The following is a 56035-nucleotide window of genomic DNA, read 5'->3' as shown; positions in this document are numbered from 1 at the left end:
ATGCCATTCGCGCCGTTGCCAGCGCCGGGCTGCCAGCGCTGGTCAGCAACTCCTTCTCAAAAATCTTCTCTCTGTACGGCGAACGCGTTGGCGGTCTGTCCGTGGTGTGTGAGGACTCAGAAGCGGCAGGTCGCGTGCTGGGCCAGCTTAAGGCGACGGTTCGCCGCATTTACTCCAGCCCGCCAAACTTTGGTGCGCAGGTGGTGGCGATGGTACTCGGTGATGAACAGCTGAAGGCGTCCTGGCTTGCCGAAATGGAAGCGATGCGTAAGCGCATCCTGTCCATGCGTCAGGAGCTGGTTAACGTGCTGAAAGAAGCCGTGCCGGGATACAACTTCGACTATCTGCTCAAGCAGCGCGGGATGTTCAGCTATACCGGACTGAGCGCGGCACAGGTCGATCGTCTGCGCGAAGAGTTTGGCGTCTATCTGATCGCCAGCGGCCGCATGTGCGTGGCGGGCCTGAATGCCAGCAACGTTCACCGCGTGGCGCAGGCGTTTGCTGCAGTAATGTAAGTGCTTACTTACCATCCCTCTCCCTGTGGGAGAGGGCCGGGGTGAGGGCCTCAGGCCCCATAAACACGTCCCCCGGTACTTTGTGATCGTCTTCTTTTTATTCATCTTTATAAGTAAAAACTCCTTTCCTTCACCTCCCGCTGGGGTTATGGTCGGATAGTTTTTTGACCACTCACTCAAAATAAAACGATAACAAACTGAATATTCAGGGGAAAATATGCGCAAGATCACACTGGCGCTCAGCGCCGCCTGCTTATTGTTCTCGCTTAATAGTGCCGTTGTGGCGCGAGCTTCTGCACCGACGCCGCTCTACACCGGCACCACCGCCGCCATGCTTGCCGAACAGGCACCCATTCACTGGGTTTCCGTCGCCCAAATTGAAAACAGCCTGATGGGCCGTCCGCCAATGGCCGTGGGCTTCGACATTGACGATACCGTGCTTTTCTCAAGCCCTGGCTTCTGGCGCGGTAAGAAAACGTATTCCCCGGACAGCGAAGCGTATCTGAAGAACCCGGAGTTCTGGGAAAAAATGAATAACGGCTGGGACGAGTACAGCATCCCGAAAGAGGTCGCCCGCGCGCTTATTGCTATGCACGTTAAGCGCGGCGACAGCATTTACTTTGTCACCGGCCGTAGCCAGACCAAAACCGAGACCGTCTCCAAAACCCTGCAGGACGATTTTCAGATCCCGACGGCCAGCATGAACCCGGTCATTTTTGCCGGTGATAAAGAGGGGCAAAACACCAAAACCCAGTGGCTGGAGCAGAAAAACATCAAAGTGTTCTACGGTGATTCGGATAACGACATTACCGCGGCGCAGGATGTGGGGGCCAGAGCGATCCGGGTGCTGCGCGCCTCTAACTCGACCTATCGACCGCTGCCGATGGCAGGCAAGTTTGGCGAAGAGGTGATCGTTAACTCCGAGTATTAATTCATGAGCGGCGGGTTTGATTCTTTTTTGAACAAATCCGCCGCTGCGGGTTTTACCTTTCGCCTTCTTGCTGCACACTTAGAAAGATTCATCTTTCAGAACGGAGCAGCACATGTGGTATCAACAGACCCTGACCTTAAGCGCTAAACCCCGCGGGTTTCACCTGGTGACGGAGGAAGTCATCGGGCAAATCCGCGACCTGTCACGCGTCAAAACGGGTTTGTTGCATCTGCTGCTTCAGCATACATCGGCCTCTCTCACGCTTAATGAAAATTGCGATCCCACCGTCCGGTCTGATATGGAACACCATTTCCTGAAGACGGTTCCGGATAACGCCCCCTACGAGCACGATTATGAGGGCACAGATGACATGCCTTCGCATATCAAATCTTCTCTGCTGGGCGTATCGCTGATGCTGCCGGTACACAACGGGCGGCTAATGCTGGGAACGTGGCAGGGGATCTGGCTGGGAGAACATCGCATTCACGGTGGTTCGCGTAAAATTATCGCAACGCTACAAGGGGAATAAAGATGACAATTTCGGAGCTACTTCAGTACTGCATGAGTAAACCTGGCGCTGAGCAGAGCGTTCATAGCGACTGGAAAGCCACGCAGATTAAAGTGGGAGACGTGCTGTTTGCGATGGTGAAAGAGGTGGAGGGGCGTCCGGCGGCGTCGCTGAAAACCAGCCCGGAACTGGCGGATCTGTTACGTCAGCAGCATGATGATGTGAGGCCGAGTCAGCACCTTAATAAGGCGCACTGGAGTACCGTTTATCTGGACGGCTCGCTGCCCGGCTCGCAAATTTATTATCTGGTCGATGCGTCCTACAAGCAGGCGGTTGAGCTGCTGCCGGAAGCGACCCGACAGCAGCTCTCCGTCTGAGATTACAGCAACGGTTTAAGGAAGCGCGCGGTGTGCGAGGCTTCGCACTCTGCAACGGTCTCTGGCGTACCGGAGACGAGAATTTCACCGCCGCCGCTGCCGCCTTCCGGGCCAAGATCGACAATCCAGTCCGCGGTTTTAATCACGTCCAGGTTATGTTCGATGACCACAATCGTGTTGCCCTGATCGCGCAGCTGATGCAGAACCTCCAGCAACTGCTGGATATCCGCAAAGTGCAGACCGGTGGTCGGCTCATCCAGAATGTAGAGCGTCTGGCCGGTTCCGCGTTTGGAGAGCTCACGCGCCAGCTTCACGCGCTGGGCTTCACCGCCGGACAGCGTTGTCGCTGACTGCCCCAGACGAATGTAGGTCAGGCCAACGTCCATCAGCGTCTGCAGCTTACGCGCCAGCGCAGGGACGGCGTCAAAGAACTCGCGCGCCTCTTCGATGGTCATGTCCAGCACTTCGTGGATGGTCTTGCCTTTGTACTTAATCTCCAGCGTTTCGCGGTTATAGCGCTTGCCTTTGCACTGGTCGCACGGCACGTAGATATCCGGCAGGAAGTGCATCTCAACCTTGATCACGCCGTCGCCCTGACATGCCTCACAGCGGCCGCCGCGCACGTTAAAGCTGAAACGTCCTGGCGTATACCCGCGCGAACGCGCTTCCGGTACGCCGGCGAAGAGTTCACGTACGGGCGTGAAGACGCCGGTATAGGTCGCCGGGTTGGAACGCGGCGTACGGCCAATCGGGCTCTGGTCAATGTCGATAACCTTGTCGAAATGTTCCAGCCCCTGAATGTCGCGATACGGTGCAGGCTCGGCCAGCGTCGCGCCGTTCAGCGCCGTCTGCGCAATCGGGAACAGCGTATCGTTGATCAGCGTCGATTTACCGGAACCGGACACGCCGGTGATGCAGGTAAACAGGCCAACCGGCAGCGTCAGGGTCACGTCCTTCAGGTTGTTGCCGCGCGCCCCGGTGAGCTTCAGCACTTTTTCCGGGTTCGCCGCCACGCGCTGTTTCGGCACTTCAATCTTGCGCTTGCCGCTCATGTACTGGCCGGTCAGCGACTCGGGCACCGCCATGATGTCCTTCAGCGTCCCTTCCGCGACCACCTGACCGCCGTGTACGCCCGCGCCCGGCCCGATGTCGATCACGTGGTCCGCAGCGCGGATCGCATCTTCGTCGTGCTCGACCACAATCACCGTGTTGCCGAGATTACGCAGGTGGACAAGGGTGCCGAGCAGGCGTTCGTTGTCGCGCTGGTGCAGACCGATGGACGGTTCATCCAGCACGTACATCACGCCGACTAAGCCCGCGCCAATCTGGCTCGCCAGACGGATGCGCTGGGCTTCACCGCCGGAGAGCGTTTCCGCCGAGCGGGAAAGCGTCAGATAGTTCAGGCCAACGTTCACCAGGAACTTCAGGCGATCGCCGATCTCTTTCAGCACTTTTTCGGCGATTTTTGCACGCTGGCCGGAAAGCTTCAGATTGTTGAAGAAGTCCATCGCGTGGCCGATGCTCATGTCTGAGATGGTCGGCAGCGCCGTGTTTTCCACAAACACGTGGCGCGCTTCGCGACGCAGACGCGTGCCCTCGCAGGTGGCGCAGGAGCGGTTGCTGATGAACTTCGCCAGCTCTTCGCGCACCGCGCTGGATTCGGTCTCTTTGTAGCGGCGCTCCATATTGTGCAGCACCCCTTCGAACGGATGGCGACGCACGGAGGTATCGCCACGGTCGTTCATATATTTGAACTCGATGTTCTCTTTGCCGGAACCGAACAGGATCACTTTGTGCACGTTCGGGCTCAGGCTGGCCCACGGGGCTTCAACGTCGAACTTGTAATGCTCTGCCAGCGACTTCAGCATCTGGAAGTAGTAGAAGTTACGCTTGTCCCAGCCGCGAATGGCCCCGCCCGCGAGCGACAGCTCCGGGTTCTGGATCACGCGGTCCGGATCGAAATACTGCTGCACGCCCAGACCGTCACAGGTCGGGCACGCGCCCGCCGGGTTGTTGAACGAGAACAGGCGCGGCTCCAGCTCGCGCATGCTGTAGCCGCAAATCGGGCAGGCGAAGTTGGCGGAGAAGAGCAGTTCTTCTGCTTTCGAGTCGTCCATGTCGGAGACCACGGCCGTGCCGCCGGAGAGTTCCAGCGCCGTCTCAAAGGATTCCGCCAGACGCGTGGCGAGATCGTCACGCACCTTAAAGCGGTCAATCACCACTTCAATGGTGTGCTTCTTCTGCAGCTCCAGCTTTGGCGGATCCGACAGGTCACACACTTCACCGTCGATACGGGCGCGGATATAGCCCTGGCTCGCCAGGTTCTCCAGCGTTTTGGTGTGCTCGCCTTTACGCTCTTTGATGATCGGCGCCAGCAGCATCAGGCGTTTGCCTTCCGGCTGCGATAGCACGTTATCCACCATCTGGCTCACGGTCTGCGCCGCCAGCGGGACGTCGTGGTCCGGGCAGCGCGGCTCACCCACGCGCGCATACAGCAGGCGCAGGTAGTCGTGAATTTCAGTAATGGTACCGACCGTTGAACGCGGGTTATGCGAGGTCGACTTCTGCTCAATAGAGATAGCAGGGGATAACCCTTCAATATGATCGACATCCGGTTTTTCCATCAGCGACAGGAACTGACGCGCGTACGCAGAGAGTGATTCGACGTAACGACGCTGTCCTTCGGCATATAAAGTGTCGAAGGCCAGTGAGGATTTGCCAGACCCCGAAAGCCCGGTCACGACGATGAGTTTGTCGCGAGGGATTATGAGGTTGATATTCTTGAGATTGTGGGTGCGGGCGCCCCGAACTTCGATCTTATCCATTCACCTTTCCCGGTTGGAACACGGATTGCCTGGTTTGTTTGAAGGACAAACGGCTGTCAGAAACGGCTAATTATGACACAATTTAACCTGTTTGAATATACAGTATTGGAATGCAATTTCTGATTCGCTGTGTAACAATGTCGAGTTGCGAGAGAACTCTGGAACGTGCTACGCAACTATCAAAGTGCAGCATGGAAATGGTACACTCGCGCGTTTACACTATTAAGAAACGTATTCAGGAGACACGAACATGGCCAGCAGAGGCGTAAACAAGGTGATTCTCGTCGGTAATCTGGGCCAGGACCCGGAAGTACGCTACATGCCGAGTGGTGGCGCAGTTGCCAACATTACGCTGGCTACTTCCGAATCCTGGCGTGATAAAGCGACCGGTGAAATGAAAGAGCAGACCGAATGGCACCGCGTTGTGCTGTTTGGCAAACTGGCGGAAGTGGCCGGTGAGTATCTGCGTAAAGGTTCTCAGGTCTATATCGAAGGCCAGCTGCGTACCCGTAAATGGACCGATCAGTCCGGCGCTGAGAAGTACACCACGGAAGTGGTGGTGAACGTGGGCGGCACCATGCAGATGCTGGGTGGCCGTCAGGGCGGTGGCGCACCGGCAGGTGGCGGTCAGAACCAGCAGCAGGGTGGTTGGGGTCAGCCTCAGCAGCCTCAGGGCGGCAACCAGTTCAGCGGCGGCGCGCAGTCTCGTCCGCAGCAGCAGTCTGCTCCTGCCCCGTCTAACGAACCGCCAATGGACTTCGACGACGATATCCCGTTCTGATCAACGGATGCTAAAACAAAAAACCCAGACATCGTCTGGGTTTTTTTATTGTTAAAGGGATCAGGTAATCACCATCGGCCAGTCTGGTGGCGTGTGGCTCATCGCCTCAACCATCACCACTTTTATATTTTCCCAGACCGCTGCCATATCCAGCAGGGTGATGCCCAGCAGGCCCGTTGCGAACCAGCAGGCCGCGCCAAGCCCTAACAGGGTACTTATGACGGCAAGACCCGCGTAGTCGGATTTACGAAACTGAATGTTCAGCGTGCTGGCTAAAAACATTAAAACCGCACTCAACAAGGGCCAGCGCAGGAGAACCATGCTGGTAGTAATGGTTGCCATAAAACCCATCCTCTACAAAACAGACGAACTGAATGAAACAATGTTTCTCGTTACACAATATGTGTGAACTATATCACATTTGTTGATTTATTCGCCAGTATCAGTGTGACCAAAAAGAGGGATTTTATTACCCGGAAAAAGAGCGTGCGGTATGGGACTGCTTCCGCACAAAGAGATGCGGGTCCAAAACGTGCCGGGATAATGCCCGCCGGGCAAGCGGGGGAGAGCATCCGCGAGAAAGAGACGGCCAGCCGTGCCGTTTTTAGGGGGCGCATTATTTTCTGATAATATTGTGGTGATGTCTGATTATTTATAAAACAACGAACAAAATATACCCGCAGAAATAGGATAAAACGTCACGTTGATGTTGTACTTTTTTCATGCCGCCAGAAGTTTTGCTTAATCAGCGATCCTCTGTTGTGTTCTCTTCAAACCTCCCGTGCGCGATGGATAATTATTTTCCTTAATTGAAACGGAACGAATACTTACAGTTTAGCTTACGGGAAAATATTATCGTCATAACGAAATTTAAGATTTTTAATACTAAAAGTCAGTTGCTAACTTCGCATGATTCATGCAACGTAATCACCTGTTTAACAAAGCATCCGGCCTTCATTACTACAGGCGTACAACATGCAGGGATATAGGGCGGGAAATGAATCGTAGCGCGCGGCGCAAAATGCTCAGGGTGGTAGGGATCATCATGGTAGTTATGCTGCCGGTGATGCTTGCTCTATGGTTTGCCCAGCTACGAGCCGAGTCGGAAACGAGCGCTCAGCTACGGACATTTGCTGAACTGGCTTTAGACAAAACAGAACTGGTAATTCAACAGGTTGAACTAGCCAGGGGCGAGGCAGAAAAATATCAGGGTGAACGTTGTACGCCGGAACATCGTCAATATATGTTGAACGTTGTTCGCGGCCGCCTGTTTGTCGCCGATTTAATTTATGCTGAAGGTCAGAATTTTCTTTGTTCGACCGTTTTTACACCGGATCAACCCTACGTCATTCCGGTCGCTAATTACACGCGTAAACCTGACGTTGCTATCTATTATTTTCGAGATACGCCTTTTTATACTGGCTATAAAATGACATATATGCAGCGCGGAAATTATGTCGTGGTGGTCAATCCGCTTTCTTACAGTGAAGTGATGTCTACCGATCATTCCCTCGCATGGGGGGTATACGACACGGTAACCAATGCCTTCTTTTCCGTCAGCCAGAAAGCCAATGCGACTTTATTAAATTCGATGATTCGGGATAAGGAATCGGTATTTCAAAAAGATAACCGTTTCTATACCGTCGTAAAATCGCCTAAACGGCCTATTGCCGCTATCGTGTCGACGTCAGATAAACGTTTTTATGAAACGCTCTATCACCAGGCGACGTTGACGCTACCGCTGGGAATGATCTGCAGCATTATTATTTTGCTGGTGTGGTCCCGCACCCATCGTGAGCTTAATTCGCCGGGGCGCTTACTGCACAGGGCGTTGAACAAACGTCAGCTTTGCCTGCACTATCAGCCGATTATCGATATCAAGAATAACCAGTGCGTGGGGGCAGAGGCGCTGTTGCGCTGGCCTGGTTTCAATGGGCAGGTAATGAGCCCGGCTGAGTTTATTCCGCTGGCTGAAAAAGAGGGAATGAGCGAGCGGATTACGGACTATGTCGTTGAGGAGGTGTTCAGCGATCTGGGCCATTTCCTGGCGGCGCATCCGCATCTCTATATCTCGATTAACCTGTCGGCCACGGACTTCCACTCCTCGCGACTGATCGCCATGATTTCTGACAAGGCCCGGCACTACGCCGTACGAGCCCAGCAAATTAAAATTGAAGTGACGGAACGCGGCTTTATCGATGTGCCAAAAACCACGCCGGTGATTCAGGCCTTCCGTCAGGCGGGCTATGAAGTGGCGATCGATGATTTCGGGACCGGTTACTCCAACCTGCACAACCTCTACTCGCTGAACGTGGATATTCTGAAAATCGATAAATCGTTTATCGACACCTTAACCACCAACAGTACCAGCCACCTGATCGCCGAGCATATTATCGAGATGGCGCAAAGCCTGCGGCTTAAAACCATTGCGGAAGGGGTGGAAACGGCTGAGCAGGTGAGCTGGCTGTTGAAGCGCGGCGTTCAGTTCTGTCAGGGATGGCACTTCGCGAAAGCGATGCCGCCCCAGGAATTTATGACCTGGCAGCAGCAACCTTTGCACTGATACGCATTAATTCAACTGGTGGCGGTAATCGCTTGGCGTACGGTCAAACTCGCGGCGAAACACGCGGGAAAAGGTTTGTTGCGACACATAGCCAAGATCCATCGCGATATCAAAAATCGGCCGCTGCGTTGAGCGTAACGCCTGCGCCGCCAGCAGCAGCCTGCGCTGACGAATGTACTCTCCCAGCGTCTGGTGCATGACCGTGCGGAACATTCTCTGTAAATACCATTTCGAATAGCCCGATTTTTTTGCGACCACATCAATGTTCAGCGGTTGGTCGATATGATCGTCAATCCATTCAATAAGTGTCTGAATAATCTGCTGATGCGACATAAGGTTGCCCCTCTGTAGATACAACTTTCTCGGTTGATTCGTCGTTTTCTCTGCGGGGGAGTATAATTCCTCAAGTTAACTTGAGGTAAAGAGGTTTTATGGAAAAGAGATTGCCGCGCATTAAAGCGCTCTTAACTCCCGGCGAAGTGGCAAAGCGAAGCGGCGTTGCGGTATCGGCGCTCCACTTCTATGAAAGCAAAGGGTTAATTAAAAGCATCCGTAACGGCGGAAACCAGCGCCGCTATACCCGCGACGTGCTCCGCTACGTGGCGATTATCAAAATTGCGCAACGCATCGGCATTCCCCTGGCGACGATCGGTGAGGCATTCGGCGTGTTGCCGGAAGGGCATACGCTGAGCCCGAAAGAGTGGAAAGAGCTTTCGTCCCAGTGGCGTGAAGAGCTGGACAGGCGTATCCACACGCTGGTGGCGCTGCGTGACGAGCTGGACGGCTGTATCGGCTGCGGCTGCCTGTCCCGCAGCGACTGCCCGTTGCGTAACCCCGGCGACAGGCTGGGCGAGCAGGGGACGGGGGCGCGGCTGCTGGAGGAGGATTGAGCCCGTGCGGCCTGTTTGCCGGGTAAGGCGCAGCCGCCACCCGGCAAAAAGCACAATAAAGAACTAAAGCGCCACAAAGGGCGCTTTAGTTTTTCCCGGTCTTTGTCTTTCTCTCTATCCCGCTGGTTCACGGGAGGGTTTCCCCCGACATCAGCACCCCTCGTGTCGAGCTGGTTGGGGAGGTTCCGGATTGTGCTGACACTTTAATTCTATGCAAGACCCGTTTTTTCGCCAGCCGCGCCAGCCGTTTTTTAGACGAAATTTTTTCGCGGTGTTGTTCGATTTTCTATAGTTAAAAAGTATGAATAACAGGAGAAAATCATGCTCACGGTACATCATCTTAACCAGTCGCGCTCGCACCGCGTCATCTGGGCGCTGGAAGAACTCGCCCTGCCTTATGAGATCGTTCACTACCAGCGCGAAAAGAACATGCTGGCACCCGAGTCCCTCAAAAAGGTGCATCCGTTGGGCAAATCGCCGGTCATTGAAGATAACGGGCTGATCCTTGCGGAGTCAGGCGCCATTCTGGAGTATCTGCAGGAAACCTATGATGCCGAATCGCGGCTAAAGCCTTTAGACCCCGCGCATAAGGTGCAATATCGCTTCTGGCTGCATTACGCAGAAGGCTCGCTGATGCCGCTGCTGCTAATGAAGCTGGTCTTCAGCAGTCTCGGCAAGCCGCCCGTGCCGTTTGGCATCCGAACGCTGGGCAAGGCGCTGGGGCAGGGGGTACAGAAAGCCTATCTCAACCCCCAACTGGAGACCCATGCGCGCTTTATTGACTCACATCTCGCTAAAAACAGCTGGTTTGCCGGAGAGGCGTTAAGCATGGCCGACATTCAGATGAGCTTCCCCCTCTTTGCCCTGCTGGCGCGCGGCGGCATTGCTAATCTGCCGCATATTCAGGCATGGAAGCAAAAAGTGGAGAGCAGCCCCGGCTGGCAAAGAACCCTGCAACAGGGTGGCCCGTTAACGATCCCGGGCGAGGAGTGAAATGTAAACAAATTGCGCATAGACGATAACGTTTGCGCATCCTCTGTTTATTTCTTCATCGTCATAAGTGAATTTTAGCGAAAAACGACAAAGTTCAGTTGAAAAGGGCGGGTATTAGGCTGGATAATCGTTTGCCTTAATTTGACCACCCGTTTTATAAGCGCGGAGCTAAACGTTTGCTTTTTTGTGACGCCCTTTCGTCGCATACGCAACATACGGATTTGACGTTTAGCTGGCAGCGGTGTCTCCACCACGCTTATGAACGTTCTATAAAAACTCTCAGGGGATGTTTCTATGTCTACGCCATCTGCGCGTACCGGCGGTTCATTAGACGCCATGTTTAAAATTTCGGCTCGTGGCAGCACCGTGCGCCAGGAAGTCGTTGCCGGTCTGACCACGTTTCTGGCGATGGTTTACTCCGTCATCGTGGTGCCGGGCATGCTTGGCAAGGCGGGCTTCCCGCCTGCGGCTGTCTTCGTCGCCACCTGCCTGGTGGCTGGCGTGGGCTCCATCGTAATGGGCCTGTGGGCGAACCTGCCGCTGGCGATTGGTTGCGCCATCTCGTTGACCGCCTTTACTGCGTTCAGCCTGGTGCTGGGCCAGCAGATCAGCGTACCGGTTGCCCTCGGCGCCGTGTTCCTGATGGGCGTACTGTTTACCGTTATTTCTGCCACCGGCATCCGTAGCTGGATTTTGCGCAACCTGCCGCAAGGCGTGGCGCACGGCACCGGTATCGGCATCGGCCTGTTCCTGCTGCTGATCGCCGCCAACGGCGTTGGCCTGGTGATTAAGAACCCGCTGGACGGCCTGCCGGTTGCGCTCGGTCACTTCGCGAGCTTCCCGGTGATCATGTCGCTGGTGGGTCTGGCGGTGATTATCGGCCTGGAAAAACTGAAAGTGCCGGGCGGCATCCTGCTGACCATTATCGGCGTGTCCATCGTCGGCCTGATTTTCGATCCGACCGTTCACTTCTCCGGTATTTTCGCCATGCCGTCCCTGAGCGATGACAAAGGCAACTCCCTGATCGGCAGCCTGGATATCGTCGGCGCGCTGAACCCGGTGATCCTGCCTAGCGTGCTGGCGCTGGTGATGACCGCGGTATTTGACGCCACCGGTACCATCCGCGCGGTGGCCGGTCAGGCCAACCTGCTGGATAAAGACGGCCAGATTATCGACGGCGGCAAAGCGCTGACCACCGACTCCCTGAGCAGCGTCTTCTCTGGTCTGGTGGGTGCGGCGCCTGCGGCGGTGTATATCGAATCCGCAGCGGGTACGGCGGCAGGCGGTAAAACGGGCCTGACGGCAATCACCGTCGGCGTGCTGTTCCTGCTGATCCTGTTCCTCTCTCCGCTCTCTTACCTGGTCCCGGCTTACGCGACCGCGCCAGCGCTGATGTACGTCGGCCTGCTGATGCTGAGCAACGTGGCGAAAATCGACTTTGCGGACTTCGTGGATGCGATGTCCGGCCTGATTACCGCGGTCTTTATCGTCCTGACCTGTAACATCGTGACCGGCATCATGATCGGTTTCGCCTCGCTGGTGATTGGTCGTCTGGTCTCCGGTGAGTGGCGCAAGCTGAACATCGGTACCGTGGTGATCGCCGTTGCGCTGGTGGCGTTCTACGCGGGCGGCTGGGCAATCTGAGTTATCCATTGATGCGAAAACGGGTGGCTCAGGCCGCCCGTTTTTATTTTCAGGACTCATCCCGTTGCCTTTTGCGTTACTCTGGAGAAGATAGAATAAAAGGCACGACGCCTTCCGTAGTACATAAGTAACACAGCAAACAGGGAACGCATGGAAATCTTCTTCACAATACTCATCATGACCCTTGTGGTCTCGTTATCCGGGGTGGTCACACGCGTACTGCCCTTCCAGGTCCCCCTGCCTTTAATGCAAATAGCTATCGGTGCGCTGCTGGCGTGGCCGACGTTCGGTCTGCACGTGGAGTTCGACCCGGAACTGTTCCTCGTGCTGTTTATCCCGCCGCTGCTGTTTGCCGATGGCTGGAAAACCCCCACGCGCGAGTTTCTGGAACACGGTCGAGAGATCCTCGGCCTGGCGCTGGCGCTGGTCGTCGTGACCGTGGTCGGGATTGGTTTCCTGATCTACTGGACCGTACCGGGTATCCCGCTCATCCCCGCCTTTGCGCTGGCCGCCGTGCTGTCGCCTACCGACGCCGTGGCGCTTTCCGGCATTGTGGGTGAAGGGCGTATTCCGAAGAAAATCATGGGCATTTTGCAGGGCGAGGCGCTGATGAACGACGCCTCCGGCCTGGTCGCCCTGAAGTTTGCCGTGGCGGTTGCCATGGGAACGATGATCTTTACCGTGGGTGGCGCGACTCTGGAATTCTTCAAGGTGGCGATTGGCGGTATCCTCGCGGGCTTCGTGGTGAGCTGGCTGTACGGCCGCTCGCTGCGCTTCCTCAGCCGCTGGGGCGGTGATGAACCGGCAACGCAGATCGTCCTGCTGTTCCTGCTGCCGTTTGCCTCTTACCTGATCGCTGAACATATCGGCGTCTCGGGCATTCTGGCAGCGGTAGCGGCGGGGATGACCATCACCCGTTCCGGCGTAATGCGCCGCGCGCCGCTGGCGATGCGCCTGCGCGCCAACAGCACCTGGGCGATGCTGGAATTCGTGTTCAACGGCATGGTATTCCTGCTGCTGGGCCTGCAGCTGCCGGGCATTATGGAATCCTCACTCATCGCAGCAGAGGCCGATCCGAACGTTGAAGTCTGGATGCTGTTTACCGATATCGTGCTGATCTACATGGCATTGATGCTGGTGCGTTTCGGCTGGCTGTGGACGATGAAAAAATTCAGCATGCGCTTCCTGACCAAAAAGCCGATGGAGTTCGGCTCCTGGACCACGCGCGAGCTGCTGATTGCCTCCTTCGCGGGCGTGCGCGGGGCAATTACCCTCGCCGGTGTGCTCTCTATTCCGCTGCTGCTGCCGACGGGCGACGTCTTCCCGGCGCGCTACGAGCTGGTGTTCCTGGCGGCGGGCGTGATCCTCTTCTCGCTGTTTGTCGGCGTGATTATGCTGCCGATTTTACTCCAGCACATTGATGCCGGTGACTCGACCCAACAGCACAAAGAGGAGCGGATTGCCCGCGCGGCCACGGCGGAAGTGGCGATTGTGGCCATCGAGAAGATGGAGGAGCGTCTAGCCGCCGATGCCGAAGAGAACATTGATAACCAGCTGCTGAAGGAAGTCAGTTCCCGCGTGATTGGTAACCTGCGCCGCCGCGCTGACGGACGTAACGACGTGGAAAGCTCGCTGCAGGAAGAAAACCTGGAGCGCCGCTTCCGCCTGGCGGCGCTGCGCTCAGAGCGCGCCGAGCTGTACCACCTGCGCGCGACGCGTCAGATCAGCAACGAGACGCTGCAAAAGCTGCTGCACGATCTGGACCTGCTGGAAGCGTTGTTGATAGAGAATCAGTAGCGCTTTTGCCCCTCTCCCCACAGGGGCTCGATCGGTTCCCTCTCCCCTGTGGGGAGAGGGTTAGGGTGAGGGGTCAGGGCACCCAAAACCCCTCACAGCATTGCAGCCACGCCTGCGCGCTCTGTGATAAATACACTCCTTCACGCCAAATCATCCCCAACTGCCAGTGCAGATCGCTCTCCAGCGGGATCCAGCGCAGCGTGTTTTTATCCAGCCGCTCGCAGATCGGCTGCGGCAGAATGGCAATCCCCACGCCCGCCTGCACCATCGCCGCCAGGAAATCCCACTGGCCGCTGCGCACCGCAATGCGCGGCTTCACGTTATGGTGGTTAAACAGGGTCATCAGCTGGCGGCTTAAGGCGAAGTCTTCGTTGTAGATCAGCAGGGGATGCTCGCCGAGAAGCTCGGGCTTCACCGAATCTATCTTCAGCCAGTCGCCGGAGCGGGGCACCAGCACGCACAGCGGGTGGCTAAAGAGCGGCAGCGTCGCCAGGCCGCTCTCCTCCTCCACGGGAAGGGCGGTCATCGCCACGTCCAGCTCGCCGTTGATCACCGCCTGCTGCACGGTCAGGCCGCCAAATTCAGAAATTTTAAGCTCAACGCCGGGGTAGCGCTGGCGGAACAGGCTAATCGGCCCGGCCATCATCATGCCGACCATCGGCGGAATGCCAAGACGTAACAGCCCTTTAGTCAGGTGGTTGATGTCCGCAAGTTCGGCCTCAAGCTGGCGGAACTCCGCCAGGATCGCCAGCCCGCGCTCGAACACCACGCGTCCGGTATCCGTCAGCAGCAGCTTTCGTCCGTCGCGGATCAGCAGGGTACAGTTCAGCTCATCTTCGAGGTTTTTCAGCATTTTGCTGATGGTCGGCTGGGTAACGAACAACTTCTCCGCTGCGCGGGTGAAACTTTGCTGGCGAACCACCTCGACAAAATAGCGCAGCGTTCTTATGTCCATGATTATTCCTCGAAACTATACCTTCGATGATTTTAATTCATTTCAGTCGATGACGTACGCTCACTATACTGGCGCCTCGTCTCATTTCTGAGGAAAACCCCCATGGCCGTGGTGTTAAGCCGTGTTACGCCTGCCGTTGTGCAACGGCTCCAGGTCCCGGTTCAGGTACTGCTCTACGCGGGACTGTTTGTTTTTGCGGAATACCTTGTCGACTGGCTGCACCTGCCTTTACCCGCCAACCTGGTGGGGATGGTACTGATGCTGACGCTGATCCTCTCACGTGCGTTACCCCTTAGCTGGGTGCGGGCCGGCGCGCGCTGGCTGCTGGCGGAGATGCTGCTGTTCTTCGTTCCGGCCGTGGTCGCCGTGGTGAACTATGCGCAGCTGCTGATGGTCGACGGCTGGCGCATCTTCGCGGTTATCGCCCTGAGCACGCTGATGGTGCTGGGCGCCACCGCCTGGGTGGTGGATAAAGTGTATCGGTTTGAAATCAGCAGGCAGAAGCATGACTAACTTTCAGATAAGCGTGCTGTGCCTGATTGCGACGGTCGTCATCTACTTTGCCAACAAGCGCCTGTACCGCCGCTTCCGCGCGCTGCCGCTGATGCCGCTGGTCTTCACGCCCATCCTGCTGGTGCTGATGCTGGTCTTCGGCCATATCTCCTGGCAGAACTACATTGGTGAGTCCCACTGGCTGCTGTGGCTGCTCGGCCCGGCGACCATCGCTTTTGCGGTGCCGGTGTATGACAACCTGAAAATCATTAAACGCCACTGGATGTCGCTCAGCGCGGGCGTCGTCACCGCCACGGTGGTGGCGGTGTGCAGCTCGGTCTGGCTGGCGCGGCTGTTTACGCTGCCTGATGAAATCCAGCGCAGCCTGGCCGTACGCTCGGTGACCACGCCGTTTGCGCTGGCGGCGGCGAAACCGCTCGGCGGGCAGCCGGATCTGGTGGCGCTGTTTGTGGTGGTTACGGGCGTCTTTGGCATGGCGGTGGGGGATGTGCTGTTCCTGCGGCTCTCTATTCGGGAAGGGATGGCGAAAGGGGCAGGGTTTGGCGCGGCGTCGCACGGCGCGGGGACGGCGCGTTCGTATGAGCTGGGTCAGCAGGAAGGGGTCGTTGCAAGCCTGGTGATGATGCTCTCGGGCGTGACAATGGTACTGATTGCGCCGCTGGTGGCGTGGGTGATGTTTTAAGCTCCCCGGCCAGATTGACCGGGGAGAAAGGCTTAGTGCGCGCGGCCCTGCTCGACGCCCAGGCCGGTCTGTGAACGGATAAACTGGGCGCGGAATTTCTCACGCTCCAGGTTACCCTCCGGCGAGTTGTCGGTGGCCGAGAAGACCCAGATACCGATAAACGCCACGGCAATAGAGAACAGCGCCGGGTACTCGTACGGGAAGATAGCGCTTTCGTGACCGAGGATCTGCACCCAGATGGTCGGGCCGAGGATCATCAGGATCACCGCCGTCAGCAGGCCCAGCCAGCCGCCAATCATCGCCCCACGGGTGGTCAGTTTTGACCAGTACATGGACAGCAGGATGATAGGGAAGTTACAGCTTGCCGCAATCGAGAAGGCCAGCCCCACCATAAAGGCGATGTTCTGCTTCTCGAACAGAATGCCTAACAGAATGGCGACCACGCCCAGCACCAGCACGGTGATTTTGGAGACCTTCAGCTCATCGCGCTCGCTCGCGCCTTTGCGGAAGACGTTGGCGTAGAGATCGTGCGATACCGCAGACGCGCCCGCCAGCGTCAGCCCTGCCACCACCGCAAGGATGGTGGCGAAGGCCACGGCGGAGATAAAGCCGAGGAACAGGTTGCCGCCCACCGCGTCGGCCAGGTGCACCGCCGCCATGTTGTTACCGCCGATCAGCGCGCCCGCCGCGTCTTTAAACGCCGGGTTCGCCCCCACCAGCATGATTGCGCCGAAGCCGATGATAAAGGTAAGGATGTAGAAGTAACCCATAAAGCCGGTGGCGTAGAAGACGCTCTTGCGCGCTTCACGCGCATCGCTCACCGTAAAGAAGCGCATCAGAATATGCGGCAGGCCAGCGGTACCGAACATCAGGCCGAGGCCGAGAGAGAGCGCGGAAATCGGGTCTTTCACCAGCCCGCCAGGGCTCATGATCGCTTCCCCTTTCGGGTGGACAGCCATCGCTTCGGTGAACAGATTATTGAAGCTAAAGCCGACGTGCTTCATCACCATAAAGGCCATAAAGCTTGCGCCGAACAGCAGCAGCACCGCTTTGATGATTTGCACCCAGGTGGTCGCCAGCATGCCGCCGAACAGAACGTACATCACCATCAGCACGCCCACCAGCACCACCGCGACGTGGTAGTTCAGGCCGAACAGCAGTTCGATCAGCTTGCCTGCCCCCACCATCTGGGCAATCAGGTAAAGAGCCACCACCACCAGCGAGCCACAGGCGGAGAGCATGCGGATAGGGCCCTGTTTCAGGCGGTATGAGGCGACGTCGGCAAAGGTATAGCGACCGAGATTACGCAGGCGCTCGGCAATCAGGAACAGAATGATCGGCCAGCCGACGAGGAAGCCGAGGGAGTAGATCAGCCCGTCGTAGCCGGAGGTGTAGACCAGCGCGGAGATCCCGAGGAACGAGGCGGCAGACATAAAATCACCCGCAATAGCCAGCCCGTTCTGGAAGCCGGTAATGTTGCCGCCCGCGGTGTAGTAATCGTTACGGGAGCGCACGCGTTTCGACGCCCAGTAGGTGATGTACAGCGTCAGCACCACGAAAATCAGGAACATCACAATCGCCTGCCAGTTAGTTGGCTGGCGCTGGACTTCGCCGGTAAGGGCATCCGCCGCGCTTGCAGCAAAGGGAAGTGTGGCGGCAAGCGCCGTCAGAACTCGCTTCATGATGCTTTTACCTCTTGCAGTACCGCTTTATTGAGACGATCGAATTCACCGTTGGCGCGCCAGACGTATACGCCGGTCAGCAAGAATGAAATCACAATCACGCCAATGCCAATCGGAATGCCGCGCGTGACGCTGGTACCCGCATGCAGCGGGGTGCCCAGCCAGTGCGGCGCAAAGGCGATCAGCAGAATAAAGCCGACGTAGATAATCAGCATGATGATGGAAAGTAAGAAGGCAAACCGTTGCCGTTTATCGACGAGCTCCCTGTAGTGCGCACTATTCTCTATCTGCTGACAAATATCGTTATTCATCACAGAGTCTCCAGAAGTAAGGTTGGTTTGTTTTTAGTCCCCTCTCCCCTTTGGGGAGAGGGTTAGGGTAGGAAGGTGCGGTCTGATGCCCTCACCCCGGCCCTCTCCCACGGGGAGAGGGAGAAAAATTAGGAAGGCATTGCGATGGCCTGCTTCTCTTCGAGCAGTTTGTCCACCACGCCAGGATCCGCAAGCGTCGAGGTATCACCAAGGTTGCTGGTGTCCCCCGCCGCGATTTTGCGCAGGATACGGCGCATAATCTTGCCGGAACGGGTTTTTGGCAGCGAGTCGGTCCAGTGCAGCACGTCCGGCGTGGCAAGCGGGCCGATCTCTTTACGGACCCAGTTGCGCACTTCGGTATACAGCTCCGGCGACGGTTCTTCGCCGTGGTTCAGGGTGACGTAGGCGTAAATCGCCTGGCCTTTGATGTTGTGAGGAATGCCCACAACCGCCGCTTCGGCAATCTTCGGATGCGATACCAGCGCAGACTCAATCTCCGCCGTGCCCAGACGGTGACCGGAAACGTTCAGCACGTCGTCCACGCGTCCGGTGATCCAGTAATAGCCGTCTTCGTCACGGCGCGCGCCGTCGCCGCTGAAGTACATGTTCTTAAAGGTCGAGAAGTAGGTCTGCTCGAAGCGCTCGTGGTCACCGAACAGGGTGCGCGCCTGGCCCGGCCAGGAATCGACGATCACCAGGTTGCCCTCGGTGGCGCCTTCCTGCGGATTGCCTTCGTTATCCACCAGCGCAGGCTGCACGCCGAAGAACGGACGGGTTGCCGAGCCGGCCTTCAGCTGCGTCGCGCCCGGCATCGGGGTGATCATGAAGCCGCCGGTTTCGGTCTGCCACCAGGTGTCCATCACCGGGCACTTCTCGTTGCCGATCTTCTTCCAGTACCACTCCCAGGCTTCCGGGTTGATGGGCTCGCCCACGGAGCCGAGGATGCGCAGTGAAGAGCGGTCGGTGCCCTCGATGGCTTTATCACCTTCCGCCATTAGCGCGCGGATCGCCGTTGGCGCGGTGTAGAGAATGTTGACCTGGTGCTTATCGACCACCTGACACATGCGCGCCGGGGTCGGCCAGTTCGGTACGCCCTCAAACATCAGCGTCGTTGCGCCGCACGCCAGCGGTCCGTACAGCAGGTAGCTGTGGCCGGTCACCCAGCCCACGTCGGCGGTACACCAGTAGATGTCGCCAGGATGGTAGTCGAAAACGTATTTGAAGGTGGTGGCCGCATAGACCAGATAGCCGCCGGTGGTGTGCAGTACGCCTTTCGGTTTACCGGTTGAGCCAGAGGTGTAAAGAATAAACAGCGGATCTTCCGCGTTCATCTCTTCAGGCTGATGCTGGTCGCTCGCGTTTTCAATCAGGTCGCTCCACCACAGGTCTCGCCCCTCGTTCCAGTCGATCTTGCCGCCGGTACGCTTAAGGACAATGACGTTGCTGACCGTTTTGACGTTGGGGTTTTTCAGCGCTTCGTCGACGTTTTTCTTCAGTGGGATACCGCGTCCGGCGCGCACGCCCTCGTCGGCAGTGATCACCAGCTTCGAGTTAGAGTCAACGATGCGCCCGGCAACCGCTTCCGGCGAGAAGCCGCCGAAGATAACGGAGTGGATCGCGCCGATGCGCGCGCAGGCGAGCATAGCCACCGCGGCTTCCGGCACCATCGGCATATAGATAGCGACCACATCGCCTTTTTTAATGCCTTTTTCCAGCAGGACGTTGGCGAAGCGGCAGACGTCGCGGTGCAGTTCTTTATAAGAGATGTGTTTGCTCTGAGAGGCATCGTCGCCTTCCCAGATAATGGCCGTTTCGTTGCCGCGCTCGGCAAGATGGCGGTCCAGGCAGTTCGCCGCCAGGTTCAGCGTGCCGTCTTCATACCATTTAATGGAGACGTTGCCCGGCGCAAAGGAGGTGTTCTTCACCTTCTGGTAAGGTTTGATCCAGTCAAGGATGTGACCCTGCTCGCCCCAGAAGGCGTCCGGGTTAGTAACAGATTGCTGATATTTCTCGTGGTACTGCTCCGGGCTGATCAGGCAACGGTCCGCAATGTTTGCGGGAATGTCGTGTTTGTGTATTTGGCTCATGGCTTTTTTTCTCCTTGTAAGATGTTAATAATATGTCGCAAAAACGTTAATAGTAGGGGCTTTACAAGCTTTGTTTATTATTTGGGCGACAGATCACGCATTGTTTGAACAGGCTGAAAATTGAGCGAATGAAACTTTGAAGGGAAATAATTCACGCTATCGATTATTCACAATTCTTTATAAAAAAGCGTTTTTATAACAAAAGGTTATTTATCAGAATTATGACAAACTCGCGTCATAACCGCTTTTGGGAGTGAAATGCGTCGTTCTTTAAGGCTTGCGCAACAGGTCGCGCAGATGATACTCATACGCCGCGTTAAAAAATCCCATAAACCAACGCAACACAATTCATACCCTTTCAGTATGTCTCCATATTCATGCAGTTTTGCTGGTACGGAGATTTCATTGAGGAAGTCAGTTTCTATGAAAAATTTAAAAGTCAGCCTGGCCTGGCAGATCCTGCTGGCCCTTGTGCTGGGCATCTTGCTGGGCAGTTATCTTCATTATCATAGCGACAGCCGCGAATGGCTGATTGCGAACCTGCTCTCTCCGGCAGGCGATATTTTTATTCATCTGATTAAGATGATTGTGGTGCCGATTGTGATCTCGACGCTGGTGGTCGGTATCGCGGGCGTCGGCGATGCGAAGCAGTTAGGCCGCATTGGCGCGAAAACTATTCTCTATTTCGAAGTGATCACCACGGTTGCGATTATCCTCGGCATTACGCTGGCGAACGTGTTCCAGCCGGGTTCCGGGATCGATATGTCGCAGCTGGCAACGGTGGATATTTCGAAATACCAAAGCACCACCGCTGACGTGCAGAGCCATTCCCACGGTCTGATGGGGACTATCCTGTCGCTGGTGCCGACCAACATCATAGCTTCCATGGCGAAAGGCGAGATGCTGCCGATCATCTTCTTCTCGGTGCTGTTTGGTCTGGGGCTTTCCTCCCTGCCGGCGACGCACCGCGAGCCGCTGGTCACCGTGTTCCGCTCTATCTCCGAAACCATGTTTAAAGTGACCCACATGGTGATGCGCTACGCGCCGGTTGGGGTGTTCGCGCTTATCGCTGTGACCGTGGCGAACTTCGGTTTTGCCTCCCTGTGGCCGCTGGCGAAGCTGGTGATTCTGGTGCACTTCGCGATCCTGTTCTTCGCGCTGGTGGTGCTGGGCATTGTGGCGCGCCTGTGCGGGCTGAGCATCTGGATCCTGATTCGTATCCTGAAGGATGAGCTGATTCTGGCGTACTCGACGGCAAGCTCCGAGAGCGTGCTGCCGCGCATTATTGAGAAAATGGAGGCCTACGGTGCTCCAGCGTCTATCACCAGCTTCGTGGTACCGACCGGCTACTCCTTTAACCTGGACGGTTCAACGCTGTACCAGAGTATCGCCGCTATCTTTATCGCGCAGCTGTACGGCATTGACCTGTCGCTGTGGCAGGAGATCGTGCTGGTGCTGACCCTGATGGTGACGTCTAAAGGTATCGCAGGCGTGCCGGGCGTCTCCTTCGTGGTGCTGCTGGCGACGCTTGGCAGCGTCGGTATTCCGCTGGAAGGTCTGGCATTTATTGCCGGTGTGGACCGTATCCTCGACATGGCGCGTACGGCGCTGAACGTGGTGGGTAACGCGCTGGCGGTGCTGGTTATCGCCAAGTGGGAACACAAATTCGACCGTAAAAAAGCGCTGGCGTATGAACGCGAGGTGCTGGGTCGTTTTGATAAAACGGCTGACCAGTGATGTAACGATTCTTCCCTCTCCCCTTTGGGGAGAGGGTTAGGGTGAGAGGGATTCTACTCCCCGCTCAACGCATCAAACTCTTCACACCCCGTATCAAACCCTTCCGTACAGCTCAGGTTCAACCAGTACAGCGCTTTCTGTTTATTGGGTGTGATAAAGCCTTTCTCACCCTGCTGGAACAGCATTCCTGCCCAGTATTCCGCATAGCCAGTACGTGACAGGGACGAGCTGCGCTTAAACCATGACGCCGCCTGTACGTCATCCTGCGCCACTTCTATGCCGTTGGCATAAATCAGCCCCAGCAGCAGCTGCGCATCGACCGCCGAGTCGTTGTCGATATCTTCGGTCGCCGTTTGCAGGAGCTTGATGGCCTGAGGATAGTCGGTTTTACCCGCCTGCGTATTCACCAGAATGCGCGCCAGCATAATCGTGCCGCGCTTGCTGCCGGCGATGGTGGCCTGCTGCGCCAGCGCTTTAGCCTGCGCGTAATCCCCCTGCGTAAAAAGGATCTGCGAGAGTAATCCCATGGCGTCGACATCACCGCCTTTCGCGGCTTTCTCGGCCCACAGCGCGGCCTGCTTTCTGTCACCGGAGCTGAAGTACGTATCGGCGAGATAATACTGGGCGCGGGCATCGCCGGCTTCCGCCTGCTTCTGGTACTGGCTGCCTATCTCATCCGCGCGGGCGAACGACGTAAAAAATAATAACAACAGAAAAATGGCTTTCATGGATTCTTATCATCTGGGTACACGCCGCGCAGTATAATCGCGGTAGCAAAAGAAAAAAATGGGTGCATTAAGACCTCAGCATCCTACAAGCCGGGCGGAACCGTGATTCCGCCCGTAGAGGTTAGCCTGCCAAGCAGGCTAATTTCGCCGCCACCTCCTGATGTTCACTCTTTATTGAAAACTCGCAGAGTCTACCGCGAGTAATAAAGGTAAAAATCACTATCGTCAGGCAGATAATAAAGACGATGCCTAACGCAGCTTTTAATGGCGTCATGCCTTTTACTCCTTGTCAAAAAAAGAATAAGAGGCTACTCTCAACCTGTTGGTAGTTGAGGGGTAGCCTCGGGTGAATGAAAATTTCCCGGGGCTTTCCACTTTCTGTCCCTCAACAATGCTCAAGACAGAAAGTCTTAAGCACCCGCCGCACATCTTATCTCTCTGAATTAAAATGCAAAGATGTAATTCTGTTCTGCGCGAATTACATTATTTTTGCGAGCCGCTTTCCAGAATAATAATTGATATTTTTAATGTTTTAAGCGGAAATAAAAAGGGAGTGAATAAATCACTCCCTTTATTCAACGATCAATTAACGGCTTCAACCCATTGCGCTTTCACGCAGCCGTGCTTTCAGCTTGTTATATTCGTCGATCACATACTGTTCCGCCGCGTGCTGATCCGCAATCGGCTCCACGTTGACGGCGCAGTATTTATACTCCGGCGTTTTGGTTATCGGGCTTAGGTTCTCCGTCACCAGCTCGTTACAGGCACCAATCCACCACTGGTAGGTCATATAGACCGCCCCTTTGTTTGGACGGTCGCTGACCTGCGCGCGGGTAATGATGCGGCCCTTGCGAGAATTCACCCACACCAGCGCTTCATCCTCAATGCCGAGGCGCTCCGCGTCGGCGGTGTTGATCTGCGCGTAGCCCGGTTCGTCCGCCAGCGCCGCCAGCGCGGCACAGTTGCCGGTCATTGAACGGCAGGAGTAGTGGCCCACTTCACGCACGGTAGAGAGCACCATCGGATACTCGTCGGTGAGCTTGTCGATCGGCGCGACCCAGTCGCAGGTGAAGAACTGCGCCAGCCCGTTCGGGGTGTCGAACTTCTCTGCGAAGAGGTACGACGTGCCCCGATCGGCCTCCGACTCGTCCCGGCACGGCCACTGGATGTAGCCCAGCTCACCCATTTTTTCATAGGTTGCCCCGTAGAAGTCCGGACACAGGTGCCGCAGCTCGTCCCAGATCTCCTGGGTATTGTTGTAGTGCATCGGGTAACCCATGCGGGTGGCGATTTCGCTGATGATCTGCCAGTCCGTTTTCAGATCCCACTTCGGTTCGACCGCCTTAAAGAAGCGCTGGAAGCCGCGGTCCGCCGCCGTGTAGACGCCCTCATGCTCGCCCCAGGAGGTCGACGGGAGAATCACATCCGCCGCCGCCGCGGTTTTGGTCATGAAGATATCCTGGACAATTACCAGCTCCAGATCCTCAAAGCCTTTGCGCACCGCAGACAGCTCGGCGTCGGTCTGGAGCGGATCTTCACCCATGATGTAGGCCGCACGTACTTCACCGTGCGCCGCGCGGTGCGGTAGCTCGCTGATGCGATAGCCGGTGTGTGCCGGCAGGCTCTCCACGCCCCAGGCCTTCGCGAACTTCTCGCGGTTTTCCGGGAACTTCACGTACTGGTAGCCCGGATAGGTATCCGGCAGCGCGCCCATATCGCAGGCACCCTGGACGTTATTCTGGCCGCGAACCGGGTTAACGCCGACGTGCGCCTTGCCCAGATTCCCCGTAAGCATCGCGAGGCTGGTCAGGGAACGCACGGTTTCCACGCCCTGGTAGAACTGGGTCACGCCCATGCCCCACAGGATGGCGGCGGTTTTCGCCCCGGCATACATCCGCGCCGCCTGGCGGATCTCCTGCGCGCTCACGCCGGTGATCGCTTCTACCGACTCCGGCGTATAGCCTTCGACGATTTTCCGATATTCTTCAAAGCCTTCCGTACGGCTCGCGACAAACGCCTGGTCGTACAGGTTCTCCTCAATAATGACGTGCCCCATCGCATTCAACAGCGCGATGTTCGAACCGTTTTTCAGCGCGATGTGCATATCCGCAATGCGCGCGGTTTCGATTTTGCGCGGATCGCAGACGATGATTTTCGCCCCGTTCTGTTTAGCGCGAATAACGTGATTCGCGACGATAGGGTGAGAATCCGCCGGGTTATAGCCAAAGATGAACACCAGATCGGTGTTATCTATCTCGTTGATGGCATTACTCATTGCGCCGTTACCGACCGACTGGTGCAGACCTGCAACCGATGGGCCGTGTCAGACGCGAGCGCAGCAGTCGACGTTATTGGTTCCAATAACGGCGCGCGCGAATTTTTGCATCACATAGTTGGTTTCATTCCCGGTCCCGCGTGAGGAGCCGGTGGTCTGAATGGCATCCGGGCCATACTTGGCCTTAATGGCGCCGAGGCGCGTGGCGACGTAGTCCAGCGCCTCGTTCCAGGAGACGGCTTCCAGCTTGCCGCCGCGCTCGCGGCGGATCATAGGGGTTTTCAGGCGCGGGGTGAGGATTTGGGTATCGTTAATAAAATCCCAGCCGTAGTACCCTTTCAGGCACAGCGTGCCCTGGTTGGTTTTCCCCTGCGCGGCCTCCGCCCGGACGATTTTGCCGTTATCGACCACCAGGTGGATCTTGCAACCTGAGGCACAATAAGGGCAAACCGTGACGACTTTTTTCATCAGTCTGCTCCAGTTAATCAAATCTTTCGCACCGACTAATGCAGCTTCTATGCCATGTTTTTAATGTGGTTACTTCAGGGCTTGATGGGCGATTTTCTGGCGAAACCCCTGACGAAAGGCCGACAATCGTCAAAATTGACGTGTCGAATGGGCAGCGGATGTGACATGGGTTGAATTTCCGTCATGGAAAAAACCATTTCACTGGAGCCGACGGCAGAATGGTTCAGACTTAACATAATCCCCTGACGGAAGCATATGATGAAACCGGCGATACTGGTGGTTGATGACGATATGGCAGTCTGCGAACTGCTGCAGGACGTGCTGAGCGAGCACGTCTTCAGCGTGCTTGTCTGCCATAACGGTCAGGATGCGCTGCGGCAGGTCCAGCAGGAGCCGGCTATCGCGCTTGTGCTGCTGGATATGATGCTGCCGGATATCAACGGATTACAGGTTTTGCTGCAGCTGCAAAAGCAGCGCCCGGCGCTGCCGGTGATCATGTTAACCGGGCTGGGCAGTGAATCAGACGTGGTGGTGGGGCTGGAGATGGGGGCCGACGATTATATTGGCAAACCGTTTAATCCTCGCGTGGTGGTGGCCCGCGTAAAAGCCGTGCTGCGACGTACCGGGGCGCTGGCGGCAGAAACGCCGATGCCGCGCGCGGCGGGGATAACCTTTAACGACTGGACGCTGGATACCACCCGCTGTGAACTGATTGATCCGCAGCGTAACGTCGTGCCACTGACTCAGGGTGAATATGGCCTGCTGCTGGCGCTCACGCAGAGTGCCCGTCGGGTACTGAGCCGCGAGCAGCTCCTTGAGCTCACCCACAGCGAAAGTACCGAGGTGTTCGACCGCACGATTGACGTGTTGATCATGCGCCTGCGCCGGAAAATTGAAGCTAACCCGCATCAGCCTGCGCTTATCAAAACCATACGCGGGCTGGGCTACGTTTTTGCAGCCGATGTGTCCCATAGCGAGAAAGCGGCCTAAGTATTCTCTTTAATAAACAGCTGCAGTTCGGCCAGCGTTTTCGCGCCGTCAATCGCATTGGCCGCCAGCAGGCTGGCCCGCGCGCAGGCGTGCGCCAGATAAATGCTCTCCGTTAGCGACAGCGATTCATGGCAGCCGTATAAAAAGCCCGCGCAAAAGGCGTCGCCCGCGCCGACGCTGCCGATAATCTCGTTCTGCTCCAGCCTCCACGACGGAACCCATTTGCCTGCTTCTCCCGGGGCTTCACCCCATGCCCCTTCGGGGCAGTGAATCACCACCCGCTGGCGAACGCCTGCCGCCAGCAGCTGCGCGGCGGCATCGGCGATATGGGCCATGTTCAGCGCGTCACTGTCGTTGCGCATCTCAAGCCCGCTAAACTCCCCGGCTTCCAGCTCGTTAATCACCAGATAATCAAGATGGCGCAGGGCAGGGAAGACCAGCGGCTGATAGCGCGGGTCGCCCTTGCGGGACACCAGATCGAGCGACGTTTCATACCCTTGCTCGCGCATCTGCGCCAGCAGCCGCGCGCTGCGGGTGCCAAATTCGTCATCGGCCATATCCAGGCTGTCGAGCAGCAGCAGATAGCCGAGATGGAAGATCTTCATCGATCCGTCGAGACGATCGAAGGCGGGAAGATCCAGCAGGCGGTTGGCGCCCGGCGAGTGGAAAAAGGTGCGCTGTCCGCTGGGATCGGTCATCACCTGCGACATGGAGGTCGGGGCGAAGGTGGTGCGCTGCACCCGCTGGCGGTTAACGTGATACTGGTCGAGCATCGCCAGAATGTAATCCCCGTCGCCGTCTTCCCCAATCAGCCCCACCGCCTGTAGCGGCAGGCCAGCGTGCATTTTCGCCAGCGTCAGCAGCACGTTCAGCGGCGCGCCGCCGGTGGAGCGTTCGCTGTGGGTGATTTCCGCCAGCCAGCCGCGCTCCGGCCACTGCACGATCTGGTGGACGTGATCCACCAGCATGTTGCCTGCGGCGATGATGCCTTTGCGTTCCATTATGCCTGCCCCGCGCTGCCGAAGATGCGCATCTGTTCGGCGACCGTATCGGTTATCGCCTCTTCTATCCCCAGCAGCAGTTCGGCAAACTCGTCATAGAGCGGCTGGCGGTTCGCCATGCGCAGCTCGACGGCAGCGAGCGCGGCCTGCGACATGCCGGTGTAGAAGTTGATTTTATGAATGCCCAGCTCGATGGCGCGGCGGAAATCGGCATCGCTAATCCCGGATCCGCCGTGCAGCACCAGCGGCAGCCCCGTCTGCTGACGAATGGCGTCCAGGCGCGGGAAATCGAGCTTCGGTTCGCCTTTGTATTTCCCGTGTGCGTTACCGATGGCAACGGCCAGCGCGTCGATGCCGGTCTTATCGACAAACTCCCGCGCCAGCTGCGGGTCGGTAAAGAACGCTTCATCCGCATGCCCGTAAAGAGCGCCGCCTTCATCCCCGCCTACCGCGCCCAGCTCCGCCTCTACCGAGACGCCCACCGCGTGGCACATCTTCACCACTTCCCGGGTCTGGCGAATGTTCTCCTCGTAGCTCAGCGTCGAGCCGTCGAACATCACCGAGCTAAACCCCAGGCGCAGAGCGCGCACCACCGCCTCGAAATGCAGGCCGTGGTCGAGATTCAGCACCACGGGAATATCGTGACGGGCGGCTTCGAACTTAACCGCTTCGACAAGCGAATCCAGGGACACATACTTAAAGTGCACTTCGGCGATGTTGATGATAAACGGCGAGCGTTCCTGCTTTGCGGCGGCAAACAGCGCGCGCAGAAAATGGGAGTCGAGCACGTTAAACGCGCCCAGCGCGTAGCGATGTTTCCTGGCGTGCTCAAGACCGTCGGCAAGAGAAATCAGTGGCATCATTCACTCCTTATCTCTGAAACAGGTTGTACTCGTTGCACAGCACCAGCACCGCCGGTTCGTCTTCTTCAATGTTGTTATAGCGGGCAATGGGCTGTAAAAAGTGGTTGTCGTGCTCGTCGTCATTCACCGACGACACTTCGCCCACCAGCACGTCGCCGAAGCCGCGTTCGCCCCAGAAGCTGTGGTACAGGCCGGGCGTCAGGCAGATGCTTTCCCCTGGCGTGAGGCGCAGCTGGCTGCCGGGCGCGTGGGTTTGCCGACAGCCGTCAATCGTGACGGTCACGTCGGTGTTTTCGGTCTCCTCATGCATCCCGGCATTCCACAACTCAATAATCAGATTCCCGCCGCCCCGGTTGATGATGTCTTCCCGCTTGCGCCAGTGAAAATGCATCGGCGTCACCTGGCCGTCGCGAACGTGCATGATTTTTTCGGCGTAGCATTTCTCATACGGTGCGCCGTTCGGCGAGCCGTTGCGCAGGGTAAACAGCGTCAGGCCCTGGGTGGCAAAGCTGTTGCCGCCGAACGCCGTCACGTCCCAGCCGAGCTTGAGGTCAAATACTTCCTGCCACGCAGCCCGATCGAGCTGCTGCCATTTGGTTGGCGGAAAGCTGGCAAACGGCGGGAGATGCACGTCGTGCATGGAAAAAAACTGCCGCGTGTGGCCGAGAATTTCATTGATGTCGGAGCGTTTCATGGGGACTCCTGGCATTATGTGCAAAACGTACCCCTCACCCTAACCCTCTCCCCAAAGGGGAGAGGGAACGTGAACACCCTCTCCCCTTTGGGGAGAGGGCCGGGGTGAGGGGGGGCTATTTAACCGTCCACCCCTTATACGTGCCGACGTTCTTTTTATCGATCATCGTCACCGGGATCAGCACAGGCTCTTTTGGCGCAGGTTTGCCCTGCAGAATGTCATAGCCGATCTCCACCGCCTTCGCCGCCATCACCTGCGGATCCTGCGCCGGGGTCGCGACGAACAGGGAGTTTTCGCGCTTCAGCGCCTCTTCACCGTCCGGGGAACCGTCCACGCCGACGATAAAGAACTCGTTGCGCTGGGCCTGTTTCGCCGCCAGATCGGCGCCGATCGCCGTCGGATCGTTAATTGCGAATACGCCGTCGATCTTCGGATTAGCCGCCAGCAGAGAGGTCATCACTTCCAGCCCGCCTTCACGACTGCCTTTGGCGTTCTGGTTGTCCGAGAGCACCTTGATGTCCGGATGTTTTTTGAATTCCGTCTGGCAGCCTTCCACGCGGTTCTGCACCGCAGAGACCGGCGGTCCGTTGATGATCACCACGTTGCCTTTGCCTTTCAGGCGGTCGGTAATGTACTTACAGGCCATTTCCCCCGCCTGGGTGTTATCGGAGGTAATGGTCGCATCGGCCCCTTCCGCCGCCACGTCGACCGCCACAACCACGATCCCCGCCTCTTTAGCGCGCTTCACCGCCGGGCCGATCCCTTTGGAGTCCGCGGCGTTGAGGATGATCATGTCCACCTTCGCGGCGATGAAGTTATCGATCTGCGACACCTGCTGTCCCAGATCGTAACCGCTGGAGACCAGCGTCACCTTGACGTTATCGCCAGCCAGCTTGCGCGCTTCCAGCTCGGCACCTTTGGTGATCTGCACGAAGAACGGGTTAGCCAGGTCGCCCACCGTCACGCCGATGGACTTCAGATCTTTTGCCTGCGCAAACGGCGTTGCGGCCAGCAGCGCGCCAGCACAGAGCGCGGTCACTAAGGGTTTCAAACGCATCTTGTCTTCCTCGCTTGTAGGGTATTGTTGTTATGCACTTTGATGGTGTCGGGTACGGTATTTGTCTATCAGCACCGCTATGATGATCACCGCCCCTTTGATCACCAGCTGCCAGAAGTAGGAGACGCCCATCAGCGTCATGCCGTTGTTGAGGGTGGCGATGATCAGCGCCCCCACCAGCGTGCCGGTGATCGTGCCGATCCCGCCGACGAAGCTGGTGCCGCCGAGGATCACCGCCGCAATCGCATCCAGCTCATATCCCGTGCCGAGGTTGCCGTTAGCGCTGTAGAGGCGCGAGGCGCTCATCACCCCGCCGAGGCCGGAGAGCAGGCCGCTCATGCCGTAGACAAACAGCAGCACCAGCCAGACCTTGATGCCGGTTAAGCGCGCCGCCTGCATGTTGCCGCCGACCGCGTAGATATGAACGCCGAGCGTGGTGCGGCGCAGGATAAACCAGCACACCGCAATTACCGCCAGGGCAATGACCACCAGCCACGGAATGGGGCCGAGATAGTTATTGCCGATCCACTCGAAGCTGATGTTGGAGTTAATGACCGTGGTGCCGTCCGCCAGCAGGTAGGCCGCGCCGCGCAGCGCCGTATAGGTGCCGAGCGTGACGATAAACGGCGGCAGCCCGGCGAAGGCCACCAGCGCGCCGTTGAACAGCCCCAGCACCATGCCGAGCATCAGCGCCGCCGGAATGGAGAGCATCGCGAATTCAGGGATAAGCGAGACCACCATCGCCGCCACCGCCGTGGTGCCCAGAATCGAGCCCACGGAGAGGTCAATCCCGCCGGTCAGGATGATGAAGGTCATCCCGGCCGCCAGCACGATGTTGATCGACGCCTGACGGGTAATGTTGAGCAGGTTGCTTTCGGTAAAGAAGTTCGGGGCGATAAAGCCAAACACCGCCACAATCAGGATTAAAATCGGCAAAATGCCGACCGTTTGCATCAGATCGCTCATCAGCATTTTTTTGGCGGAGGCGGATTTCGCCACCTGCTGCGGATGGGTTGGAGTTGTCATGATTGCACCGCCTGATGATGTGTGTCGTTTACGCCGGTTGCCAGCGTCATAATGTTTTCCTGAGAGATGTCGCGCCCGTGAAGCTCGCCCGCGATGCTGCCTTCCCGCATCACGTACACCCGGTCGCTCATCCCCACCACTTCCGGCAGCTCGCTGGAGATCATCAGAATCGCCACCCCCTTGCGCGCCATCTGGTTCATGATGCGGTAGATCTCGCTTTTGGCGCCGACGTCCACGCCGCGCGTGGGTTCGTCGAGAATCAGAATGCGCGGGCCAATCGCCACCCAGCGGGAGATCAGCAGCTTCTGCTGGTTGCCGCCGGAGAGCCCGCCCGCGCGCACCTGAGAATGCGGCACGCGGATGTTGAGCAGGGCGATAGCGTCGTCGGAAATGGACTGGGCTTTTTTGCGGTTAAGCATGCCAAAGGTGGCGTCGCGCTCCAGCGTCGCCATGGTGATGTTCTCCTGCGCCGCCAGCTCCAGAAACAGCCCCTGCTCCTTGCGGTTCTCGGTAAGAAAACCGATGCCGTTTTCAATGGCCGCGCGCGGGGAGTGGATCACCACCGGCTCGCCGTCCACCTCAATCATGCCGCCCGTGGCCTTGCGCACGCCGAAGATCAGCTGCGCCAGCTCGGAACGCCCGGCCCCGACCAGCCCCGCCAGCCCGACGATTTCGCCGGAGCGCACCTGCAGGCTGCACGGCTGTACTTTTTTACCGTCGGTGAGGTGGTGTACGTTGAGACGCGGGCTACCGAGAGGGATATCTCGCTCTTTGTTGAACAGATCGCTGAGCGGGCGGCCCACCATCATTTTCACCAGCTCGGAGGCGTTGAGCTTGTCGCGCGTCAGGCTGCCGACGTACTGCCCGTCGCGCAGAACGCTGACGCGGTCTGAAAGTTCATACACTTCCGCCATGCGGTGGCTGATATAGATAATCGCCATGCCCTCATCGCGCAGGCGCAAAATCAGTTCGAACAGGCGGTGGGTTTCGCGGGAGGAGAGGGCGGCGGTGGGTTCGTCCATCACCAGGATGCGGCTGTTGCGGTGCAGCGCGCGGGCGATTTCCACCTGCTGCTGCTCGGCGATGGTCAGCTTCATCACCAGGTCGGTGGCGCTGAACTGCGCGCCGAGACGGTCAATCACCGCCTGCGCCTGGGCGGCCATCTCCTTGCGCTGCACCAGCCCCCCGCGCGACAGCTCGCTGCCGAGGAAGATATTTTCGGCCACGGTCAGATTGGGGGCGAGCTGCATCTCCTGGTAAATCAGTGTGATGCCTGCGGCCAGCGCGTCCTTCGGACCTTTAATGTGAAACGGCTGACCGTCGATCAGGATCTCGCCGCCTGTGGCGGTATAGGCCCCCGCGAGGATCTTCATCAGCGTGCTTTTTCCCGCGCCGTTTTCCCCCATCAGCGCGTGGATCTCACCGGGGAAGACCGTCAAATCCACGCCCTTGAGCGCGTGGAAATTGCCAAAGGTTTTGGCAATGTGGCGCATCTCTAAAACCGGGGTTCTGCTCATGGCGGATCTCCTGTGAACGTCGATATCTGCACTTCATCACAGGTGCGTAAATGCAAAATGTCAGAAGCTGTTCATATTTGTCATAGTTATGAATAGCGAATGTGGATCACAGTTACGGAGTCAACATGTCTTCACGCCCCCCGTTCTTCGCCAGCGCCCGCGGCCGCCTGCTGATTTTCAATCTGCTGGTGGTCGCCGTTACGCTGATGGTGAGCGGCGTGGCGGTGCTCGGCTTTCGTCACGCCAGCCAGATTCAGGAGCAGGTGCAGCAGCAAACGCTGGACGACATGACCGGCAGCATGAACCTCGCGCGCGACACGGCCAACGTCGCAACGGCGGCGGTGCGGCTTTCGCAGGTGGTGGGGGCACTGGAGTACAAAGGCGAGGCCGAGCGGCTGAAGCAGATGCAAACGGCGCTGCGCCGCTCGCTGGAACAGCTTGCCGATGCCCCGCTGGCGCAGCAGGAGCCGGCGCTGGTGGCGCGGATTATTCGCAGAAGCAATGAATTACAGCAAAGCGTAACGGAGATGCTGGAGCGCGGGCAAAAGCGGCATCTTGAGCGTAACGCGCTGCTGAGCTCGCTCTATCAAAGCCAGAGCTATTTACGCCATCTGCAGGACATCAACCGCCGCTTCGGCAGCAACGTGCCTGACGCGCGGCAGCTGATGGAGATGGATCGGCTGATCGTGGCCGCCATTGATACGCCTTCGCCGCGCGCGACCATTCAGCAGCTGGACGCTGTGACCGCCGCGCTGCCACGGAGCGCCATACAGCCGGTCGTGGAGGGCGTTCTGCCCGATTTTAACGCCGAGCTGCGCAAGCTTGCCCCGCTGTCGAAGCAGCTGGAGGAGAGCGATCTGTCCATCAGCTGGTATATGTTCCACATCAAGGCGCTGGTGGCGATCCTTAATAGCGATATTAATCAGTACGTTGAGCAGGTGGCGCAGGCCTCCCGGCTTCGCACGGCCCAGAGCCATCACGAGCTGCAATCCATCAGCGTGTTTATCAGCATCTTCGCCGTGCTGGCGCTGGTTATCACCGGCTGCGCCTGCTGGTATATATACCGCAATCTGGGCTCCAACCTGACGGCCATCTCCCGGGCGATGTCGCGACTTGCCCACGGTGAACAGGATGTGTCGGTGCCCGCCCTTCAGCGGCGCGACGAGCTGGGCGAGCTGGCGCGCGCGTTTAACGTATTCGCCCGCAACACCGCCTCGCTTGAACACACCACGCGTCTGCTGAAAGAGAAAACCACGCAGATGGAGATCGACCGCATCGAGCGTCAGGGGCTGGAAGAGGCGCTGCTGCACAGCCAGAAGATGAAGGCCGTCGGACAGCTGACCGGCGGACTGGCGCATGATTTTAACAACCTGCTGGCGGTGATTATCGGCAGCCTCGAGCTTACCGACCCTGAATCAAACGACGCGCCGCGCATTACCCGTGCGCTGAAGGCGGCCGAACGCGGCGCGCTGCTGACCCAGCGCCTGCTGGCGTTTTCCCGCAAACAGTCCCTGACGCCGCATGCGGTAGAGATGCTGCCCCTGCTGGAAAACCTCCGTGAACTGATGCGCCACTCGCTGCCCGCCACGCTTACCCTGGAGATTGAAGCGCAAACCCCGGCATGGCCCGCGTGGATTGATGTCAGCCAGCTGGAAAATGCCATTATCAACCTGGTGATGAACGCCCGGGATGCGATGGAAGGCCAGAGCGGGGCGATCAAAATTCGCACCTGGAACCAGCGCGTGACCCGCAGCGACGGACGCAGGCAGGATATGGTGGCGCTGGAGGTCATCGACCGCGGCAGCGGGATGTCGCAGGAGGTGAAGTCCCGGGTTTTTGAACCGTTTTTCACCACCAAGCAGACCGGAAGCGGCAGCGGGCTGGGCCTGTCGATGGTGTACGGTTTTGTGCGTCAGTCCGGGGGGCGGGTAGAGATCGAAAGCGCGCCGGGACAGGGAACGACCGTGCGGCTGCACCTCCCGCGCTCGACGCTGCCCGCCGTTTCGGAGGATGTAGCGCTGGCTGCCACAACGTCCGTGGATAACGAGCGGCTCGTACTGGTGCTGGAAGATGAGGCGGACGTTCGTCAGACCCTGTGCGAACAGCTGCATCAGCTTGGCTACCTGACGCTCGAAGCGGACAGCGGCGAACAGGCCCTGAGCATGCTGGCGGCGTCGCCGGATATTGGCATGTTTATCAGCGACCTGATGTTGCCCGGAAGCCTGAGCGGGGCTGAGGTGATTAACCATGTGCGCAGTCATTATCCGCAGCTTCCGGTGCTGCTGATTAGCGGGCAGGATTTGCGCCCGGCGCATAACCCGCAGCTGCCGGACGTTCAGTTGTTGCGTAAGCCGTTTACCCGCCAGCAGCTGGCGCAGGCGCTGCGGAAGGTCTGTTGATAAGCGGTAAATTTAGGAATTCATCAAGAGCCTGCGTGAACCGGGTGATGCTAATCTGCGCAAAATTTAGCAGATTGGGATATAAAGGGAACTATGCCGGTACTCACAAGAGGGGACTCACATATGATCGTGATGCCTACAACATACAGCCCCAGGACGGTTGCAAGGTCATTTAAGCTCGTTGATGAATTTGAACTCTCCGGGCGGGTGTTACATGTCATTTTTGATAGCCTGACGCCAAGGGCTGCGATTATTGAAGCAGATGTCGAAACTTTTGATGGTGTGCCCAGACATCGGGTAGTTGCTGCCCTGGATTTGCAACGTAAAACGCATTTGGGTGAAGACATTATTGCCGTAGAGCGCTGCTGGGAAGATGCCAACGTTATTCAGGTAGAAGGGATATGCGTTGATCCTGCCGAGCGTGATAAGGGACTGGCAACCCGCCTGTATGAAGCCCTGGTATTACAATGTGGCGTTACGCTTGTCAGCGATTTTGAGCAATATGAAGGCGGCAAGATGCTTTGGCAGAAAATAGCCCGCGAATCAGACCAAATTGCGGTATTTGTACTTGATACCGAGCAGGGGGCATTTTGGCCGTATGACGGTAGCAAAGTTATTTATGATGGAGGCTGTATTCCTGAAGATCGTATCTGGAGCCATTCACCGGATCAAAAATGTTATGGCATCGTTCTGGTTGCAGAAAATAAACGCCGAGCGAATCAGCTAATGGAAGAGTCCGCTCGCAACAGAATTTGAGATTCCTCCGCTACCCCGGTTCCCAGCCATTCATTACCGTAAGGCCAGTTCCCCTGCGAGTCTGGCCTTATGAAACGTTACTCTACCGTCCTGTTATTTGGTCTGCTGACTTTAACCAGCCAACTGGCGCATGCCGATGTGATTGATGACGCCATTGGCAACATTCAGCAGGCGATCAACGATGCCTATAACCCAAGCAGCAGCCGTAATGATGATGACGACGATCGTTACGACCGCAGCCGTCAAATCGACAGCCGACAGTACGACGACCGTCGTCGGCAGCTTGAAGACAGACGCCGCCGCTTAGACGAGCGTCAGCGCCAGCTGGATGACGACAGGCGTCGGTTAGAAGAGGATGAGCGCCGGTTAGAGGATGATTACGATCGAGGCTAAGTGCGGCCTGTTGCCTTCACCCCAACCCTCTCCCACGGGAGAGGAAGAAAACCTAATCCAGCACCAGCACCATCCCGTCATACCCTGCCTCAATGCCGTCCGGCAGCGGGTTATCCATCATCCACACGTCAAACTGATGGCTGATGTGGGTCAGGATCACCTGCGGGCAGCCAATCACCTCGTTCAGCGCAACCACGGTATTTAAATCACAATGGTTGCGCGGGGTCTCGTCGCGCGGTTCATGGCTGCAGTCGATGATTATCGCCTGTGGCTGATTGTTGAGCAGAAACGTCACCGTTTTATCCGGCAGCCCGGCGGTATCAGAGAGCCACGCCACGCGGCTGTGGGCGGATTCCAGCAGATAGCCAAACGTGAGCTTCGAGTGGTTGAGCGGCAGCGGCGTGACCCGCAGCCCCTGCAGTTCAAACATCACGAACGGCTCGACCGTGTGGCTGAAATCCAGAATGCCGGGGTGTTTGAACAGGTCGTCACAGCCCGCTTCATCCGGCGGACCGTAGACCGGGATGGTTGCGCCCACGCCCCAGCGCAGGGGGAAGAGCCCCTGGACGTGATCCATATGGTAGTGCGTGAGCAAAAACTGCTGGAAGCTGCCCGCCGGCCAGTCGTCCATCAGGTGCGGAATGCCCGCATCCAGAAGGGTGACCGCGTCGTTGAATTTGACCACCGCGCTGCAGGGGCGACGGCGATAGTTGTCCTGCAGGCGCGCCCGGCGGCAGGCCGCGCAGTCGCAGCCAAAGACCGGCACGAGCTGTGCGCTTCCGGTTCCCGTTAACGTGATGGTCAGACTCATCGTGCACCTCTACAGCGGTTTGGTGAATCGAAAATGGCTCTGCGTATATCCCTCACGAACGTAAAAACGGTGCGCGTCCGTGCGCTTCACGCTGGTGGAGAGCTCGGTCAACTCCGCGCCCGCCTCTCGTGCTACCTCTTCCGCCCAGGCCAGTAGCTGGCTGCCCACCTTTAGCCCGCGCGCCTGCGGCATCACCACCAGCTCCTGGATCTCGCCGATCCAGCGGGCGTGATGCAGGTGAAACTGCATGTGCAGGCCGATCATGCCGACGACCTGTCCGTCCAGCTCGGCAAGCTGGTAGCGCATGTTGTGATCCTGCAGATTGGCAAGATAGCCGGCGTGAAACGCCTGATGGTCAAATTCACACTGCTTAAGCTCGCAGATCAGAGCGTAAACGATCGGCGCATCGTCGGCGGTGGCGGGGCGAAGCGGGCAGTCAGGCATGCTGTTTCTCCTTCTGGCGTATCAGCGATAAAAAGGTCTCGACTGACTGTAGCAAACTTCCGTCGTTATTGAGGACGTGGCAGCCCGACGGCGTGTAGCGCGCCGCGCGCTCGAGGCGCTGGTCTATCTCACGCGCATTTTCCCGCCCCCGGCTTTGTAGTCGGCTGCGCAGAACGTCCTGAGAAACCTGCAGGCAGACCGGCAGCAGCGCCGCTTCGTACCGGGCTTTTGCCTGCGGCAGATGCGCGCGCGAGCCGTTGACGAGCACGTCGAAGCCCGCGTGCAGCCAGAGGTCAATCTCAATGCCCACGCCATAATAAAAGCCGTTGGCGTGCCAGCTCAGCGCCAGCAGGTTTTGCCCGGCGCGGGTAAAAAATTCCTGCTCGCTCAGGGCGATATGGTTTTCACTTCCGGCGTTCGCCGCGCGGGTAATGTAGCGGTGCGCCACCAGCAGCTGTGAATGTTCCCGCTGCCGTAACGCCGAGAGCAGGCTGTCCTTACCGGAGCCGGACGGTCCCATTAACCAGATGAGTCTTCCCATCAGAACACCCTTTTTCCCTGACGCCAGACGTGGTCGATATGAACGTGCTCGCCCTTGCGGTGGGCGAGCACCAGATCTGCCCGTTTGCCTTCGGCAATCTCACCGCGGTCGTGAAGATTGAGCGCGCTGGCCGGGTTTTTGGTCACCAGTCGAATTGCCTGCGGCAGCGTAAAGCGGTTGTCCTCGTCGTCCGCTACCCGGAACGCCGCATCCAGCAGGCTGGCGGGGTAGTAGTCAGACGAGAGGATATCCAGCAGGCCGAGGGAAGCGAGTTTGCTTGCCGCCACGTTGCCGGAGTGCGATCCGCCGCGCACGATGTTCGGTGCGCCCATCAGCACGTTCATGCCGTGCTGGCGCGACGCTTCCGCCGCTTCAAACGTGGTGGGAAATTCGGCGATCACGCTGCCAAGCTGGTGGGATTCGCGCACGTGATCGTGGGTGGCGTCGTCATGGCTGGCCAGCGCGATATTCCTGTCCCGGCACATTGCGGCAATCTTAAGGCGGTTGGGCTGCGACCACTGGGCCGCAAGCTGAAGCTGCTCTTCTTCGTAGCGCGCCATCTCCGCGTCGTTGAGCGAGTATTTGCCCTGATAGTATTCACGATACTTTTCAATGTTGGCGAACTGGCGCTGCCCCGGCGAGTGGTCCATCAGGGAGACCAGCGAGACCGGCTCGCGCCCGACCAGCTTTTCAAACAGCGGTAGCGTGGTGTGGTGCGGCAGCTCGCAGCGCAGGTGCAGACGGTGTTCGGCGCGGTTGAGGCCGCGCTTTTGCGTCTCCTCCACGGCGTTGATCATCTTCTCCAGATTCTCCAGGCGATCGCCTCCGTCGCGCACGTCGCCGATTGCTACCGCGTCCAGCACCGTAGTAATGCCGCTGGCGACCATCAGCGCGTCGTGGCTGCTCATCGCCGAATGGGCGGGCCAGTCCACCTTCGGTCGCGGGGTGAAGAATTTGTCCAGATTATCGGTATGCAGCTCAATCAGCCCCGGCAGCAGCCAGCCGCCGTCGCCGTCCATTGCTTCAGGGGAACGGCTTTGGGTTTCGGCAAAGGCGCGGATGACGCCGTCATGGGTTTCAACCGAACCCTTCACAACCTCATTTTCCAGCACCAGCCTGACGTTATTGATAATCATGCGTTTGTCCCCATCGGGTGCAGCCTGTCCGCCACGCGGCTGCGAACGGCGTCGTCGTGGAAGATCCCGACGATCGCCGCGCCCCGTGCTTTGGCCTGTTCGATCAGCGCTATCACCGCTGCGCTGTTTTTAGCGTCGAGCGAGGCGGTGGGTTCATCCAGCAGTAAAATCGGATAGTCGACGATAAACCCGCGCGCGATGTTCACGCGCTGCTGCTCGCCGCCGGAAAAGGTCGACGGGGCGAGGTGCCACAGACGCTCCGGCACGTTGAGGCGCGTCAGCAGGCTGGCGGCCCTGGCGGCGCAGGTTTCGCGCGGCACGCCAAGATCCAGCAGGGGCTGCATCACCACGTCCAGGGCGGAGATCCGCGGGATCACCCGCAGGAACTGGCTCACCCAGCCGATCGTCGAGCGGCGCACTTCCAGCACCTTGCGCGCCGGGGCCTGAACCAGATCGACCCATTCATCATTGTGGCGGATGCGGATGTGCCCTTGGTCCGGCAGGTAGTTGGCGTACAGGGAGCGCAGCAGGGTCGATTTACCGCTGCCGGAGTGGCCGTGTAGCACCACGCATTCGCCCTGATTCACCTCTAACGAGGCGTTTTGCAGCACCGGCAGGCGCACGCCGTTTTGCTGATGGAGCACAAAGGTCTTACTGACGTTTTCTACGCGGATCATGTTGGCCTCTTAATTCTGTAAAACCGAGGACACCAGCAGCTGGGTGTACGGATGATGCGGGTCGTCGAGCACGCGGTCGGTTAACCCACTTTCCACCACCTGACCCTGCTTCATCACCAGCAGGCGGTCCGCCAGCAGGCGCGCAACGCCTAAATCGTGGGTGACAATTACCACGGCGAGGTTCAGTTCCACCACCACGCCGCGCAGCAGGTCGAGCAGGCGGGCCTGCACGGAGACGTCCAGCCCGCCGGTGGGTTCATCCATAAAGACCAGCTTCGGATGGGTGACCAGGTTGCGGGCAATCTGCAGACGCTGCTGCATGCCGCCGGAAAAGGTGGTCGGCAGGTCGTCGATGCGCGAGGCGGGGATTTCCACCTCCTCCAGCCAGTGCTGCGCCGTGGCGCGGATGTTGCCGTAGTGCCGCGCGCCGGTGGCCATCAGCCGTTCGCCAATATTGCCTCCCGCCGACACCTGGCGGCGCAGGCCGTCCATCGGATGCTGATGCACCACGCCCCACTCGGTGCGCAGCAGGCGGCGGCGCTCGGCCTCGCTTATGCCGTAGAGGGAGCGTCCCTGATACAGGATCTCGCCGTGTTGCGGCGTCAGGCGCGCGGAGATGGACTTCAGCAGGGTAGTTTTGCCGGAGCCGGACTCGCCGACAATTCCCAGCACTTCGCCCGGCCACAGCTCGAACGACACGTCGCTGAAGCCTTTTCCCGGCGCATAAAGATGGGTCAGGTTATTAACCGAAAGCAGCGGTTTCATTGGTCGTTCGCCTCGCTCTGTTGGCGGCAGTAATCGGTGTCGGAGCAGACAAACATCCGTTTGCCCGTGTCGTCCAGCACCACTTCATCCAGATAGCTGTGTCTGGAGCCGCAGATGGCGCACGGCTCGTCCCACTCCTGCACCGTAAACGGGTGATCGTCGAAATCCAGGCTTTCGACGCGGGTGTAGGGCGGCACGGCGTAGATGCGTTTTTCACGTCCGGCACCAAAGAGCTGCAGGGCAGGCATCATGTCCATCTTCGGGTTGTCGAATTTAGGGATTGGCGACGGGTCCATCACGTAGCGCCCGTTGACCTTCACCGGATAGGCGTAGGTGGTGGCGATATGGCCGAAACGGGCGATATCTTCATACAGTTTGACCTGCATGATCCCGTACTCTTCCAGCGCGTGCATGGTGCGGGTCTCGGTTTCGCGAGGCTCGATAAAGCGCAGCGGCTCCGGGATCGGCACCTGGAAAATCAGAATCTGATCTTCCGTCAGCGGGGTTTCCGGGATGCGGTGGCGGGTCTGGATCAGCGTCGCGTCTTCGGTTTTTTCGGTGGTATTGACGCCCGTTACGCGCTTAAAGAAGTTGCGGATCGACACGGCGTTAGTGGTGTCGTCCGCGCCCTGGTCGATGACCTTCAGCACGTCCGCTTCGCCTATCACGCTGGCGGTCAGCTGGATGCCGCCCGTGCCCCAGCCGTAGGGCATCGGCATTTCGCGCCCGCCGAACGGCACCTGATAGCCCGGAATAGCCACCGCTTTTAAGATAGCGCGGCGGATCATGCGTTTGGTTTGCTCGTCCAGATAGGCAAAGTTGTAGCCGCTTAAGTTAGCCATTGGCGCGCTCCCGTTGCAGGCGTTTCAGCAGTTCCAGTTCGGCCTGGAAATCGACGTAGTGCGGCAGCTTGAGGTGCGAGACAAAGCCTGCAGCCTCGACGTTATCCGCGTGGGCCAGCACGAACTCTTCGTCCTGCGCCGGGCCAGCAATGTGCTCGCCGTACTCCGGCGCCTGCAGTGCGCGGTCAACCAGCGCCATCGCCATCGCCTTGCGCTCGCCGAGGCCAAACACCAGCCCGTAGCCGCGGGTAAAATGCGGATCTTCATTCTCCGGCGCGACGAAGCCGTTGACCATTTCGCACTCGGTCATCAGCAGTTCGCCGACGTTCACCGCAAAACCCAGCTCCTCCGGCACGATTTCAACGTCGATATAGCCGCTGCGGATCTCTGCCGCGAACGGGTGGTTGCGCCCGTAGCCGCGCTGGGTGGAGTAGGCCAGCGCCAGCAGATAGCCTTCGTCGCCGCGCATCAGCTGCTGCAGGCGGGACGAGCGCGAGCACGGGTAAACCGGCGGCGTGCGGGTGACGTCGTCCGGCGTGGCTCCCGTGTCCTCTTCCGCCTTCGCCAGCCCCTGGTGTGCCAGCAGGCTAAAGACGTGCGGAGACGGTTCTTGTTCGGCGTCTGAAGTGCCGAGCGCTGGGGCTTCGCCGTTCGCCAGCAGGGTGAAGTCCAGCAGGCGATGGGTGTAATCGTAGGTAGGGCCAAGCAGCTGGCCGCCGGGAATATCTTTATAAACGGCAGAAATGCGGCGCTCCAGGCGCATCTCCGCCGTGTTCACCGGCTCGCTGACCGCCAGGCGGGGAACGGTAGTGCGCCAGGCGCGCAGCAGAAAGATGGCTTCCACGTTGTCGCCGCTGGCCTGCTTCAGCGCCAGCGCTGCAAGCTCGCGGTCGGCAACGCCGCCCTCAGTCATCACGCGGTCAACCGCGAGGTTAAGCTGCTGCTCAATCTGGGCGACGCTCAGCTCGGGAAGCTGTTCATCGCCCCGTCGTCTGTGCTCCTGCAAGGCATGGGCGGCGGCGATGGCCTTTTCGCCCCCTTTGACGGCTACGTACATCAGCACACCTCCACGTGGGTGGTTCGCGGGATCGCCAGCAGGCGCTCGCCGCAGGTCAGGATCAGGTCAATGCCCAGCGGGAACGGGTGCGGGCGCTCGGTCAGCTCGTGAATGATGCACTCCGGCAGCTGCGGCGCGACCATGCGCTCGTCGGCGATGCCTGCGCCCGTCAGGCGCAGCATGCGGCCGCCGCTCAGGCTGGAGACCTGCAAAATTAGCGTGGCGCTGGTCTCCGGGGCGACGGCAGTGCCTTCGCTCAGGGCGTTAAGCTGCTCGTGGCTAATCTGCTCGTCGGCCACGGCAAACACCGCCTGCTGCGGCTGTTCGACCAGCGGAGCGCTGGTGTGGAAACGCAGGTTCTGGCTGGCAATATCGTTCGACAGGGCGCCTGACAGCCATACCGGGGTATCGTTGTCCGCCAGCGTCAGCAGCACGCTGGTGGAGGCGAGGTTCAGCGGCAGCCAGCCCTGAGAGAGCTGGTGCAGGGAGACAATCACGCCCGGCTCGCTCATGGCCTTCAGCAGGCGACGAAAACTTTGTTGGGCATCCTGGACGGCCAGGGTAAAAGCAGGTTGAAGCGTCATGCGTTATCTCCGCGAACGAGCGTAAAGAAGTCGACCCGGCTGGTGTTCACTTCGGCCTGACGTGCGGCAAGCCGTGCGGCGCGGTCGGCTTCCAGCGGGGCAATAAGGGTTTCCATTAACGTCTGGAAATGCGGTGGTTCCTGCAAAAGGGCGTCGATTACCGCGCAGCGCTCGGCGTGCGCTTTATCGCGACCCAGCACGTAGCTGTAGCCCAGCGTGCCGCTGTTCAGGCGGATAGCCGCGCGGGTGAGGGTGGCATCGCCCGCGAAAAAGCGCTCGCCGGTGCCGCCCATCCGGGCCTGAATTTGTACCAGACCGATTTCCGGTGCGCGGATAGTGTCGTAGTCAGGCGTCAGGCCCAGTGCGTTCATGCGCTCACGCAGGGCGGCAGGCTGGCTGTGGGCCAGCACGCGCATCCAGCGCTGTCGGGTGGAGGTGTCGACGTGCATTCAGTGCTCCATGGTGAATTCAATCATGTCGGCGCGGGTCAGGCTGACGGAGTATTCCGTCGCGTTGATCTCACCGTCACGGTGGTTAAGGGTACGCACGCAGAGCAGCGGGGCCATGTTGGGAATTTCCAGCACTTTGCTCTCTTTCGCCTGCGCGCGGCGGGCGCTGATGCGTGTCTGGGTGCGCTTGAGGGCGATGCCCGTGGCGTCCTGAAGAAAGTCGTGCAGGGAACCGCTGGCAAAGTTTTGCAGCACAGGCCAGAGGGCCAGGTCCGCGAAGTAGTGGTCAATCTGGCACACCGCCACGCCGTTGACCCGGCGCAACGTGCGCAGGTGAATGACGTTATCGCCCTCCTGAATCCCCAGCGCGTCCGCCACGTGGCTGGAGGCCGGGCGCAGGACCGAGAGCAGCTTTTCGCTGGTCGGGTGGCTGCCCTGATCCAGCAGGTTCTGGCTAAAGCGCGCCTGGGCGTTAAGCGGGTAGTCGAACGGGCGCATCAGCACCAGCACGCCGACGCCCTGACGGCGCTGGACCCAGCCGCGCTCGACCAGCTGGTCAATGGCGCGGCGTAGCGTATGGCGGTTCACCTCGTAGCGGTCGGCAAGCTGCTGCTCGGCGGGCAGGTAGTCACCGCAGCGGTAGTGCGTGCGCAGCTCCACTTCGAGCTTTGCCGCAATCTCTTGCCAGCGGGTGGGGTAACTGGTCGGATGTCTGGATAAGTGCATACAAATCAAAGCCTCGCTTCTCAGATGAAGTGCTTACGCAAACGTTGAGAGAGGAAATCCAGCAGGCTGACGGTGACGATGATGAGCACCATCAGGGCGCAGGTTTGCTGGAACTGGAAACCGCGAATCGCTTCCCACAGGGTGACGCCAATCCCGCCTGCGCCCACCATGCCGACCACGGTGGCGGAGCGGACGTTGGACTCAAAGCGGTACAGGGAGTAGGAGATGAGCAGCGGCATCACCTGCGGCAGTACGCCGTAGAGGATCTCTTCGATTTTGTTGGCGCCCGTTGCGCGGATGCCTTCCACCGGGCCGGGCTCGATGGCTTCGACCGCTTCGGATAGCAGCTTGGAGAGCACGCCGGTGGTGTGGATGAACAGCGCCATCACGCCCGCGAACGGACCCAGGCCGACGGCCACCACGAACAGCATGGCGAACACCATTTCGTTGATGGCGCGGCAGGCGTCCATCAGGCGACGCATCGGCTGGTAAACCCACCACGGCACGATGTTTTCGGCGCTCATCAGGCCAAACGGAATGGAGAGAACGACGGCAAGGGCGGTGCCCCAGACGGCGATTTGCAGGGTAATGGCCATTTCGCTGAGGTAATCCGGCCACTGGCTGAAATCCGGCGGGAAGAAGTCGGCGGCGAAGGTGGCCATGTTGCCGGAATCTTTGAAGAGCAGCAGCGGATCCATTTCTGCGCCTTTCCAGGAGATAACCAGCACCGCGAGCAGGATGGCCCAGCTTATGAGCGAGAACCAGCTGCGCTTTGGCGGCGGGAGGGTGATGGTTTGCATGTTGACTCCTTTGGGTTTAGTCCCCTCACCCTAACCCTCTCCCCAAAGGGGAGAGGGAACGATTACACCCTCTCCCCTTTGGGGAGAGGGCTGGGGTGAGGGGTAGAAAGGCACTATTGCACCGCTTTATTCACGCTGGTCATCGCGCCGAGCGCGGCGGTCAGGCGGTCGAGGTCTTCCAGCTGCGCCTGGATTTCAGACACTTTGCTGGTCTTCTCCTCATCCTTGAGCCCTTTGTTGTCCTTCACGGCCTGCATCTGCTTGAACAGCGCCAGCTGGCGAATCGGGACCAGCTGCAAATCGCTGGACGCGCGGAACGGTGCCCAGCCCAGACGTTCCAGAACCTCTTTCTCTTCCGGCGTTTTGCCGTAGTTCATAAAGAAGTCATAGACCTTGTCCTTGGTGCTTTCGGAGAGGTTTTTGCGCCAGACGATCGGGTCGCCGGGGATCAGCGGTGACTTCCAGATAACCTTCAGTTCTTTCAGCTTGTCCGGCGCTGATGTCTTCAGCTTGTCGAGGTTTTCGGTGTTGTTGGTGGCAACGTCCACCTGCTTGTTCGCCACGGCCAGCGCGTTGGTTTCGTGCCCGGCGTTCACCGTGCGCTTGAAGTCGCTGGCGGAGATGTTGTTTTTCGCGAAGACGTAGTAGCCGGGAACGAGGAAGCCGGAGGTGGAGTTCGGATCGCCGTTACCAAAAGTCAGCTCTTTGCGTTTGGCGATCATGTCGTTGAGGGTGTTGATCGGGCTGTCTTTGTTGACGATCAGCACGCTCCAGTAGCCCGGGGAGCCATCTGCCGCAACGGTCTGGGCAAAGACCTGGCCGTTGGCGCGGTCTACCGCTTCCATCGCGGAAAGGTTACCGTACCAGGCGATGTCCACTTTGTTGAAGCGCATCCCCTGAATGATGCCCGCGTAGTCCGGGGCGAAGAAGGCGTTCACTTTGATCCCCAGTTTGGTTTCCATATCTTTCAGGAACGGTTCCCACTGCGGCTTCATGTTCTGCTGTGATTCCGTCGAAATAATGCCGAAATTCAGCGCTTTTTCCTGCTCCTCCGCATGCGCCGGGCTTAGCAGGGTGCTGATGCTGAACATGCTGGTAAAGGCCAGCGCGGCAACGGCTTTGTAGTTCATTTCCATTCCTCGTTATGGGGACGTTATGCAGCCTGCGCGCGTTCTTCGACGCGGTTTACGCTGCGGTAGAGATGATCAAAACGTTCGTTATCAAACTGGTGGCTTGCGCCATCGAAGAACACATGCCCCTGACGCAGGGCGACGATGCGCTCGCAGTAGCGCAGGGCGTAATCCACCTGATGCAGCGTGACCACCACGGTAATGCCGTCGTTCTGGTTGATGTCGCGCAGGGTTTCCATCACGATGCGCGCCGATTCCGGGTCCAGTGAGGCGATGGGCTCGTCGGCCAGAATGATTTGCGCTTTCTGCATCAGCGCGCGGGCGATGGCGACGCGCTGCTGTTGTCCACCGGACAGGGTGGAGACGCGCTGGTGGGCGAAGTGCGCCATGCCGACGCGGGTCAGCGCCTGTAGGGCTTCCTGCTTCTGGGATGGGGAGAACCAGCGCAGGCAGGTGCGCCAGAACGGGGTGCTGCCGAGCGCGCCAATCAGCACGTTCTCCAGCACCGTCAGGCGGTTCACCAGGTTGAACTGCTGGAAGATGTAGCCCGTCCGGGCGCGGCTTTTTCGGATATCGCTCGCCAGACGCCCCGCGCGCTGCACGGTGTTGCCCAGCAACTCGACGTGGCTTTCCGGCGTTTTATCGCAGGTAATGAGGCCGCTTAAGTGGCGTAAAAGGGTGGATTTCCCCGAGCCAGACGGCCCGAGAAGCGCCACCATTTCGCCCTGCTGGACGGTCAGATCAACGGCATGCAGCGCCTTGTTATGATTGAAGGTCTTGCTCAGTTTTTCGACGCGGATGACGGTTTGCATGTGCTGGGCCTCACGATAAATGTGGCCTCATGCTGGCGCATCAATATGACATTTGGGTTAAGTGCAGGTTGCGGGAGTTTGAAGAGTTGAGGGGAGTTTGATGACAGGCGGAGGCAGACCGCCCACCGCCCGAAAATTAGTGCTGCTGCTTAACGACGTTTATCATCCACGGCACGCCGTATTTGTCGGTGACCTTACCGAAGCCGTGCGCCCAGAAGGTTTCCTGCCAGGCCATTTCGATATTGCCGCCGTCGGCAAGGTTGTCGAACCAGCGTTTGCCTTCCGACACATCCTGCGTGTCGAGCACCAGCGTGAAGCCCGCGTACTGCGCGCTGCTGCCCGGTGGCAGCCCGTCGCTCATCATGATATCGCTGCCCGCAATGCGAACGTTGGAGTGAGCGATAGCCGAATCCGGAAACTGCATGCCGGACGGACAGCCTTCTTCGCTGTTATCGCTTTTTGGCATTTCGCCGAAGGTGATTTTATAGAGGAGTTCTGCGCCGACGGCCTGCTGATAGAAGGCCGTAGCCTCTGCACAGTTGCCGGCGAAAGAGATGTAGGGACTTAACGGCATAATCTTTACCTCACGTAAGAAAAGCCCGTTAAGTGTAGTTCCCGAAAGCCCGGTAAGCGAAGCGCCACCGGGCGGGTAAATCAGTTCTTTTTCACGAACTCGGATTTCAGCTTCATCGGACCGAAGCCGTCAATTTTGCAGTCGATATTATGATCGCCTTCCACCAGACGGATATTCTTCACTTTGGTGCCGATCTTGAGCATAGAAGAGCTGCCTTTCACCTTCAGATCTTTCACCACGGTGACGCTGTCGCCATCCGCCAGCAGATTGCCGTTCGCATCTTTAACGATCAGCGCATCAGCGTCCTGCGCCGGCTCGGCATCATTCCATTCGTGTGCGCATTCCGGGCAGATGAACATGCCATTATCTTCGTAGGTGTATTCAGAATTGCATTTTGGGCAGTGTGGGAGTTGCATATCGGTATCCTCAAAAAGTGTTAACGCGCTGGAAAGTGCCAGCTAAATGACGGCAGGGTGCCTAAAAAGGCGGCAAGTATAACGCAAATCCACACTTTTGTCGGTGCTATTGTGAATTTAAAAAACGCAGAAAATGTGTTGTGAGTGACACTTACTGTCAGTCAACTAAGCGATGCTAACGTCATTAACACGGTGGAAAGAGAAGTCGCTAAATATATCGAATATTTTATTGCGGCAAATTGCTACGCACCTTCATTTCGGATAAGGTGAAGCAACACATTGTTATTTATCTTCGATCTTTACTGCCATACATTTCTTATGGCGGCGGCCTATCCCTCTCTTTTTAGGTGGGTAAATAATGATGATATATCCTGAAGCTTCTTAAAATGGGCCAGGCTTTTTATCTTTTGGCTTTCAGGCCTTGAGGAAAGCTTTACACGCCATGCAGGGATAGCCATTTATTTCTGATTATCTTCAATCAGTTATATTTCGGTGAACATGTTTTCCACACGTGATCATATAAGCCTGAACATCATAATTAATACAAGTGGCTTAATAAAAGTAATAAATTTGCGTTAAGGAAAGGCTTTTATCATGCACACACAGACCATTTTTGAATTAAGCCAGGAAGCTGAACGTTTGTTACAGCTCGCCCTGCAAAATCTTGATACCCTGAAATCAATGCCGACAGCGATGCTGGAGAACACGACGGCCGCTATTACGGGTGAAAAGAACAACGTGCTGCCTTTGCATTTTAGTGCGCGAGGCGTCGAAGCACAGCAGGCAACGCTGAATAATGAATTACGCAAAATAACACGTCTGGAAATGGTTCTGGCTATCGTTGGCACGATGAAAGCGGGGAAATCGACCACCATTAATGCCATTGTGGGTACCGAAGTGTTGCCGAACCGCAACCGCCCAATGACGGCGCTTCCCACGCTGATTCGTCATACGCCAGGCCAGAAAGAGCCGGTGCTCCACTTCTCGCACGTCTCTCCTATTGATGATTTGATTCACCTGCTGCAGAAAAAGCTTGGCGATTACGATCGCGGCAAGCTGGCCCTGCATCTGGAAATCGATAAGGACATGAATACGCTGCTTGAACGCATTGAGAAAGGCGAGGCCTTTGAAAAGCATTATCTGGGTGCGCAGCCAATATTTCATTGCCTGAAAAGTCTCAATGACCTGGTGAGGCTCTCCCAGGCGCTGGGCGTGGCGTTTCCGTTCTCCGAATACGCGGCTATCGAACATATTCCGGTGATTGAAGTGGAGTTCGTGCATCTTGCGGGTCTCGATGCTCACCTTGGTCAGCTGACGCTGCTCGATACCCCCGGCCCCAATGAGGCCGGACAACCGCATCTGCAAAAAATGCTTAGCGAACAATTAGCCCGCGCGTCGGCGGTGCTGGCGGTGATGGATTATACCCAGCTTAAATCTATTTCTGATGAAGAGGTCCGTCAGGCTATTTCGGTTGCCGGGAAATCAGTGCCTCTGTATGCGCTGGTGAATAAATTCGACCAGAAGGATCGCAATAGCGACGATGAAGAGCAGGTCAGGGCGATGATCTCCGGTATCTTAATGAAAGGCAATATTTCGCCTGGCCAGATCTACCCTGTTTCCTCTATGTGGGCGTATCTGGCAAACCGCGCCCGCTACGAGATGAATGCCCGCGGACGCCTGCCGGATCATCAGGAGCAACCCTGGGTGCAGGATTTTGCCGAAGCCGCCCTCGGACGCCGCTGGCGTACGGCGGACCTGGACGATATAGACCATATCCGTCACGCAGCCGATTTGCTCTGGGAAGATTCGCTGTTTGAACAGCCGATACGCAAGCTGATTTACGCCGCCTATGCCAATGCCTCGCTATTCGCGCTGCGCTCGGCCTCGCATAAGCTGCTCAACTACGCGCAAAATGCCCGGGAGTATCTCGACTTCCGCTATCAGGGGCTGACGGTGGCCTTTGAGGCGCTGGAAATGAACATCGCGCGTCTTGAAGAGGATATGGTGCTGCTGCAGACGCGCCAGAGCGCGGTGAGCGATGAGGTGAAACATGAAGTTGAGCAGGCGCTGAACGCGACCGCGGACTTTATGGAGGCCGAAAAAACGGCGCTTCATCAGGCAGTGGGCCAGGTGTTCAGCACTCAAAATATTCTTGATCTGGCAGGCATTGAGCGGCTGAATCGCCGCAGTGATGAACCGCAAGAGCGGGAACCGCTGGTTCTGGATGATGAAGGTCAGGCGCAGATCGTCCTGAGTAAAATTCGCTCCTCCTGTGAACTTATCATGCTGGATGCGCAGGCAAAAATCGCCCGGGAGCTGGCGTTACGCTTCGATCAGCTGGAATCTACGCTGGCGCGCTCGCTGAATGAAGCTATGCGCCCTATTGAAACGCGTATTAAAGAGCACCTGAGCCATGCCGGCTTCCGGGCGCGGATCAGCTTCCCGGCTTTTCAGGCTAACCAGCTTAACTTCAATACGCGGGCACTGTTTAACGATGCCATTGCGCAGGATAACCGCCCTGCAGGTCAGCCTTCCTCCGGGAGCAGTATGCGTGAAACCGTTTCGCGTTGGCTCAATAATCCGGGCTGGGGCTGGGATGATTATGTGGTCACGCGCACGCGCTATGTAATCGACATTGCGCAGCTGCATGACAAATTTAAGCAACATATTGATCAGTTTTGTGAACAAATACGTAAAGCTTTGTCCGCGCAGGTCGATGTCTCTGTTACGGCCGGAATGGCGACGTTCTTTGCAGAATTTTCGTTATGCCTGACCGGGTTACAGGAAAGCTTGCGTGATAGCCTCTCAGTGCGTCAACAAAATGAGCATTCAACCCGAGCGCTCAGCCAGCTGTTGAAGCAAAGCATTACGACTGCGACGTGGATACAGGAAGATACCCGACTGTTACGCGATGACATTCAAACTCTATTCGCAGCAGAGCAACCATGACAACACAGCTACTGGACGGTCCCGGGCGGACGCTGGAGTGTATTCATCCCAAGTTTATGGTCGATCTTGTGCAGGGCGTGGACGCGGCGCGCCATCCCCATCTGGGGCCGCAGCAGCTGCAGTTTCGTGAACGTTTGACTCAGGAGATCATGACGCATACCCGGCTGCGGCCTTGGGCGATGGCGGGAATGCTTAATGAGAACGCGGCCCTGCGCCTGGGGCTGGCGGAAAAGCTTGCAGGCATGCTGGATCCGGGCCATCTCGCGCTGACGCTGATGGCCGATAAGCTGATTGCACTGCGCCAGCCGGCTCACCTGCGCGCTCAGCCATCTCCCGGCCTGCTTGAACAGTATGCGGAGCTCTCTTCTCATTTTACCCAACGTGCCGCCTATAAAGAAAAGGCGCTGACCCAGCGCGGACTGACGGTACAGGCTGGCGAGCACAGTGAACAAATTTTCACCCGCTGGCGAGCCGGTCACTATGATGGCTGGTCGTTAGCCGGGCGCTGCTTCATTGTTCTGGAAGAGCTGCGCTGGGGAGCGTTTGGCGATGCATGTCGTCTGGCGAACAACGATGTGTCGGCAATGCTCAAGGATAATTTACGCAGCATGGCCGCCAACTACCTCGCGCAGGGCATCAATGCGTCCCCCACGACGCGCCATTTTTATCATCAATGGCTGACCACACCTGCTTCGGCGGGTTTAATCGATCATAAAGACATGCTGGGCTGGCTGGGCGACTGGTGTCAGGCGGATCTACACCCGGTGAGCTGGTCAGTGACGCAAAACTGGCAGACCGTCGCGCTGGGGATGCCGAGGCTGTGTTCGGCAAAACGGCTGGTGGATGCGATGGTGGAAGAGATTTTTGGTTGAATCCCCCCACCCTGACCCTCTCCCCATAGGGGAGAGAGGATAGACTGGTGCGGTGTGTTAATGATGAAGTTCTACAGCTTCCCGTTCTAATTCCTGCTTGGGTGCATTTCCGTAGCGTTTTGCGTACAGCGCCGTGATGATGGGCACCAGAATCGCGGTGACAATCACGCTGGCGGCAACCAGTGCCGTCGCGGAAGCGGCCACCGGTTCGAAGGCCGGGTTAATCTGGGCGATAATTACCGGGTTTGCGACGGCAGCGCCTGCGGCTGAAGAGGCGGCGACGCCTGCCGTGCCGTTTCCTCCGCCGATGACGCGGTCGGCAATAATCAGCGGAATACCGGTGATGATGATAACCGCGACACCCAGCACAATCCCCAGCAGTCCCGTATCAAGAATCACGTTCAGGTTGATGGTGTTGCCCAGCGCAAAGCCAAAGAATGGGATCAGCACCGGCGTGGCTTTGCTGAAGAAATCACGCAGGTCGTGATCCAGATTCCCCAGGGCAAAACCGATCAGGAACGGCAGGATCGCCCCGACAAAGTGATGCGGTTCAAAAGAGGCAAGGCCAGCGGACCCCAGGATCAGCATCGTCATGAGCGGGCCGGACTCCAGAGACATCAAAACAAATGCGCCTGACTCCTCTTTCGTTCCGTACTGGTTCATCAGGCTGGCATACAGCCCGCCGTTGGTCATATCCATCGCCGAGACAATCGCCAGGACGGATAGCCCGGCGAAGAAACCGGTCTGAATTCCATTTTCCGGAATGAACATCGCGCATATCATTGCGACAACCCAGGCAACCGCTATTTTGGTTATCACCAGCGTTCCGGATTTGCGTAATACGGTACCCGTAGCGCGTAAATTTATCGATGCGCCGATACAAAAGAACCAGACGGCCAGGATGGGAACGGTACCTGTAATCATCCCCTTTGTGAAACCACCAAAATAAGCCCCGGTATCTGGCGCTAATGTATTCAGAATGGCACCGAGTACCAGCGGCACCAGCATCATACCCCCCGGTATGCGTTCTATCGTGGCTTTAATCTTCATATACAACCCTCACAATTTTTACCACTCGCGGTGAGCGGCAGGTGTAAATAAAAAATCAATAAATTCAATTCGATGAAGGGTTTTTTGATGGTTTGTATTTGATAACCCCGCAACTCAATTTCAGCAAGCGCTCTCGTTTTCTCTTGTCAGAAAGCACTCGGCGCTGTGTTTCGGGAATTATCATGCGATCACTGGAATAATGATTCAATGAAAATAAAACGATGTTTTAGTTATCTGCATCACATATTGAATGTAAACTTTACGACGCGTTCTGGCAGGCTTAGATTTATGTAAATCCCTTGTAAAAAAATGGCTTTTTATTCCGTGATTAAAAAGAAAAAGCTTTTGACTGAAATCTTCATCCGGGGACGGCTTGAGGAAGGTCTTATTTGCGGAAGTTGACAAATACTGTCTTCACTTTACGCAGCATAAATATATATGTGAAGTTGATCACAAATATAAACGCTGGTAGGGTAAAAAGGTCATTAACTGCCCAGACAGGCGTCAACAGGTTCGGTTGTATCGACGGAAAACGTCAATGTAAGTAAACCTGCTACGCTTGAATAAGGCGATTCGCATGGAGCGGATCCCATGGTTCACAGCACGTAAACAGGACTGTGAAACAGACAGGGCCGAGTCAACGAGGATAGCTATGCTGAGAAGGAAAAAAGTTAAACCCATCACGCTGCGCGACGTCACCATTATTGATGACGCAAAACTGCGTAAAGCCATTACCGCAGCCTCGCTTGGTAATGCGATGGAATGGTTCGATTTTGGTGTCTATGGCTTTGTCGCCTACGCGTTAGGTAAAGTGTTCTTCCCCGGGGCTGACCCCAGCCTGCAGATGATTGCCGCACTGGGTACGTTCTCCGTTCCCTTCCTCATTCGCCCGCTGGGTGGTCTGTTCTTCGGTATGCTCGGTGACAAATACGGTCGCCAGAAAATACTCGCTATCACCATTGTCATTATGTCGATCAGTACGTTCTGTATCGGCCTAATTCCGTCCTATGCCACGATCGGCATCTGGGCACCTATTCTGCTGTTGCTCTGTAAGATGGCGCAGGGCTTCTCCGTCGGGGGTGAGTATACCGGGGCGTCGATCTTCGTCGCGGAGTATTCCCCTGACCGTAAGCGCGGCTTCATGGGCAGCTGGCTGGACTTCGGTTCGATTGCCGGGTTTGTGATGGGCGCAGGCGTCGTGGTCCTGATTTCAACCGTGGTCGGTGAGGAGAACTTCCTCGACTGGGGCTGGCGTATCCCGTTCTTTATCGCGCTTCCGCTGGGTATCATCGGTCTTTACCTGCGTCACGCGCTGGAAGAGACGCCTGCGTTCCAGCAGCACGTTGAGAAACTGGAGCAGGGCGACCGCGAAGGGCTGCAGGATGGTCCAAAAGTCTCCTTTAAAGAGATCGCGACGAAGCACTGGCGCAGCCTGCTGACCTGTATTGGTCTGGTGATTTCCACTAACGTCACTTATTACATGCTGCTGACCTACATGCCGAGCTATCTGTCGCATAACCTGCACTACTCGGAAGATCACGGCGTGCTGATTATTATCGCCATCATGGTGGGTATGCTGTTTGTGCAGCCAATGATGGGGCTGCTTAGCGACCGCTTTGGCCGTCGACCGTTTATCATCCTTGGGAGCGTGGCGCTGTTTGCGCTGGCGATCCCGGCCTTTATTCTGATCAACAGTAACGTGCTGGGTCTGATTTTCGCGGGTCTGCTGATGCTGGCGGTGATCCTGAACTGCTTTATCGGGGTGATGGCGTCTACATTACCTGCGATGTTCCCGACGCACATTCGTTATAGTGCGCTGGCGGCGGCGTTCAATATCTCCGTTCTGATTGCCGGCCTGACGCCTACGCTTGCCGCCTCTCTGGTGGAAAGCACGCAGAACCTGATGATGCCAGCCTACTATCTGATGGTTATCGCGGTAGTCGGTCTGGCGACCGGCCTGACCATGAAGGAGACGGCGAACCGTCCTCTGAAAGGGGCGACGCCTGCGGCATCCGATATTCAGGAAGCGAAAGAGATCCTGCGCGAGCACTACGATAACGTTGAGCAGAAGATTGAGGATATCGACGCAGAGATTGAAGAGCTGCAGAAGAAACGCTCCCGTCTTGTTGATCAACATCCACGGATTAACGAGTAATAAAAAACCCGCCAACGGCGGGTTTTCTTTTATTAGCATCCGGCGGCGATGTAGTCGCCGTTGGCGCTAATGGGGATGACCGTCAGGAACAGGACGGTCGCGAACAGGATCAGGACGATCCCGCCTGCAATTTTAACGGCCGGCACCAGCCACCTGAACGAGCTATTTCCCCCGAACCATGCCACCGTGCGTTCACGGGCATAACGAACCGCCAGTGATAGCCCCATAATAGAGAGTGCCGTTCCTAAAGACATGGTCATAACGGCCGCCATTCCCCAGGTGACAATGCCCAGCGCGTTCGAAAACATCAGAATCATGATCGCACCGCTGCACGGGCGTGCGCCAATCGCCAGAATGACGCCCAGACGCGTTTTCCAGTCTCCTTGTGTCAGATCTGCGCCCACGCCGTGATGACCACAGCCGCAGCGTTCATCATGCTGATGAAGGGGCTTAATAGCTGAGATCGACATTCGCTGCGAACGCAGGCTCTTCAGCGCCTGGTAAATGATGAAAGCACCAAACGCGCCAATCAGCACGGCGCTTATCTTCTCAACGTACCAGCGGCTGGTACTGATATCCCCAGAGGCGAGGTTAAACCCCACCGCCAGTATAAAGACGAAGAGAATGGCGCTGACGCCCTGCATCAGGCTGCCAATGAAGGGGACCACCCGGGCGGCCAGCTCACTCTCCTTATTGGTGGTCAGATAGGTCGTCATTATGAATTTCCCGTGACCCGGCCCGATGGCGTGAAGGACGCCATAGAAGAAAGCGCCTGTTAAGAGCCATAATCCGCCGCTGTACTGGTGGTTATTAAGCTGCAGCAGATACATCACCAGATAACGGTGCAGGGTAATTTGTGTGGCAAGACACCACTGGATAAAGGTGTTCCAGTGCGTATGCAGGGTAAATCCCGCGAAGAGGATTGCCAGCAACATTAACCCGGCTCCAGGGAGGTGCCAGTCGCGGCGCAGGCGTTGTGTATTCATGAGGGGCTCTGCGGAGAAGAATATTTGCCGCTAGTATAGATGATCTTCCGTTTCAGTTCGCAGGATCGCACCGGGATCCCGATGAGATTGTGGATAAGTCTGTGCGTAAAAAGGTATAAGACGGGGTTTTGCTGTGGAATGCAGCAGTCAGTCATTTTTCTGTCATTTAGCGGTTGCGGCCTGCGGAGAACTCCCTATAATGCGCCTCCATCGACACGGCGGATGTGAATCACTTCACAGTTAACCCGGTCGGTTGAAGAGAAAAAATCCTGAAATAACGGGTTGACTCTGAAAGAGGAAA

General features: G+C 57.6%; 54 protein-coding genes (1 of these 54 cut by a window edge). 20 read left to right on the top strand and 34 right to left on the bottom strand.

Going from position 1 to position 56035, the window contains the following annotated elements:
• From tyrB to USG84_RS19870, 4 genes are all read left to right on the top strand, one after another.
• Positions 1–515: the end of an aromatic amino acid transaminase gene (gene tyrB / locus USG84_RS19885; RefSeq protein WP_151412705.1), read on the top strand. Its footprint begins 679 nt before the window's first position; only the last 515 of its 1194 coding nucleotides appear in the window; its start codon lies off the left edge, out of view; it ends in the stop codon at positions 513–515.
• A gap of 217 nt (positions 516–732) precedes the next feature.
• Positions 733–1446 carry an acid phosphatase AphA gene (gene aphA, locus USG84_RS19880; RefSeq protein WP_151412706.1) on the top strand — a complete coding sequence of 238 codons (714 nt, stop codon included), beginning with the start codon at positions 733–735 and terminating at the stop codon, positions 1444–1446.
• Between the two features lie 112 nt (positions 1447–1558).
• Positions 1559–1975 carry a secondary thiamine-phosphate synthase enzyme YjbQ gene (locus USG84_RS19875; RefSeq protein WP_151412707.1) on the top strand — a complete coding sequence of 139 codons (417 nt, stop codon included), beginning with the start codon at positions 1559–1561 and terminating at the stop codon, positions 1973–1975.
• A 2-nt stretch (positions 1976–1977) separates the two neighbouring features.
• Entirely contained in the window at positions 1978–2331 is a 354-nt protein-coding gene (locus USG84_RS19870; RefSeq protein WP_151412708.1) for an MmcQ/YjbR family DNA-binding protein, read from the top strand.
• 2 nt (positions 2332–2333) lie between these two features.
• Here USG84_RS19870 and uvrA read toward each other — a convergent pair whose 3' ends face one another.
• Positions 2334–5156 carry an excinuclease ABC subunit UvrA gene (gene uvrA, locus USG84_RS19865; protein WP_151412709.1) on the bottom strand — a complete coding sequence of 941 codons (2823 nt, stop codon included), beginning with the start codon at positions 5154–5156 and terminating at the stop codon, positions 2334–2336.
• A 250-nt stretch (positions 5157–5406) separates the two neighbouring features.
• Here uvrA and ssb1 point away from each other — a divergent pair, with 250 nt between their 5' ends.
• Complete coding sequence (gene ssb1 / locus USG84_RS19860) at positions 5407–5937, top strand: single-stranded DNA-binding protein SSB1 (RefSeq protein WP_006177466.1); 531 nt, start codon at positions 5407–5409, stop codon at positions 5935–5937.
• Between the two features lie 60 nt (positions 5938–5997).
• Here ssb1 and USG84_RS19855 read toward each other — a convergent pair whose 3' ends face one another.
• Entirely contained in the window at positions 5998–6279 is a 282-nt protein-coding gene (locus USG84_RS19855; RefSeq protein WP_045261050.1) for a YjcB family protein, read from the bottom strand.
• A 655-nt stretch (positions 6280–6934) separates the two neighbouring features.
• Between USG84_RS19855 and USG84_RS19850 the strand changes: the two genes are divergently transcribed.
• Positions 6935–8500 (top strand): EAL domain-containing protein, encoded by a 1566-nt coding sequence (locus tag USG84_RS19850; RefSeq protein ID WP_253540375.1) that lies wholly within the window; start codon positions 6935–6937, stop codon positions 8498–8500.
• A 6-nt stretch (positions 8501–8506) separates the two neighbouring features.
• Here USG84_RS19850 and soxS read toward each other — a convergent pair whose 3' ends face one another.
• A complete protein-coding gene (gene soxS, locus USG84_RS19845) occupies positions 8507–8833 on the bottom strand; it encodes a superoxide response transcriptional regulator SoxS (RefSeq protein ID WP_008503387.1) in 327 nt (108 codons plus the stop codon).
• Between the two features lie 98 nt (positions 8834–8931).
• On the opposite strand from soxS, the gene soxR reads away from it, so the two are divergent.
• From soxR to USG84_RS19825, 4 genes are all read left to right on the top strand, one after another.
• Positions 8932–9390 carry a redox-sensitive transcriptional activator SoxR gene (soxR, locus tag USG84_RS19840; protein ID WP_023331806.1) on the top strand — a complete coding sequence of 153 codons (459 nt, stop codon included), beginning with the start codon at positions 8932–8934 and terminating at the stop codon, positions 9388–9390.
• A 321-nt stretch (positions 9391–9711) separates the two neighbouring features.
• The gene (locus USG84_RS19835; protein WP_061099545.1) at positions 9712–10383 is read left to right on the top strand and encodes a glutathione S-transferase family protein; all 672 of its coding nucleotides are present in this window, start codon (positions 9712–9714) and stop codon (positions 10381–10383) included.
• Between the two features lie 294 nt (positions 10384–10677).
• The gene (gene ghxP / locus USG84_RS19830; protein ID WP_061099544.1) at positions 10678–12027 is read left to right on the top strand and encodes a guanine/hypoxanthine transporter GhxP; all 1350 of its coding nucleotides are present in this window, start codon (positions 10678–10680) and stop codon (positions 12025–12027) included.
• Positions 12028–12177: 150 nt separating this feature from the next.
• Positions 12178–13824 (top strand): Na+/H+ antiporter, encoded by a 1647-nt coding sequence (locus USG84_RS19825; RefSeq protein WP_061099543.1) that lies wholly within the window; start codon positions 12178–12180, stop codon positions 13822–13824.
• A 73-nt stretch (positions 13825–13897) separates the two neighbouring features.
• Here the strand turns inward: USG84_RS19825 and USG84_RS19820 are convergent, their stop codons facing one another.
• The gene (locus tag USG84_RS19820) at positions 13898–14779 is read right to left on the bottom strand and encodes a LysR family transcriptional regulator (RefSeq protein WP_151412710.1); all 882 of its coding nucleotides are present in this window, start codon (positions 14777–14779) and stop codon (positions 13898–13900) included.
• 102 nt (positions 14780–14881) lie between these two features.
• Between USG84_RS19820 and USG84_RS19815 the strand changes: the two genes are divergently transcribed.
• Both USG84_RS19815 and USG84_RS19810 read left to right on the top strand, forming a co-directional pair.
• Positions 14882–15292 (top strand): CidA/LrgA family protein, encoded by a 411-nt coding sequence (locus USG84_RS19815; RefSeq protein ID WP_253540378.1) that lies wholly within the window; start codon positions 14882–14884, stop codon positions 15290–15292.
• Complete coding sequence (locus USG84_RS19810) at positions 15285–15974, top strand: LrgB family protein (RefSeq protein ID WP_061099540.1); 690 nt, start codon at positions 15285–15287, stop codon at positions 15972–15974. The genes USG84_RS19815 and USG84_RS19810 overlap by 8 nt, the downstream gene beginning before the upstream one ends.
• A 32-nt stretch (positions 15975–16006) precedes the next feature.
• Here USG84_RS19810 and actP read toward each other — a convergent pair whose 3' ends face one another.
• The 3 genes from actP to acs form a co-directional block, all read right to left on the bottom strand.
• A complete protein-coding gene (gene actP / locus USG84_RS19805) occupies positions 16007–17656 on the bottom strand; it encodes a cation/acetate symporter ActP (protein WP_151412711.1) in 1650 nt (549 codons plus the stop codon).
• Positions 17653–17967: a DUF485 domain-containing protein gene (locus tag USG84_RS19800; protein ID WP_061099538.1), complete on the bottom strand. Its 315-nt coding sequence runs from the start codon at positions 17965–17967 to the stop codon at positions 17653–17655. Before USG84_RS19800 ends, actP begins: the two co-directional genes overlap by 4 nt.
• Before the next feature lie 128 nt (positions 17968–18095).
• Positions 18096–20054 carry an acetate--CoA ligase gene (gene acs, locus USG84_RS19795; RefSeq protein ID WP_061099537.1) on the bottom strand — a complete coding sequence of 653 codons (1959 nt, stop codon included), beginning with the start codon at positions 20052–20054 and terminating at the stop codon, positions 18096–18098.
• 423 nt (positions 20055–20477) lie between these two features.
• Between acs and gltP the strand changes: the two genes are divergently transcribed.
• Entirely contained in the window at positions 20478–21791 is a 1314-nt protein-coding gene (gene gltP, locus USG84_RS19790) for a glutamate/aspartate:proton symporter GltP (protein WP_028015187.1), read from the top strand.
• 53 nt (positions 21792–21844) lie between these two features.
• Here the strand turns inward: gltP and USG84_RS19785 are convergent, their stop codons facing one another.
• The 3 genes from USG84_RS19785 to fdhF form a co-directional block, all read right to left on the bottom strand.
• On the bottom strand, positions 21845–22519 hold the full coding sequence (locus USG84_RS19785) for a tetratricopeptide repeat protein (RefSeq protein WP_151412712.1): 675 nt from the start codon (positions 22517–22519) through the stop codon (positions 21845–21847).
• A 121-nt stretch (positions 22520–22640) separates the two neighbouring features.
• Positions 22641–22793: a Hok/Gef family protein gene (locus USG84_RS19780; RefSeq protein ID WP_151412713.1), complete on the bottom strand. Its 153-nt coding sequence runs from the start codon at positions 22791–22793 to the stop codon at positions 22641–22643.
• A gap of 321 nt (positions 22794–23114) precedes the next feature.
• Complete coding sequence (fdhF, locus tag USG84_RS19775) at positions 23115–25262, bottom strand: formate dehydrogenase subunit alpha (protein ID WP_080442041.1); 2148 nt, start codon at positions 25260–25262, stop codon at positions 23115–23117.
• A gap of 258 nt (positions 25263–25520) precedes the next feature.
• On the opposite strand from fdhF, the gene USG84_RS19770 reads away from it, so the two are divergent.
• Positions 25521–26252: a response regulator gene (locus USG84_RS19770; protein ID WP_061099531.1), complete on the top strand. Its 732-nt coding sequence runs from the start codon at positions 25521–25523 to the stop codon at positions 26250–26252.
• Here USG84_RS19770 and USG84_RS19765 read toward each other — a convergent pair.
• The 6 genes from USG84_RS19765 to USG84_RS19740 form a co-directional block, all read right to left on the bottom strand.
• Positions 26249–27253, bottom strand: a complete 1005-nt coding sequence (locus tag USG84_RS19765; protein ID WP_151412714.1) for a carbohydrate kinase family protein — start codon at positions 27251–27253, stop codon at positions 26249–26251. The two genes, USG84_RS19770 and USG84_RS19765, sit on opposite strands and share 4 nt — an antisense overlap.
• Positions 27253–28113, bottom strand: coding sequence for a ketose 1,6-bisphosphate aldolase (locus USG84_RS19760; protein ID WP_151412725.1), 861 nt, complete (start codon positions 28111–28113; stop codon positions 27253–27255). The genes USG84_RS19765 and USG84_RS19760 overlap by 1 nt, the downstream gene beginning before the upstream one ends.
• 10 nt (positions 28114–28123) lie before the next feature.
• Positions 28124–28810 (bottom strand): D-lyxose/D-mannose family sugar isomerase, encoded by a 687-nt coding sequence (locus USG84_RS19755; protein ID WP_151412715.1) that lies wholly within the window; start codon positions 28808–28810, stop codon positions 28124–28126.
• A gap of 115 nt (positions 28811–28925) precedes the next feature.
• Complete coding sequence (locus tag USG84_RS19750) at positions 28926–29867, bottom strand: ABC transporter substrate-binding protein (protein ID WP_028015197.1); 942 nt, start codon at positions 29865–29867, stop codon at positions 28926–28928.
• Positions 29868–29897: 30 nt separating this feature from the next.
• Positions 29898–30893 carry an ABC transporter permease subunit gene (locus USG84_RS19745; RefSeq protein WP_023310077.1) on the bottom strand — a complete coding sequence of 332 codons (996 nt, stop codon included), beginning with the start codon at positions 30891–30893 and terminating at the stop codon, positions 29898–29900.
• Complete coding sequence (locus tag USG84_RS19740; RefSeq protein ID WP_028015199.1) at positions 30890–32410, bottom strand: sugar ABC transporter ATP-binding protein; 1521 nt, start codon at positions 32408–32410, stop codon at positions 30890–30892. The genes USG84_RS19745 and USG84_RS19740 overlap by 4 nt, the downstream gene beginning before the upstream one ends.
• A 125-nt stretch (positions 32411–32535) precedes the next feature.
• Here USG84_RS19740 and USG84_RS19735 point away from each other — a divergent pair, with 125 nt between their 5' ends.
• From USG84_RS19735 to yjdP, 3 genes are all read left to right on the top strand, one after another.
• On the top strand, positions 32536–34809 hold the full coding sequence (locus USG84_RS19735) for an ATP-binding protein (RefSeq protein WP_253540382.1): 2274 nt from the start codon (positions 32536–32538) through the stop codon (positions 34807–34809).
• Positions 34810–34932: 123 nt separating this feature from the next.
• A complete protein-coding gene (locus USG84_RS19730) occupies positions 34933–35565 on the top strand; it encodes a GNAT family N-acetyltransferase (protein ID WP_151412716.1) in 633 nt (210 codons plus the stop codon).
• A 69-nt stretch (positions 35566–35634) separates the two neighbouring features.
• Positions 35635–35958 carry a DDRRRQL repeat protein YjdP gene (gene yjdP, locus USG84_RS19725; RefSeq protein WP_028015201.1) on the top strand — a complete coding sequence of 108 codons (324 nt, stop codon included), beginning with the start codon at positions 35635–35637 and terminating at the stop codon, positions 35956–35958.
• 52 nt (positions 35959–36010) lie between these two features.
• On the opposite strand, the gene phnP is transcribed toward yjdP, so the two are convergent.
• The 16 genes from phnP to USG84_RS19645 form a co-directional block, all read right to left on the bottom strand.
• Positions 36011–36769 (bottom strand): phosphonate metabolism protein PhnP, encoded by a 759-nt coding sequence (gene phnP / locus USG84_RS19720; RefSeq protein WP_151412717.1) that lies wholly within the window; start codon positions 36767–36769, stop codon positions 36011–36013.
• 9 nt (positions 36770–36778) lie between these two features.
• Positions 36779–37213, bottom strand: coding sequence for an aminoalkylphosphonate N-acetyltransferase (gene phnO / locus USG84_RS19715; protein ID WP_061099526.1), 435 nt, complete (start codon positions 37211–37213; stop codon positions 36779–36781).
• Positions 37206–37757, bottom strand: coding sequence for a ribose 1,5-bisphosphokinase (phnN, locus tag USG84_RS19710; RefSeq protein ID WP_151412718.1), 552 nt, complete (start codon positions 37755–37757; stop codon positions 37206–37208). Before phnN ends, phnO begins: the two co-directional genes overlap by 8 nt.
• Positions 37754–38890 (bottom strand): alpha-D-ribose 1-methylphosphonate 5-triphosphate diphosphatase, encoded by a 1137-nt coding sequence (gene phnM, locus USG84_RS19705; protein WP_320738433.1) that lies wholly within the window; start codon positions 38888–38890, stop codon positions 37754–37756. The genes phnN and phnM overlap by 4 nt, the downstream gene beginning before the upstream one ends.
• Positions 38887–39567 (bottom strand): phosphonate C-P lyase system protein PhnL, encoded by a 681-nt coding sequence (phnL, locus tag USG84_RS19700; RefSeq protein WP_253540388.1) that lies wholly within the window; start codon positions 39565–39567, stop codon positions 38887–38889. The genes phnM and phnL overlap by 4 nt, the downstream gene beginning before the upstream one ends.
• Positions 39568–39576: 9 nt before the next feature.
• Positions 39577–40332, bottom strand: a complete 756-nt coding sequence (gene phnK, locus USG84_RS19695; protein ID WP_151412719.1) for a phosphonate C-P lyase system protein PhnK — start codon at positions 40330–40332, stop codon at positions 39577–39579.
• Positions 40329–41174 (bottom strand): alpha-D-ribose 1-methylphosphonate 5-phosphate C-P-lyase PhnJ, encoded by an 846-nt coding sequence (phnJ, locus tag USG84_RS19690; protein ID WP_061099522.1) that lies wholly within the window; start codon positions 41172–41174, stop codon positions 40329–40331. The genes phnK and phnJ overlap by 4 nt, the downstream gene beginning before the upstream one ends.
• Positions 41167–42231: a carbon-phosphorus lyase complex subunit PhnI gene (locus tag USG84_RS19685; RefSeq protein ID WP_253540391.1), complete on the bottom strand. Its 1065-nt coding sequence runs from the start codon at positions 42229–42231 to the stop codon at positions 41167–41169. Before USG84_RS19685 ends, phnJ begins: the two co-directional genes overlap by 8 nt.
• On the bottom strand, positions 42231–42815 hold the full coding sequence (gene phnH, locus USG84_RS19680) for a phosphonate C-P lyase system protein PhnH (protein ID WP_151412720.1): 585 nt from the start codon (positions 42813–42815) through the stop codon (positions 42231–42233). Before phnH ends, USG84_RS19685 begins: the two co-directional genes overlap by 1 nt.
• Complete coding sequence (gene phnG / locus USG84_RS19675) at positions 42812–43264, bottom strand: phosphonate C-P lyase system protein PhnG (protein WP_253540394.1); 453 nt, start codon at positions 43262–43264, stop codon at positions 42812–42814. The genes phnH and phnG overlap by 4 nt, the downstream gene beginning before the upstream one ends.
• Positions 43265–43990: a phosphonate metabolism transcriptional regulator PhnF gene (gene phnF, locus USG84_RS19670; protein WP_061099518.1), complete on the bottom strand. Its 726-nt coding sequence runs from the start codon at positions 43988–43990 to the stop codon at positions 43265–43267.
• A gap of 20 nt (positions 43991–44010) precedes the next feature.
• Positions 44011–44790, bottom strand: a complete 780-nt coding sequence (gene phnE / locus USG84_RS19665; protein ID WP_061099517.1) for a phosphonate ABC transporter, permease protein PhnE — start codon at positions 44788–44790, stop codon at positions 44011–44013.
• A 113-nt stretch (positions 44791–44903) separates the two neighbouring features.
• Positions 44904–45920, bottom strand: coding sequence for a phosphonate ABC transporter substrate-binding protein (gene phnD / locus USG84_RS19660; protein ID WP_320738432.1), 1017 nt, complete (start codon positions 45918–45920; stop codon positions 44904–44906).
• A gap of 23 nt (positions 45921–45943) precedes the next feature.
• Complete coding sequence (phnC, locus tag USG84_RS19655) at positions 45944–46732, bottom strand: phosphonate ABC transporter ATP-binding protein (protein WP_061099515.1); 789 nt, start codon at positions 46730–46732, stop codon at positions 45944–45946.
• 136 nt (positions 46733–46868) lie between these two features.
• A complete protein-coding gene (yjdN, locus tag USG84_RS19650) occupies positions 46869–47306 on the bottom strand; it encodes a VOC family metalloprotein YjdN (protein WP_116343881.1) in 438 nt (145 codons plus the stop codon).
• An 80-nt stretch (positions 47307–47386) separates the two neighbouring features.
• On the bottom strand, positions 47387–47722 hold the full coding sequence (locus tag USG84_RS19645; RefSeq protein WP_047366881.1) for a zinc ribbon domain-containing protein YjdM: 336 nt from the start codon (positions 47720–47722) through the stop codon (positions 47387–47389).
• Between the two features lie 594 nt (positions 47723–48316).
• On the opposite strand from USG84_RS19645, the gene crfC reads away from it, so the two are divergent.
• The gene (gene crfC / locus USG84_RS19640) at positions 48317–50671 is read left to right on the top strand and encodes a clamp-binding protein CrfC (protein ID WP_151412721.1); all 2355 of its coding nucleotides are present in this window, start codon (positions 48317–48319) and stop codon (positions 50669–50671) included.
• Positions 50668–51543: a diguanylate cyclase regulator RdcB family protein gene (locus tag USG84_RS19635; RefSeq protein ID WP_151412722.1), complete on the top strand. Its 876-nt coding sequence runs from the start codon at positions 50668–50670 to the stop codon at positions 51541–51543. Before crfC ends, USG84_RS19635 begins: the two co-directional genes overlap by 4 nt.
• A gap of 57 nt (positions 51544–51600) precedes the next feature.
• Here USG84_RS19635 and kdgT read toward each other — a convergent pair whose 3' ends face one another.
• The gene (kdgT, locus tag USG84_RS19630; protein ID WP_061099511.1) at positions 51601–52593 is read right to left on the bottom strand and encodes a 2-keto-3-deoxygluconate transporter; all 993 of its coding nucleotides are present in this window, start codon (positions 52591–52593) and stop codon (positions 51601–51603) included.
• Positions 52594–53245: 652 nt separating this feature from the next.
• On the opposite strand from kdgT, the gene proP reads away from it, so the two are divergent.
• Positions 53246–54748 carry a glycine betaine/L-proline transporter ProP gene (proP, locus tag USG84_RS19625; protein ID WP_061099509.1) on the top strand — a complete coding sequence of 501 codons (1503 nt, stop codon included), beginning with the start codon at positions 53246–53248 and terminating at the stop codon, positions 54746–54748.
• Between the two features lie 32 nt (positions 54749–54780).
• Here the strand turns inward: proP and USG84_RS19620 are convergent, their stop codons facing one another.
• Positions 54781–55734 carry a nickel/cobalt transporter gene (locus tag USG84_RS19620; RefSeq protein WP_151412723.1) on the bottom strand — a complete coding sequence of 318 codons (954 nt, stop codon included), beginning with the start codon at positions 55732–55734 and terminating at the stop codon, positions 54781–54783.
• Positions 55735–56035 lie beyond the last annotated feature (301 nt).

The sequence above is a fragment of the Enterobacter sp. 168J2 genome (assembly GCF_034107265.1).
Lineage (GTDB): Bacteria > Pseudomonadota > Gammaproteobacteria > Enterobacterales > Enterobacteriaceae > Enterobacter > Enterobacter nematophilus.
Note: the sequence above shows the minus strand (reverse complement) of the source record. Positions and strands in the feature narration are given on the sequence as shown.

What these genes read in the sequence shown, in the direction of transcription:
- aphA (WP_151412706.1), top strand. Translation starts at nt 733, where the DNA reads ATGCGCAAGATCACACTGGCGCTCAGCGCCGCCTGCTTATTGTTCTCG.
- USG84_RS19875 (WP_151412707.1), top strand. Translation starts at nt 1,559, where the DNA reads ATGTGGTATCAACAGACCCTGACCTTAAGCGCTAAACCCCGCGGGTTT.
- USG84_RS19870 (WP_151412708.1), top strand. Translation starts at nt 1,978, where the DNA reads ATGACAATTTCGGAGCTACTTCAGTACTGCATGAGTAAACCTGGCGCT.
- uvrA (WP_151412709.1), bottom strand. Translation starts at nt 5,156, where the DNA reads ATGGATAAGATCGAAGTTCGGGGCGCCCGCACCCACAATCTCAAGAAT.
- ssb1 (WP_006177466.1), top strand. Translation starts at nt 5,407, where the DNA reads ATGGCCAGCAGAGGCGTAAACAAGGTGATTCTCGTCGGTAATCTGGGC.
- USG84_RS19855 (WP_045261050.1), bottom strand. Translation starts at nt 6,279, where the DNA reads ATGGCAACCATTACTACCAGCATGGTTCTCCTGCGCTGGCCCTTGTTG.
- USG84_RS19850 (WP_253540375.1), top strand. Translation starts at nt 6,935, where the DNA reads ATGAATCGTAGCGCGCGGCGCAAAATGCTCAGGGTGGTAGGGATCATC.
- soxS (WP_008503387.1), bottom strand. Translation starts at nt 8,833, where the DNA reads ATGTCGCATCAGCAGATTATTCAGACACTTATTGAATGGATTGACGAT.
- soxR (WP_023331806.1), top strand. Translation starts at nt 8,932, where the DNA reads ATGGAAAAGAGATTGCCGCGCATTAAAGCGCTCTTAACTCCCGGCGAA.
- USG84_RS19835 (WP_061099545.1), top strand. Translation starts at nt 9,712, where the DNA reads ATGCTCACGGTACATCATCTTAACCAGTCGCGCTCGCACCGCGTCATC.
- ghxP (WP_061099544.1), top strand. Translation starts at nt 10,678, where the DNA reads ATGTCTACGCCATCTGCGCGTACCGGCGGTTCATTAGACGCCATGTTT.
- USG84_RS19825 (WP_061099543.1), top strand. Translation starts at nt 12,178, where the DNA reads ATGGAAATCTTCTTCACAATACTCATCATGACCCTTGTGGTCTCGTTA.
- USG84_RS19820 (WP_151412710.1), bottom strand. Translation starts at nt 14,779, where the DNA reads ATGGACATAAGAACGCTGCGCTATTTTGTCGAGGTGGTTCGCCAGCAA.
- USG84_RS19815 (WP_253540378.1), top strand. Translation starts at nt 14,882, where the DNA reads ATGGCCGTGGTGTTAAGCCGTGTTACGCCTGCCGTTGTGCAACGGCTC.
- USG84_RS19810 (WP_061099540.1), top strand. Translation starts at nt 15,285, where the DNA reads ATGACTAACTTTCAGATAAGCGTGCTGTGCCTGATTGCGACGGTCGTC.
- actP (WP_151412711.1), bottom strand. Translation starts at nt 17,656, where the DNA reads ATGAAGCGAGTTCTGACGGCGCTTGCCGCCACACTTCCCTTTGCTGCA.
- USG84_RS19800 (WP_061099538.1), bottom strand. Translation starts at nt 17,967, where the DNA reads ATGAATAACGATATTTGTCAGCAGATAGAGAATAGTGCGCACTACAGG.
- acs (WP_061099537.1), bottom strand. Translation starts at nt 20,054, where the DNA reads ATGAGCCAAATACACAAACACGACATTCCCGCAAACATTGCGGACCGT.
- gltP (WP_028015187.1), top strand. Translation starts at nt 20,478, where the DNA reads ATGAAAAATTTAAAAGTCAGCCTGGCCTGGCAGATCCTGCTGGCCCTT.
- USG84_RS19785 (WP_151412712.1), bottom strand. Translation starts at nt 22,519, where the DNA reads ATGAAAGCCATTTTTCTGTTGTTATTATTTTTTACGTCGTTCGCCCGC.
- USG84_RS19780 (WP_151412713.1), bottom strand. Translation starts at nt 22,793, where the DNA reads ATGACGCCATTAAAAGCTGCGTTAGGCATCGTCTTTATTATCTGCCTG.
- USG84_RS19770 (WP_061099531.1), top strand. Translation starts at nt 25,521, where the DNA reads ATGAAACCGGCGATACTGGTGGTTGATGACGATATGGCAGTCTGCGAA.
- USG84_RS19765 (WP_151412714.1), bottom strand. Translation starts at nt 27,253, where the DNA reads ATGGAACGCAAAGGCATCATCGCCGCAGGCAACATGCTGGTGGATCAC.
- USG84_RS19760 (WP_151412725.1), bottom strand. Translation starts at nt 28,113, where the DNA reads ATGCCACTGATTTCTCTTGCCGACGGTCTTGAGCACGCCAGGAAACAT.
- USG84_RS19755 (WP_151412715.1), bottom strand. Translation starts at nt 28,810, where the DNA reads ATGAAACGCTCCGACATCAATGAAATTCTCGGCCACACGCGGCAGTTT.
- USG84_RS19750 (WP_028015197.1), bottom strand. Translation starts at nt 29,867, where the DNA reads ATGCGTTTGAAACCCTTAGTGACCGCGCTCTGTGCTGGCGCGCTGCTG.
- USG84_RS19745 (WP_023310077.1), bottom strand. Translation starts at nt 30,893, where the DNA reads ATGACAACTCCAACCCATCCGCAGCAGGTGGCGAAATCCGCCTCCGCC.
- USG84_RS19740 (WP_028015199.1), bottom strand. Translation starts at nt 32,410, where the DNA reads ATGAGCAGAACCCCGGTTTTAGAGATGCGCCACATTGCCAAAACCTTT.
- USG84_RS19735 (WP_253540382.1), top strand. Translation starts at nt 32,536, where the DNA reads ATGTCTTCACGCCCCCCGTTCTTCGCCAGCGCCCGCGGCCGCCTGCTG.
- USG84_RS19730 (WP_151412716.1), top strand. Translation starts at nt 34,933, where the DNA reads ATGATCGTGATGCCTACAACATACAGCCCCAGGACGGTTGCAAGGTCA.
- yjdP (WP_028015201.1), top strand. Translation starts at nt 35,635, where the DNA reads ATGAAACGTTACTCTACCGTCCTGTTATTTGGTCTGCTGACTTTAACC.
- phnP (WP_151412717.1), bottom strand. Translation starts at nt 36,769, where the DNA reads ATGAGTCTGACCATCACGTTAACGGGAACCGGAAGCGCACAGCTCGTG.
- phnO (WP_061099526.1), bottom strand. Translation starts at nt 37,213, where the DNA reads ATGCCTGACTGCCCGCTTCGCCCCGCCACCGCCGACGATGCGCCGATC.
- phnM (WP_320738433.1), bottom strand. Translation starts at nt 38,890, where the DNA reads ATGATTATCAATAACGTCAGGCTGGTGCTGGAAAATGAGGTTGTGAAG.
- phnL (WP_253540388.1), bottom strand. Translation starts at nt 39,567, where the DNA reads ATGATCCGCGTAGAAAACGTCAGTAAGACCTTTGTGCTCCATCAGCAA.
- phnK (WP_151412719.1), bottom strand. Translation starts at nt 40,332, where the DNA reads ATGAAACCGCTGCTTTCGGTTAATAACCTGACCCATCTTTATGCGCCG.
- phnJ (WP_061099522.1), bottom strand. Translation starts at nt 41,174, where the DNA reads ATGGCTAACTTAAGCGGCTACAACTTTGCCTATCTGGACGAGCAAACC.
- USG84_RS19685 (WP_253540391.1), bottom strand. Translation starts at nt 42,231, where the DNA reads ATGTACGTAGCCGTCAAAGGGGGCGAAAAGGCCATCGCCGCCGCCCAT.
- phnH (WP_151412720.1), bottom strand. Translation starts at nt 42,815, where the DNA reads ATGACGCTTCAACCTGCTTTTACCCTGGCCGTCCAGGATGCCCAACAA.
- phnG (WP_253540394.1), bottom strand. Translation starts at nt 43,264, where the DNA reads ATGCACGTCGACACCTCCACCCGACAGCGCTGGATGCGCGTGCTGGCC.
- phnF (WP_061099518.1), bottom strand. Translation starts at nt 43,990, where the DNA reads ATGCACTTATCCAGACATCCGACCAGTTACCCCACCCGCTGGCAAGAG.
- phnE (WP_061099517.1), bottom strand. Translation starts at nt 44,790, where the DNA reads ATGCAAACCATCACCCTCCCGCCGCCAAAGCGCAGCTGGTTCTCGCTC.
- phnD (WP_320738432.1), bottom strand. Translation starts at nt 45,920, where the DNA reads ATGAACTACAAAGCCGTTGCCGCGCTGGCCTTTACCAGCATGTTCAGC.
- phnC (WP_061099515.1), bottom strand. Translation starts at nt 46,732, where the DNA reads ATGCAAACCGTCATCCGCGTCGAAAAACTGAGCAAGACCTTCAATCAT.
- yjdN (WP_116343881.1), bottom strand. Translation starts at nt 47,306, where the DNA reads ATGCCGTTAAGTCCCTACATCTCTTTCGCCGGCAACTGTGCAGAGGCT.
- USG84_RS19645 (WP_047366881.1), bottom strand. Translation starts at nt 47,722, where the DNA reads ATGCAACTCCCACACTGCCCAAAATGCAATTCTGAATACACCTACGAA.
- crfC (WP_151412721.1), top strand. Translation starts at nt 48,317, where the DNA reads ATGCACACACAGACCATTTTTGAATTAAGCCAGGAAGCTGAACGTTTG.
- USG84_RS19635 (WP_151412722.1), top strand. Translation starts at nt 50,668, where the DNA reads ATGACAACACAGCTACTGGACGGTCCCGGGCGGACGCTGGAGTGTATT.
- kdgT (WP_061099511.1), bottom strand. Translation starts at nt 52,593, where the DNA reads ATGAAGATTAAAGCCACGATAGAACGCATACCGGGGGGTATGATGCTG.
- proP (WP_061099509.1), top strand. Translation starts at nt 53,246, where the DNA reads ATGCTGAGAAGGAAAAAAGTTAAACCCATCACGCTGCGCGACGTCACC.
- USG84_RS19620 (WP_151412723.1), bottom strand. Translation starts at nt 55,734, where the DNA reads ATGAATACACAACGCCTGCGCCGCGACTGGCACCTCCCTGGAGCCGGG.